The sequence below is a fragment of the Stenotrophomonas sp. YJH_SMC_123 genome (assembly GCF_059368215.1).
Map to the genome: position 1 here is coordinate 1 of NZ_JCAFRM010000005.1, position 56,892 is coordinate 56,892.

Annotated in this window: 47 protein-coding genes (1 of these 47 only partly in view); 23 read left to right on the forward strand and 24 right to left on the reverse strand. The window is 68.4% G+C overall.

From position 1 onward, the window contains the following. Positions 1-561: 561 nt before the first annotated feature. Entirely contained in the window at positions 562-1,749 is a 1,188-nt protein-coding gene (locus AC5P5W_RS12510; RefSeq protein WP_197575453.1) for a benzoate/H(+) symporter BenE family transporter, read from the forward strand. A 23-nt stretch (positions 1,750-1,772) separates the two neighbouring features. On the opposite strand, the gene AC5P5W_RS12515 is transcribed toward AC5P5W_RS12510, so the two are convergent. The 6 genes from AC5P5W_RS12515 to egtB form a co-directional block, all read right to left on the reverse strand. Next, positions 1,773-2,318 (reverse strand): DUF2628 domain-containing protein, encoded by a 546-nt coding sequence (locus AC5P5W_RS12515; protein ID WP_049442564.1) that lies wholly within the window; start codon positions 2,316-2,318, stop codon positions 1,773-1,775. A gap of 71 nt (positions 2,319-2,389) precedes the next feature. Next, positions 2,390-3,160 carry a GYF domain-containing protein gene (locus AC5P5W_RS12520; RefSeq protein WP_032960164.1) on the reverse strand — a complete coding sequence of 257 codons (771 nt, stop codon included), beginning with the start codon at positions 3,158-3,160 and terminating at the stop codon, positions 2,390-2,392. A gap of 26 nt (positions 3,161-3,186) precedes the next feature. Next, positions 3,187-4,077 carry an aldose epimerase family protein gene (locus AC5P5W_RS12525; RefSeq protein ID WP_049442562.1) on the reverse strand — a complete coding sequence of 297 codons (891 nt, stop codon included), beginning with the start codon at positions 4,075-4,077 and terminating at the stop codon, positions 3,187-3,189. A 61-nt stretch (positions 4,078-4,138) separates the two neighbouring features. Then, entirely contained in the window at positions 4,139-5,386 is a 1,248-nt protein-coding gene (locus AC5P5W_RS12530) for a lytic murein transglycosylase (protein WP_032960158.1), read from the reverse strand. Between the two features lie 84 nt (positions 5,387-5,470). Then, entirely contained in the window at positions 5,471-6,445 is a 975-nt protein-coding gene (egtD, locus tag AC5P5W_RS12535; protein ID WP_197575451.1) for an L-histidine N(alpha)-methyltransferase, read from the reverse strand. Then, positions 6,442-7,713, reverse strand: a complete 1,272-nt coding sequence (egtB, locus tag AC5P5W_RS12540; protein ID WP_049405565.1) for an ergothioneine biosynthesis protein EgtB — start codon at positions 7,711-7,713, stop codon at positions 6,442-6,444. The genes egtD and egtB overlap by 4 nt, the downstream gene beginning before the upstream one ends. Before the next feature lie 151 nt (positions 7,714-7,864). On the opposite strand from egtB, the gene AC5P5W_RS12545 reads away from it, so the two are divergent. Next, a complete protein-coding gene (locus AC5P5W_RS12545) occupies positions 7,865-9,145 on the forward strand; it encodes a GGDEF domain-containing protein (RefSeq protein WP_075076415.1) in 1,281 nt (426 codons plus the stop codon). A gap of 3 nt (positions 9,146-9,148) precedes the next feature. Here the strand turns inward: AC5P5W_RS12545 and AC5P5W_RS12550 are convergent, their stop codons facing one another. Continuing rightward, on the reverse strand, positions 9,149-9,541 hold the full coding sequence (locus AC5P5W_RS12550) for a YchJ family metal-binding protein (protein WP_197575449.1): 393 nt from the start codon (positions 9,539-9,541) through the stop codon (positions 9,149-9,151). Between the two features lie 102 nt (positions 9,542-9,643). Here AC5P5W_RS12550 and AC5P5W_RS12555 point away from each other — a divergent pair, with 102 nt between their 5' ends. Beyond that, complete coding sequence (locus tag AC5P5W_RS12555; protein WP_032960169.1) at positions 9,644-10,423, forward strand: sulfite exporter TauE/SafE family protein; 780 nt, start codon at positions 9,644-9,646, stop codon at positions 10,421-10,423. Between the two features lie 96 nt (positions 10,424-10,519). Here AC5P5W_RS12555 and AC5P5W_RS12560 read toward each other — a convergent pair whose 3' ends face one another. The 4 genes from AC5P5W_RS12560 to folE all read right to left on the reverse strand — a co-directional run bounded on the left by AC5P5W_RS12560 (position 10,520) and on the right by folE (position 16,798). Further along, complete coding sequence (locus tag AC5P5W_RS12560) at positions 10,520-13,900, reverse strand: ATP-binding protein (RefSeq protein ID WP_032960149.1); 3,381 nt, start codon at positions 13,898-13,900, stop codon at positions 10,520-10,522. Between the two features lie 16 nt (positions 13,901-13,916). Next, positions 13,917-14,618 carry a DUF4194 domain-containing protein gene (locus AC5P5W_RS12565; RefSeq protein ID WP_005421303.1) on the reverse strand — a complete coding sequence of 234 codons (702 nt, stop codon included), beginning with the start codon at positions 14,616-14,618 and terminating at the stop codon, positions 13,917-13,919. Continuing rightward, positions 14,605-16,074 (reverse strand): DUF3375 domain-containing protein, encoded by a 1,470-nt coding sequence (locus AC5P5W_RS12570; protein WP_032960145.1) that lies wholly within the window; start codon positions 16,072-16,074, stop codon positions 14,605-14,607. The genes AC5P5W_RS12565 and AC5P5W_RS12570 overlap by 14 nt, the downstream gene beginning before the upstream one ends. A gap of 112 nt (positions 16,075-16,186) precedes the next feature. Then, on the reverse strand, positions 16,187-16,798 hold the full coding sequence (folE, locus tag AC5P5W_RS12575) for a GTP cyclohydrolase I FolE (RefSeq protein WP_004141296.1): 612 nt from the start codon (positions 16,796-16,798) through the stop codon (positions 16,187-16,189). A gap of 598 nt (positions 16,799-17,396) precedes the next feature. Here folE and AC5P5W_RS12580 point away from each other — a divergent pair. From AC5P5W_RS12580 to AC5P5W_RS12605, 6 genes are all read left to right on the forward strand, one after another. Then, positions 17,397-17,852: a MarR family winged helix-turn-helix transcriptional regulator gene (locus AC5P5W_RS12580; RefSeq protein WP_012481667.1), complete on the forward strand. Its 456-nt coding sequence runs from the start codon at positions 17,397-17,399 to the stop codon at positions 17,850-17,852. Positions 17,853-17,960: 108 nt separating this feature from the next. Beyond that, positions 17,961-18,170, forward strand: a complete 210-nt coding sequence (locus tag AC5P5W_RS12585) for a DUF1656 domain-containing protein (protein WP_010487502.1) — start codon at positions 17,961-17,963, stop codon at positions 18,168-18,170. After that, complete coding sequence (locus tag AC5P5W_RS12590; RefSeq protein ID WP_049442557.1) at positions 18,167-19,084, forward strand: efflux RND transporter periplasmic adaptor subunit; 918 nt, start codon at positions 18,167-18,169, stop codon at positions 19,082-19,084. Before AC5P5W_RS12585 ends, AC5P5W_RS12590 begins: the two co-directional genes overlap by 4 nt. After that, entirely contained in the window at positions 19,081-20,541 is a 1,461-nt protein-coding gene (locus tag AC5P5W_RS12595) for an efflux transporter outer membrane subunit (RefSeq protein ID WP_495221187.1), read from the forward strand. The genes AC5P5W_RS12590 and AC5P5W_RS12595 overlap by 4 nt, the downstream gene beginning before the upstream one ends. A 3-nt stretch (positions 20,542-20,544) precedes the next feature. Further along, positions 20,545-22,584, forward strand: a complete 2,040-nt coding sequence (locus tag AC5P5W_RS12600; RefSeq protein ID WP_111205876.1) for an FUSC family protein — start codon at positions 20,545-20,547, stop codon at positions 22,582-22,584. 94 nt (positions 22,585-22,678) lie between these two features. Further along, positions 22,679-23,077 (forward strand): hypothetical protein, encoded by a 399-nt coding sequence (locus AC5P5W_RS12605; RefSeq protein ID WP_111205875.1) that lies wholly within the window; start codon positions 22,679-22,681, stop codon positions 23,075-23,077. A 384-nt stretch (positions 23,078-23,461) separates the two neighbouring features. Here AC5P5W_RS12605 and recD read toward each other — a convergent pair whose 3' ends face one another. Genes recD through recC form a run of 3 tightly spaced genes read right to left on the reverse strand, consistent with a single transcriptional unit; the run spans position 23,462 to position 32,357 of the window. Further along, positions 23,462-25,342: an exodeoxyribonuclease V subunit alpha gene (recD, locus tag AC5P5W_RS12610; protein WP_197574247.1), complete on the reverse strand. Its 1,881-nt coding sequence runs from the start codon at positions 25,340-25,342 to the stop codon at positions 23,462-23,464. Then, the gene (recB, locus tag AC5P5W_RS12615) at positions 25,339-29,016 is read right to left on the reverse strand and encodes an exodeoxyribonuclease V subunit beta (protein ID WP_197574248.1); all 3,678 of its coding nucleotides are present in this window, start codon (positions 29,014-29,016) and stop codon (positions 25,339-25,341) included. The genes recD and recB overlap by 4 nt, the downstream gene beginning before the upstream one ends. Further along, positions 29,013-32,357 (reverse strand): exodeoxyribonuclease V subunit gamma, encoded by a 3,345-nt coding sequence (recC, locus tag AC5P5W_RS12620; protein ID WP_197574249.1) that lies wholly within the window; start codon positions 32,355-32,357, stop codon positions 29,013-29,015. Before recC ends, recB begins: the two co-directional genes overlap by 4 nt. 189 nt (positions 32,358-32,546) lie before the next feature. On the opposite strand from recC, the gene AC5P5W_RS12625 reads away from it, so the two are divergent. Genes AC5P5W_RS12625 through AC5P5W_RS12650 form a run of 6 tightly spaced genes read left to right on the forward strand, consistent with a single transcriptional unit; the run spans position 32,547 to position 36,646 of the window. After that, entirely contained in the window at positions 32,547-33,335 is a 789-nt protein-coding gene (locus tag AC5P5W_RS12625) for an ABC transporter ATP-binding protein (RefSeq protein WP_014648934.1), read from the forward strand. Next, on the forward strand, positions 33,335-34,084 hold the full coding sequence (locus tag AC5P5W_RS12630; RefSeq protein WP_005414955.1) for an MlaE family lipid ABC transporter permease subunit: 750 nt from the start codon (positions 33,335-33,337) through the stop codon (positions 34,082-34,084). Before AC5P5W_RS12625 ends, AC5P5W_RS12630 begins: the two co-directional genes overlap by 1 nt. A gap of 59 nt (positions 34,085-34,143) precedes the next feature. Further along, on the forward strand, positions 34,144-34,668 hold the full coding sequence (gene mlaD / locus AC5P5W_RS12635) for an outer membrane lipid asymmetry maintenance protein MlaD (RefSeq protein ID WP_014039020.1): 525 nt from the start codon (positions 34,144-34,146) through the stop codon (positions 34,666-34,668). Next, positions 34,665-35,333, forward strand: coding sequence for an MlaC/ttg2D family ABC transporter substrate-binding protein (locus tag AC5P5W_RS12640; RefSeq protein WP_014648935.1), 669 nt, complete (start codon positions 34,665-34,667; stop codon positions 35,331-35,333). Before mlaD ends, AC5P5W_RS12640 begins: the two co-directional genes overlap by 4 nt. After that, positions 35,323-35,634 carry an STAS domain-containing protein gene (locus AC5P5W_RS12645; protein WP_049442550.1) on the forward strand — a complete coding sequence of 104 codons (312 nt, stop codon included), beginning with the start codon at positions 35,323-35,325 and terminating at the stop codon, positions 35,632-35,634. Before AC5P5W_RS12640 ends, AC5P5W_RS12645 begins: the two co-directional genes overlap by 11 nt. A 1-nt stretch (position 35,635) precedes the next feature. After that, on the forward strand, positions 35,636-36,646 hold the full coding sequence (locus AC5P5W_RS12650; protein WP_197574251.1) for an MlaA family lipoprotein: 1,011 nt from the start codon (positions 35,636-35,638) through the stop codon (positions 36,644-36,646). 84 nt (positions 36,647-36,730) lie between these two features. On the opposite strand, the gene AC5P5W_RS12655 is transcribed toward AC5P5W_RS12650, so the two are convergent. The 3 genes from AC5P5W_RS12655 to AC5P5W_RS12665 form a co-directional block, all read right to left on the reverse strand. Then, positions 36,731-37,276: a glutathione peroxidase gene (locus AC5P5W_RS12655; protein ID WP_014648938.1), complete on the reverse strand. Its 546-nt coding sequence runs from the start codon at positions 37,274-37,276 to the stop codon at positions 36,731-36,733. A gap of 126 nt (positions 37,277-37,402) precedes the next feature. Then, positions 37,403-37,792, reverse strand: a complete 390-nt coding sequence (locus AC5P5W_RS12660; RefSeq protein WP_041863989.1) for a hypothetical protein — start codon at positions 37,790-37,792, stop codon at positions 37,403-37,405. 61 nt (positions 37,793-37,853) lie between these two features. After that, positions 37,854-39,422, reverse strand: a complete 1,569-nt coding sequence (locus AC5P5W_RS12665; RefSeq protein WP_014648940.1) for a DNA recombination protein RmuC — start codon at positions 39,420-39,422, stop codon at positions 37,854-37,856. Between the two features lie 55 nt (positions 39,423-39,477). On the opposite strand from AC5P5W_RS12665, the gene AC5P5W_RS12670 reads away from it, so the two are divergent. Beyond that, positions 39,478-40,083, forward strand: a complete 606-nt coding sequence (locus AC5P5W_RS12670) for a glutathione S-transferase family protein (protein WP_111205872.1) — start codon at positions 39,478-39,480, stop codon at positions 40,081-40,083. Between the two features lie 67 nt (positions 40,084-40,150). Here AC5P5W_RS12670 and AC5P5W_RS12675 read toward each other — a convergent pair whose 3' ends face one another. Continuing rightward, the gene (locus AC5P5W_RS12675; protein WP_014648942.1) at positions 40,151-41,158 is read right to left on the reverse strand and encodes a zinc-binding alcohol dehydrogenase family protein; all 1,008 of its coding nucleotides are present in this window, start codon (positions 41,156-41,158) and stop codon (positions 40,151-40,153) included. Positions 41,159-41,249: 91 nt separating this feature from the next. Between AC5P5W_RS12675 and AC5P5W_RS12680 the strand changes: the two genes are divergently transcribed. The 3 genes from AC5P5W_RS12680 to AC5P5W_RS12690 are packed head-to-tail and all read left to right on the forward strand — an operon-like array spanning position 41,250 to position 43,300. Then, positions 41,250-42,221, forward strand: a complete 972-nt coding sequence (locus AC5P5W_RS12680) for a LysR family transcriptional regulator (RefSeq protein WP_014648943.1) — start codon at positions 41,250-41,252, stop codon at positions 42,219-42,221. A 15-nt stretch (positions 42,222-42,236) separates the two neighbouring features. Beyond that, complete coding sequence (leuE, locus tag AC5P5W_RS12685; protein ID WP_005411716.1) at positions 42,237-42,866, forward strand: leucine efflux protein LeuE; 630 nt, start codon at positions 42,237-42,239, stop codon at positions 42,864-42,866. Beyond that, positions 42,863-43,300 (forward strand): hypothetical protein, encoded by a 438-nt coding sequence (locus tag AC5P5W_RS12690; RefSeq protein WP_014648944.1) that lies wholly within the window; start codon positions 42,863-42,865, stop codon positions 43,298-43,300. The genes leuE and AC5P5W_RS12690 overlap by 4 nt, the downstream gene beginning before the upstream one ends. 23 nt (positions 43,301-43,323) lie before the next feature. On the opposite strand, the gene AC5P5W_RS12695 is transcribed toward AC5P5W_RS12690, so the two are convergent. Then, a complete protein-coding gene (locus tag AC5P5W_RS12695) occupies positions 43,324-44,226 on the reverse strand; it encodes a LysR substrate-binding domain-containing protein (RefSeq protein ID WP_197574253.1) in 903 nt (300 codons plus the stop codon). Between the two features lie 121 nt (positions 44,227-44,347). Here AC5P5W_RS12695 and AC5P5W_RS12700 point away from each other — a divergent pair, with 121 nt between their 5' ends. Both AC5P5W_RS12700 and AC5P5W_RS12705 read left to right on the forward strand, forming a co-directional pair. Continuing rightward, complete coding sequence (locus AC5P5W_RS12700; RefSeq protein ID WP_197574254.1) at positions 44,348-45,343, forward strand: aldo/keto reductase; 996 nt, start codon at positions 44,348-44,350, stop codon at positions 45,341-45,343. A 175-nt stretch (positions 45,344-45,518) separates the two neighbouring features. Next, positions 45,519-46,946, forward strand: a complete 1,428-nt coding sequence (locus AC5P5W_RS12705) for an amino acid permease (RefSeq protein ID WP_046433392.1) — start codon at positions 45,519-45,521, stop codon at positions 46,944-46,946. A gap of 82 nt (positions 46,947-47,028) precedes the next feature. Here AC5P5W_RS12705 and AC5P5W_RS12710 read toward each other — a convergent pair whose 3' ends face one another. Next, complete coding sequence (locus AC5P5W_RS12710) at positions 47,029-48,270, reverse strand: membrane dipeptidase (RefSeq protein WP_197576152.1); 1,242 nt, start codon at positions 48,268-48,270, stop codon at positions 47,029-47,031. A gap of 135 nt (positions 48,271-48,405) precedes the next feature. Further along, positions 48,406-49,575, reverse strand: coding sequence for a class I SAM-dependent rRNA methyltransferase (locus AC5P5W_RS12715; protein WP_014648949.1), 1,170 nt, complete (start codon positions 49,573-49,575; stop codon positions 48,406-48,408). 386 nt (positions 49,576-49,961) lie between these two features. On the opposite strand from AC5P5W_RS12715, the gene AC5P5W_RS12720 reads away from it, so the two are divergent. Together AC5P5W_RS12720 and AC5P5W_RS12725 are read left to right on the forward strand one after the other, a co-directional pair. Then, positions 49,962-50,924: a TerC family protein gene (locus AC5P5W_RS12720; RefSeq protein ID WP_014648950.1), complete on the forward strand. Its 963-nt coding sequence runs from the start codon at positions 49,962-49,964 to the stop codon at positions 50,922-50,924. A 106-nt stretch (positions 50,925-51,030) separates the two neighbouring features. Continuing rightward, positions 51,031-51,801 carry a rhomboid family intramembrane serine protease gene (locus tag AC5P5W_RS12725; RefSeq protein ID WP_197576151.1) on the forward strand — a complete coding sequence of 257 codons (771 nt, stop codon included), beginning with the start codon at positions 51,031-51,033 and terminating at the stop codon, positions 51,799-51,801. 153 nt (positions 51,802-51,954) lie between these two features. On the opposite strand, the gene AC5P5W_RS12730 is transcribed toward AC5P5W_RS12725, so the two are convergent. From AC5P5W_RS12730 to AC5P5W_RS12740, 3 genes are all read right to left on the reverse strand, one after another. Continuing rightward, on the reverse strand, positions 51,955-53,061 hold the full coding sequence (locus AC5P5W_RS12730; protein ID WP_197576150.1) for a glycerophosphodiester phosphodiesterase family protein: 1,107 nt from the start codon (positions 53,059-53,061) through the stop codon (positions 51,955-51,957). Positions 53,062-53,198: 137 nt separating this feature from the next. Then, positions 53,199-54,548: a tRNA uridine-5-carboxymethylaminomethyl(34) synthesis GTPase MnmE gene (mnmE, locus tag AC5P5W_RS12735; protein WP_111205865.1), complete on the reverse strand. Its 1,350-nt coding sequence runs from the start codon at positions 54,546-54,548 to the stop codon at positions 53,199-53,201. Positions 54,549-54,551: 3 nt separating this feature from the next. Beyond that, positions 54,552-56,892 carry the 3' portion of a polysaccharide deacetylase family protein gene (locus tag AC5P5W_RS12740; RefSeq protein ID WP_495221191.1) on the reverse strand. Its footprint extends 332 nt past the window's final position, so only the last 2,341 of its 2,673 coding nucleotides appear in the window; its start codon lies off the right edge, out of view; the stop codon is at positions 54,552-54,554.

Consider the following 56,892-nt stretch of genomic DNA (forward strand, 5'->3'; position numbering starts at 1 on the left):
AAACGTCTGCAAGATGGACAATCATCCTTCCTGCAGGCGCCTTCACAAGATACCTGCGCATACTTTCAAAGATCCGGGGAAGTGGCCTCAGCGCCGTTCCCGTGTGCTGCGAAGTTTCCTTCGTAGCGAGCCGCCCATTATAGCCGGCTTTTCCGCTTCGTCAACACCTTTTTTTCAAGGCCGTCTCACCGCAGTGGACGTTGTTGCCGATGCCGCTTCGTCGTTGGGCCCGAGGCCTTTCGTCGTTGCGAGCCGCCTATTATGCCGGACTTTTCGAGTCCGTCAACACCTTCGTTCGATCAACTCGTTCGCCGGTGGTGGCGTCGCTGTTCGCGTGTCGTTTCCGGGGAAGCGATGCGCTGCAGCAAGGGAGCGAATTCTAGAGATCCTGCGGATTTCGTCAAGGCTTTTTTTGCAGCGTGATGACAGAAGCACCACGCCATCACGCATGACGTACGCTCGAAGATCACTGCGGCGTTGCCCGCGCGTTGCGCGGTCAACGCCGCAACCCTAATCAATGCAGGGATGCACAATGCAGGGATGCACAGTGGAGACAGGACAATGAGCATGCAGGTGCGGCGCGCGTGGTGGCGCGATCTTTCGATGCCGGCAATCGTCGCTGGCTTCATTACGGTACTGGTGGGCTTCGCCAGCTCGGCCGTGATCGTGTTCCAGGCGGCACAGGCCGTCGGTGCCGACCAGGCGCAGATCGCCTCCTGGATGTGGGCGCTGGGGCTGGGCATGGGCGTGACCTGCATTGGCCTGTCGCTGCGCTATCGGGTGCCGGTGGTGACAGCGTGGTCGACCCCGGGTGCAGCGATGCTGGTGGTGGGTGCCGGCGGTGCTTCGCTCTCCGAGGCCACGGGCGCATTCCTGCTGGCCGCCGTGCTGGGCCTGCTTGCGGGTTTCTCGGGGGTCTTCGCGCGACTGATGCAACGGGTACCGATGGCGCTGGCCGCCGGCATGCTGGCCGGTGTGCTGCTGCGCTTCGGGCTGGATGTGTTCGTCGCCATGAACACCCAGCTGGTGCTCGCGCTGGCAATGTTCGCCACCTGGCTGGCCGGGCGCCGGCTGTTCCCGCGCTATGCGGTGATCGCCACGTTGCTGGTCGGCATCGCCGTCGCCGCGAGCCGTGGCTTGCTGCACGCCCAGCAGGTGCATCTGCAACTGGCGATCCCGCAGTGGGTGACGCCCTCGCTGTCGTGGACCGCCGTGGCCGGCATTGCCCTGCCCCTGTTCGTGGTCACCATGGCCTCGCAGAACATTCCCGGTGTGGCGGTGATGCGCGCGTCCGGCTACGACGCCCCGGTGTCGCCGTTGATCGGCTGGATCGGTGTAGTCAATACGCTGCTGGCGCCGTTCGGTGCGTATGCACTGAACCTGGCGGCGATCACCGCCGCCATCTGCATGGGCCGCGATGCGCACGAGGATCCGGCGCGCCGCTACACCGCAGCGATGGCGGCCGGTGCCTTCTACATTGTCATCGGGCTGTTCGGCGCCACGGTGGCCGCACTGTTCGCAGCCTTCCCCAGGGAGCTGGTGGCCTGCGTTGCCGGTATCGCGCTGTTCGGCACCATCGGCAACAGCCTGGCCAGCGCCCTGGCGGTGGAGCGCGACCGCGAGGCTGCACTCGTCACCTTCCTGGTCACCGCCTCGGGGTTCTCCCTGGCCGGGATCGGTTCGGCGTTCTGGGGACTGCTGGCCGGTGCGCTGTGCCTGCTGGTGTTGCGGGCACGGACAGCGGCCTGAGCAACCCTATCAAGCCGGCATGATCAGGCCGCCATGCGGGCGACGGTATTGATCACCGCGTTGGCCGCCATGCCGATCACCACCGCCCACACGCTGGTGCCGCCACGACGCTGCAGTTCGGCACGGATGCGGTTGTGCTGCCCGGCGTGGGCAGCCTTCACTTTGCCCAGCAGTCGCGTGCAGTAGCGCAGGTACAGGGTATTGGCGGTCACCGCGATGGCGAACCGAGGCACCGCCAGCAACGCCACCGTGAGCAGCGGGTTGGCGCGGGCCGCCAGCAGCGCGATGCCGATCAGGACCAGCTCGAAGAGGATGGCTGCCAGGTACATCTTCCGGTGCAGCAGCCAGTACGTCGGCACCAGGAAGGCGGGCCAGTGCCACGGTCGCGGCGGCTTCGGCACCGGGCTGCCCAGGTGCCAGCGCTGGCGGTAGAGCGCCGCGTTGGGGCCGACGAGGAGGTTCAGGTAGTCCGCGTCGGACGGAGCGGGCGCGTCGGCCACCTCTGTGGCGGGCGCAAGATAGGGATTGTCATCCGCCGGGGAAACCGGCGGAGTATCCAGATGATTCATGTCGGCGATTCCTTGCCCAGGATGATCCCGCGGTAGCGGCAGCCACCGCTGGATCTGAAGCCTTCCCGGCCTCAGCCTGCCAGCGCCTGCCCCACCAGCATCACCGCAACGACGGCGATGGCCACCACCGCCGCCGCCAGTGCATTGGTGTCACCCCGTCTGGCCAGCTCGCTGCGCAGGCGCGCCTCGTCATCTCCCACCAACGCGCGCGCGCGGGCGATCTCACGCTGGCAATGCGCCAGGTACCAGCGGTTGGCATACACCGCGGCGGTGATGTTGATGACGAGGGTGATGACCGTCGACACGCCTTCCGGAACGCCCAGCAACGCCTCGGCGATGCTGAAGAACACCAGCACGCCGGCCCAGATCGCCGCCAGCCGGTACATCCTGCGGTACACCATCCAGATCACGCCGATCAGGAACGCCGGCCAGTGCCAGGTGCCGTTGCCGTCGGCAATGCCCTGGTCGAGCCGCCAGCGCTGTCGATAGATCGGGAAGTTGCCGCCGACCACGGCGGCGTACAAGGCGATGTCGCCTTCCAGCTGCGGCGCGGTCGCGGCCACCGGCGAAGCTGCCGGCGCACGATAGGGGTCGGACGGATCAGCGGTCGATGCGCCGCTGGCGCTGACGGCCTGCGCCGGTTCAATCGACGGCGGGGTCGGATCCATCGGCGCCACCGAAGGATCCAGCTCGGCCAGCGGCCGCCACGATGCCATTCCTTCCCGCCACATCAGCGTACGGGCGGTTACCGTGCCGTCCTGCTGCAGACGGCGCAGCCCGGCCAGGTCCACCGGCCCTTCGCTCTGCTTGCTGTTGGCGTACCACCACTGTGCGTCCTGCATGCCATCCATTCCTGTCGATCCCATGGTTACTCCGAACACCCCGCCACGGCCTGCAGCGGTTCACTGGCCAGTACCTGCACCAACTGGTGGCGCGCGCCGGGTGCAAGGGCAATCTGCTCCGGCCCGGCATTGGCTACTTCCAGGCACACGTAATCGTGCCAACCGTCGCCGACATCGGCCATCTTCGCCGCCGCCTCCGCGCCCGGATTCCACGCCACCAGGGTCTGGCTGCCTTCGCTGCGGATCTCGATCCGCCGCTGCAGGACGGGATCGCGAAGCACGTAGTGGCCACCGGCACCGGTATAGATGCGGTCGCTGCGCCCCGGATCGCGCGGGTCACGCAGCGACCAGGGCCCCTGCTGCCGGCGCAGCTGCGTGTAATCCTCGTACTTGTCCAGATAGTGCAGGCCATCGAGGCCATCAACCTCGACACGACGGGCATCGCCTACCCGGAAGTAGCTGTGCAGGGCCTGTGTGAAAGCCACCGGGGACGGGCCGGTGTTCTCGGTGGTCAACTGCTGGCGCAGCTGGCGACCGATGCGCAGCTGCATCTGCAGGCGCAGGCCACACTCGGCAATCGACAGGGGCGCCAGCTGCAGCTCCAGTTCACCGTCATCGTCCTGGCGGGCCTGCAGCAGCTCCCAGCGCGCGGTGCGTACCAGGCCGTGTGCCGGCACGTCATCATCCTGGCCCTGGCGACCGAACCACGGCCAGCACACTGGAACGCCACCCCGGATCGGCGTGGGCAGCCCGGCCCGTTTCGGCGACAGCCACAGCAGGTCCGGCTGCCCCTCTGGGATGAACGACAGCAGCTGTCCGCCGAACACGCTGATGACCGCGGTGGCGCTGGGCGTGCGTATCTGCCAGGCCTCGAGCCCGTGGTACAGGCCGGTGCTGATGTCCGGGTTCGACTGCATGCTATGACGCTCCTTGAAGACCGCGGCGATGATGTCGCGGCCAGCCTGTGATCGGCAAGGTCTAGCGGGTGGCAGGCGTCCCTGCGGCTGCCTCCTGCTGCAACGCGCGCAGGATGCGCTGGCCGGCGCGGCCATCCGCATTGGCCCAGCCCAGGCGCTGCTGCTCGGCCTGGATCGCGCGGCGCGTGGCGGTGCCGATCATGCCGTCGGCGCTGCCGATGTCGTGGCCGCGGGCCAGCAGCAGGGTCTGCAGCTGGCGGCGTTCATCGCGGCCGATGCCGGGATCATCGGTCGGCCAGGCGGTGGCCAGGCCGGTGCCGCCACGCAGCTGGTCGGCCAGCGTGGCGATGGCCAGTGCATAGCTTTCGGCGGCGTTGTAGCTGTAGATCGCATCGTAGTTGCGGAACACCAGCAGCGCCGGGCCCTTGATGCCGGCCGGCAGCAGCAGGGCGGCGCGCGCGTCGGCCGGCAGATTGGGCGGCACCAGCGCGCTGCCATCCAGCGCGGTCACGCCCTGCACGCGCCAATCGGCGAGGGCTCGACGTTGGGTGCGGCCCGCCTGGCTGGCATTGAAACCGGGGGGAACACGGACCTCCATGCCCCACGGTTCGCCACTGCGCCAACCCGCACGCTTGAGGTAGTTGGCGGTGGACGCCAGCGCGTCGGGAATGCTGCCGACCAGATCGCGGCGGCCATCGCCATCACCATCGACCGCGATACGTGCGTAGGTGCTGGGCATGAACTGCGTATGCCCGAAGGCGCCGGCCCAGGAACCGGTGAGCCCCTGGGCCTGCAGGTCGCCGCGGTCGATCAGCTTGAGCAGCGCCAGCAGTTCGCCACGGAAGAAGGCCTGGCGGCGACCGGCGCAGGACAGCGTGGCCAGCGACTGCAGCAGCGGGCGCTTGCCGAAGACGCGGCCATAGTCGCTCTCCACCCCCCAGACCGCGACGATGGTGGCCGGGTCGACGCCATACTGCGCGGAGACGCGATCGAGCAGATCGCGATGTTGCTGCAGCAGGGTGCGGCCATCATCGACGCGCTGGCGGTCGACCAGCGCGGCCAGGTAATCCCAGATCGGCGTGGTGAATTCCGGCTGTGCGTCCAGCAGTCCGAGCACGCTCGGGTCCGGCGTGAGCCCGGTGGTGATCTCGTTGAAACGGTCGGCGCCGATGCCCTGGGTTGCGGCGGTGGCCTGCAGGCCCGCCAGGCAGCGGCTGAACGCCGGATCGTTGCTGGCGGCAGGGGCCGCAGGCAGCGTCGGGGTCGACGCGAGGGCGGCCGCCAGGCCGAGCGTGGTCAGAATGGGCATGGCGTCCTCCGTGTTGCCGTTGCACGGCCATCTTAGGGGCAGCAGTGCGGCCGAACCTGAAGGGGCACCGGCTGGCCGTCCCCCCTAGGCAACGCGCAGCAGGCGCAGGCCATAGGCGGGACTTTCGGCATCCCAACGCTGTGCGACCTGCAGGCCCGCCTGCTGCAACAGCGCGTCGAAGCTGTCATCGGTGTACTTGTGGCTGTACTCGACGCGGATGGGTTCACCGGCAGCAAAGTGGAAGGTGCGGCCACCGAGGTGGACGTCCTGCGGCCACTGGCTGACCAGGTCGGTTTCGATGCGCAGCCGCGCGGTGTTGTAACGGGCGCGGTGGCGGAATCCATCGAGATCGAAATCGCTTCCGATCTCGCGGTTGAGGCGGGCCAGCAGATTGAGGGTGAATGCCGCAGTGACGCCCTGCGCATCGTTGTAGGCCGCTTCGATCAGCGCCGTGTCCTTGTGCAGGTCGATGCCGATCAGGGCCAGGCCGTCGCGGCCCATCGTCTGGCGCATCGCCCGCAGCAGGGCGACGGCCTCCGCTTCGGCGAAATTGCCCAATGTGGAACCGGGGAAGAACAGCAGCCGTCGCGCGGGTTCGCGTTCGGGCATGGGCACGGCGACGGCGCGGGTGAAGTCCGCGCAGACCGGCAGCATCTCGACCTCGGGCAGCGCCGGCGCCAGGTGGTCGATGCTGGACAGCAGTGCGGCCCGCGAGATCTCGATCGGCGTATAGGCCACCGGATCCTGCAGCGCGGCCAGCAGCAACGCGGTCTTGCGGCCACTGCCGCTGCCCAGCTCCACCACATGCAGGCGCGGGCCGACCACGCGCGCGATATCGGGCAGCACCCGCGCCAGCAGCGCCAGCTCGGTGCGCGTGGGGTAGTACTCGCGGGTCTGGGTGATCTGTTCAAACAGACGCGAGCCGCGGGCATCGTAGAAGTACTTGGAAGGCAGCTGCCGCGATGCGCATGACAGACCGGCCAGCGCATCGGCCAGGATCTGCTGGCGGCTGGGGGTCAGGTCGGTCAGCGCCTGCAGCGCGTCATGCACCGTGCTCATATGAGGTCCCTGGCCAGGCGCAGTCCGGAGAACTGCCAGCGCGCCGGCGGCATGAAGAAATTGCGGTAGCTGGCGCGCACATGGCCACGGGGCGTGGCACAGCTGCCGCCGCGCAGCACCCATTGCCCGCACATGAACTTGCCGTTGTATTCGCCGAGGTTGCCGTCAAAAGAGCGGAAGCCCGGGTAGGCACCATAGGCGCTGGCGGTCCATTCCCAGACATCACCGAACAGCTGCCGCAGCCCACTGCCCCCGGCTGCCTGCGGGTGCAGGTGATCGTCATCGGCGAAATGACCGCGCAGGGGCTGCGACGCGGCGGCCGCTTCCCACTCGAACTCGCTGGGCAGGCGCGCACCGGCCCAGCGGGCGCAGGCATCGGCCTCGTAGTAACTGAGGTGGCAGACCGGCGCATGCGGATCCAGCTCGCGCCAACCACCCAGGGTGTACTCGCGCTGCAGGGCATCATCCCAGTACAGGGGGTGCTGCCAGCCTTCGGCTTCTCGCAGCGCCCAGCCTTCGCTGAGCCACCAGCGCGGTTCGCGGTACCCCCCTGCCTCGATGAAGGTGCGGTACTCGGCATTGCTGACGGGACGCTCGGCCAGGGCATGCGCGGGCAGCAGCACGCGGTGCTGCGGCGATTCGTTGTCGTAGGCAAAGGCGGCGTGCCGGGGCCATGCCGCGGCACCGACGGTGACGATGCGTTCGGGCGATTCGATCCAGCCCTGCGTCGCGGCGGTGCTGGCAACGGGCCGCAGGTCGTCGCGATACGGTGGCTGCAGTGGATTGCACCAGAACGCATGCTTGATGTCGGTCAACAGCAGTTCCTGGTGCTGTTGTTCGTGCTGCAGACCCAACTGCAGGTGGTGCAGCGCCTGCGCGTCGAGGTCACCGGCTGCCAGCCGTGACTGCACCTGCATGTCGACCTGTTGCCGGTAGTCGCGCACCTGCTGCAGCGAGGGCCGCGACAGCAGACCGCGCTGCGGCCGCGCATGCGCCGGGCCGATGCTCTTGTAATAGCTGTTGAACAGATAGTCCCAGGCCGGGTCATGCGCGGGCGTGGTGGCGAAACCGGCCAGCACGAAGCGTTCGAAAAACCAGGTGGTATGGGCCAGGTGCCACTTGCTGGGACTGGCGTCGGCCATGCTCTGCAGCATGGCGTCCTCGGCACTGAGCGGCGCGGCCAGCTGCAGGCTGCGCGCCCGCACCTGTGCAAAGCGGCGGGCGAGATCGCGCTGCGGGGCAGCGACGGCGGTGGGTACGCTGTCCATGCCGGAAGCATCGGCGCAGGACGGTGAGCGCAACGTCATGGCACCACATCACCACGTTCACATGACAGCGGGCACGCGCATTCAAGAAGCGCGTGGGGACGCCGCTAACGGCAATGTTGCGGCCGCATCGTCACCGCACTGGACTTACCGCGTGCCCCTGCATCCGCTCCGCCAGCCTGCGCATTACCTGTTCGTGCTGCCCGCCGTGCTGGTCGTCCTGGTGCTGTGGATGGCGCTGGGCACCGAGGATGTCGCCAGCCCGGCGCAGCGCATCCTGCCCTGGCTGCTGGCCTGTCTCGGTGCAGGCCTGGCCCTGCTCTACCACCAGATGCGCACGTTGTGCCTGCTGCTGGTGGTGGCGGTGGTGTTCGCCCTGCTGCACCGGGACGTCGGTGGCTACCTGCGCAGCGGCCATGTCGACGCCCTGACCCCGCTGCGCTTCCACGCGATCTCGGCGTGGGTGCCGCTGCTGTTCGCCGGACTGGCACTATGGCCGGAACGCGGACGCCGACGCCAGGACCTGCTGCTGCGCAGCGTAGTGTGCGGCGCGGCGCTGATGATCTTCCTGCTGCTGGCGGCACAGCAGCCGCAGGGGATGCACGATCTGCTGTCGAACCGTCACTGGGCCTGGATTCCCGCCAACTGGAACGCGTTGGCGCAGTTGCCGGCGCTGCTGTTCCTGCTGGCGACCGCAGCATTGGGCTGGCAGGCGTGGCGGCATCCGAGGCCACTGCACACGGCAATGCTGCTGGCCCTGCTGTGCCTGTGGTGGATGCTGCCGCGGATCTTCCTGCAGCCGGTGCTGCTGCCGGCGCTGAGCAGTGCCGCCCTGCTGCTGATGCTGGGCGCGATGCTGCAGGAATCCTTCCACATGGCCTTCCGCGATGAGCTGACCGGCCTGCCGGGGCGACGGGCGTTCAACGAGACCCTGCAGCGGGCACGCGGTACCTACAGCATCGCGATGGTGGACGTTGACCACTTCAAGTCATTCAACGACACCCATGGTCACGACACCGGCGACGATGTGCTGCGCCTGGTGGCGTCGCGGCTGGCGCGGGTGGGCGACGGTGGCCGTGCGTTCCGCTATGGCGGCGAGGAGTTCGCGGTGGTGTTCCTGGACCGGCCGGCGGCAGCCTGTGTCGATGCCGTGGAAGCATTGCGGCAGAGCATCGAGGACACCCGCATGCAGCTTCGCGACCGCAGCACCCGCAGCCGTGACGACGAAGCCGGCCGCCAGCGGCGGGGACGCGGTGGCAGCGGCCAGGTGGTACAGGTGACGGTGAGCATCGGGCTGGCCGACAGCCGCGTGGATCCGCGGCCGATGGCCGTGGTCAAGGCCGCCGACCAGGCCCTGTATGTGGCCAAGGACGGGGGCCGCAACCAGGTGCGCGCGCACGGCGGCCAGCGCGTTCTGGCAGCGCACAGCGCGTAGTGCTCAGACCGCGTCGAGGTAGTACCAGCGGCCGTCGATGCGTTGGAAGCGGCTGTGCTCGGTCATCCTCACCGCGCTGCCGCCGCCGATGCGGTAGCGCGCGGTGAAGCGGACTTCGGCGCTGTCAGCACCAGTGACAGTGTGCTCGTGCACGGTCAGGCCCAGCCAATGGGTGCGCTGGCCGGGGGCATCGTCCAGCGACAGCTCGGCCGGACGCGTGTCCGGATGCCAGGACTGGCGCAGGTAGTCAGCCAGGCCACGCACATAGGCGCTGTAGCGCGAACGCATCAGGTGCTCTGCATCAGGCGCGGCTTCACCGGCATGGAAACGGCCACAGCAGGCGGCATAGTCGGCGGGAAGGCCACAGGGGCAGGGATCGGGGGGTTTTCGGCTCATGCCGGCATTGTCGCCGGGTTGCCGGGATTGATCCACGCGGGGCCGCAGTCGCCCGGAGCAGGACAGGCGTATGCTGTCGCGCCCCCTCCTTGATTGATCGCCGTGCTGGAACTGGTTCCCCCTGAGTTGTGGTGGCTGGTGGTGATCGCCTTCATCGCCGGCCTTGTGGATGCCGCCGTCGGTGGCGGTGGCCTGGTGCAGCTGCCCGGCCTGTTCACGGTGCTGCCGCAGCAGACGCCGGCGATGCTGTTCGGTACCAACAAGTTCAGTTCGATGTTCGGTACCGGTGCGGCCGCCTGGCGCTATGCGCGCAACGTGCGCTTCCCGTGGAAGCCGGTACTGTTCGCGGCCGGTACCGCCTTCATCTTCTCCTTCGCCGGGGCCACCGCGGTGAGCCTGCTGCCCAAGGACGCGGTGCGCCCACTGGTGCTGGTGCTGCTGATCGCGATGCTGGCCTACACGTTGTGGAAGAAGGACTTCGGCGCGTTGCACCGGCCGCAGGAGATCGGCCGCCGCGAACTGGCGATCGCGCTGGCGATCGGTGCGGCGATCGGCTTCTACGACGGCTTCTTCGGGCCGGGCACCGGCAGCTTCCTGATCTTCCTGTTCGTGCGCTTCTTCGGCCTGGATTTCCTGCGTGCGTCAGCGGCGTCGAAGGTGGTGAACCTGGCGACCAATGTGGCGGCAATCTCGTTCTTCGTACCGACCGGCAACATCCTGTGGCTGTTCGCGCTGCCGATGGCGGCGGCCAACATCATCGGCTCGGTGGTGGGCACGCGCCTGGCGTTGAAGGGCGGCACGCCGTTCATCCGCAAGTTGTTCGTGGGGCTGGTGGTGGTACTGATCGCGCGGATGGCGTGGGATACCTTCCGCGGTGCGTGAATGCGGTTGCCGGCCAGCGGCCGGCACTACCGGGTCATGAACGCTGCCCATGGGTAGTGCCGGCCGCTGGCCGGCATCCCCATTCAATCGACCGGGTCAGGCTTCGGCTTCTTCCGGTTCGTTGGCCTGCTGGCGGCTGCGCTCGGGCAGCTTCAGGCGCTTGCCTTCTTCGTCGTACTCGATCAGCAGCACGCCGGAGTCGTGGCGGCCGCTGATCTCGACGAAGCAGGCGCCACCGATGAACGGCTCCAGCGTCATCACCGACTTCAGCGGGGTGGCGACCACCATCTGGAAACCGAAGTTGTCGAAGATGTTCATCGCCAGCGCGGTGAACTCGTTGTCGGCCTTGTCGAAGGCTTCGTCGAGCACGACGGCGGCGTAGCTGGGCAGCTGGCTGTCGGCGCCGCCGAGCTGGTAGCGCAGTGCCGCAGCCAGGCAGGTGGTGGCCAGTTTCTGGCGCTGGCCACCGGACTTGCCCGCGCCACTACGGTAGATCTCGACCTGCTGGCGCGTTTCCGCATCCAGCTCGACGCCGATGAACTCCACGTGCATGCGTACGTCCAGCACCAGCTCGCGCCAGCGCTTGTCCTCGCCTTCCTGCGAACCCAGGCGGTTGACCAGCTGGCGCAGCACGGTGAACTGCGATTCGGCCAGCTCGCGCTGCTCGGTCTGCTGCTGCGCCAGCACCTCGCGCAGCTGCAGGTGGAACTCGCCGACTTCCGGCAGGCGGCGGTCGCTCAGTTCGATGGTCAGCAGCGTGCCACGGTTGAACGGCACCTGCTCCAGGCTGGCGTTCACTTCGTCCAGGCGCTGGCCGATCGACTTGCGGGCCTCGGCGCTGTGGCGCTGCAGGGCCAGCAGGTTGTTCTTGCTCTGGTTCTGCAGCAGATCGAAGAAGCGCTCTTCGTGCTGCGGCAGGCCGTCGCGCTCCAGGCGCTCGAGACGGGCAAGGAAATCCTCGGCCGAGGCCACCGATACGGTGAAGTCGCCCGATTCCTCCGGCCACTGCTGGATGAAGCGACGGAAGCAACCGATCAGCTGGTTCTCGATGCGGTTGAGGTCCTGCTGCGAGGTCGACAGCTGCTCGTTCAGCGCGTTGCTGACCTGGCGCATGTGCGCCTCCAGCGTTTCCAGGCTGAGCGGGCCCTGCTCCTGCAGGCGCTCGGCGAGCCCGGCTTCCTGCTCCTGGGCCAGGCTCGGCAGCACCAGCGCACGGCTCTGCTGGCGGGCGCGGTCGAGGCGATCGCGTTCCTTGACCAGCTGGCCGCGCTCGACGCGGACGTCTTCATAGGTGCGGCGGGCCTGCTCGATGTCGGCGCGCACGGCGTCGATCTGCTTGGCCAGCTTGGCCAGGTCGGCATTGCCTTCGCGCAGGTCGCGCAGGGTGGCCTCGATATCGGTCAGGCGCTGCTGCGGGGCGGCGATGTCGATCTCGTTCCAGCTGATGCTGACCAGCTCGTGGCAGGCCAGGCGACGTTCGTTGTCGCGGTCACGCTGCCCACGCAGGCGCGCGATGTCGGTCTCGCAGCTGGCGATGCGCTTGGCCAGTTCCTGGGCTTCGCGCTCGAAGGCGCCCACCTTGTCGTGGTTGTTGAAGCCGAGGATCCAGCGACGGCGGTCGCCCACCGCACTGCGGTCGTCCTTCTCGAAGCGGTCGCCGGGATGCTTGACCTGGCCTTCTCGGGTGATGCCGCGGTCGACGTTGCGCAGCTGCTTGGCATCCACGCACTCGTAGTCGAAGCGCTTGCCGAGCTCACGGCGCAGCCAGCTTTCGAATACGTGCTCGCGCAGCTCCAGCTTGTGCAGCAGCGACTTCGCCGACGGCTCGCGCGCGAACGCATCATCGTTGCGGCGCACACGGTAGTAGGTGAAGCGCATGCCCAGGTGAGTGCGATTCACCCACTCGGCGACGTCGTTGTAGTGCTTGTCATCGACCAGCAGCGACAGCGCGAAGCCACCCAGCACACGCTCGATGGCACCCTGCCAGCCCTGCTCTTCCGAGCGGACCTGGATCAGCTCGCCGACGAACGGCAGCGCCGCCTCGGCAATGCCGGTTTCCTCGGCCAGGCGCGCGCGCAGCTTCTGCATCGGCGCAGGGATGTTGGAGGGCGTGCGCTGCATCGCTTCGAGTTCCGCACGGACTTCGCCGAAACGGCGCTCGTCATCGCGCTTGCCACCCAGGCGATCGCTGATCGCATCGTCCAGCGCCGAAGAGGCACGCTGGCGGTCCTGCAGTTCGTTCTGCGCACGCTCGACCAGCTCGGCGAAGCCGTGTGCGTCGTCCGGAAGTTCAGCCCCCAGCTGCTGCGCGGCCAGGCTTGCCTGCTCGCGCTTGGCTTGGCGGCGGTCACGCTCGGCTTCGGCGCGGCCCTGCTCGCGTTCCAGTTCCTCGATGCGCTCACCGCCCTGCTGGCGACGCTGCAGTTCCAGTTCGGCCAGGCGCTCGGTGTGGTTGTCCAGTGCGGCACGGCGCTGGGCTTCTTCCCCGAGCAGGCCACGGTCACGCACGTCCATCTCGCGCAGGCGCGCCTCGATCAGCGCCTGGCGGCGGCTTTCACGGAAGCTGTCGACGCCAAGCTTGAGGGCTTCGTCGTCGCCGCGCCGGCGGTGCATTTCCTTCAGGTCGTTGTAGTAGGCGCGTGCCGGCAGCAGGGTCTCCACCTGGCGGCGGGCGGTGACCACGGCCTGGTGCGCGCCATCGAGTTCGGCGAAGTCGCTGACCAGGCGCTCGGCGGCGTCGAAGGTCTTCGGCGTGTCGAGCATGAAGTCGCGCAGGAAGACGTTGAGGTCGCCCAGGTTCTTCGCCGACTGCGTCTTGTGCAGCAGGCGCAGCGCCATCTCGTTGTCGATGCCGAGCAGGTCGCGGAAGCGCTCGGCGTAGCCGGAGAAGGTGTCGAAGTGGTGCAGGTCGGACAGCTTCTGCTTGAGCTTGCGCAGGTCCAGGTCGAAGCCGCCAAGATCCTTCGCGATGTCGAACGGACGCTCGGCGATCATGTAGTGCTTGCGCACGTCACCGGCCGAGGTTCCGTTACCGGAGATCCACAGCAGGCGCACGAGGCTGACCACGCGGCCATCGCCGGCGCGGTACTCCAGCACCAGCGCAGTCCAGGTCGCGCCCTTGCGAAGGTACTGGGTGGCGATTTCGCCGGTGCCGCTGTCCTGCTGGTCGGCCCACGCGCCACGCACGTAGGACACCAGGTTGCGGTCGCGGCCACTGCGCTCGGCTTCACGCGCGGCGGCGTTGAAATCGACGATGGCCGGCGGCGTCAGCAGCGCGGACATGGCATCGAGCAGGGTCGACTTGCCCGAGCCGGAACGGCCGACGAACAGGAAGCCACGCTCGGCGATCGGTACTTCGGTCAGTCCGTTGAACGTGCCCCAGTTGTGTACCTGCAGGCGACGCATGCGGAACTGCTGCAGGCGCGGGTCCGGCAGGCCTTCGTTGAACAGGGCGGGAGTGTGCTTGGAGATAGCCATGCGATGGTCGGGTCTCTCAGGCCTCGGCGGCCGGGGTTTCACGCAGCTGGCGGTAGACCGCCGAAAGCTGGGATACGTCTTCGGCGGAGAACAGCAGCTTCAGCGCCGGCGAGACTTCGTGGCGGTCTTCCTGGCCGCTGAGGCGGGTCAGGATGTGGTTGTCCTTCATCTTCTGCACCGCCGAGGCGACACGGCGGTTGAAGCCGGCGCGGTCGGTGGACAGGTTCTTCTCGTAGATGGCCAGCGCTTCGGCCATCTCGGCGTCGGCGACCACCGCGCGGTTGCCGCGCGCATCGGCCTCGGCCAGCTGCTGGCGCAGGTACAGCAGCAGCACCGAATCGATGAAGGTCAGCGGCGAGGTGCGCAGCAGCACCGGCGCATCCACGTCTTCGGTATCGGCCTGGCGGGTGAAGGCCACGCCGCTGTCACGGTCGAGCACCAGTTCCAGGAACAGGTCCGCCAGCGAGGAGCGGATGGCCGCCTCGCTGCGGATCAGTGCCGGCCACAGCTTGGCGTGGCGCAGCTGGTCGATGCTGGGGCCGATCAGCAGCTGGCACAGCGCGCGGCGTGCATCCAGCGGCAGGCGCCCGGTGTCGCCGAGGTAATACACGTCATTGCCACGGCGGGGCTGCGCCACGGCCGCCACCGGTTCGGCTTCGTAGGCGTCTTCCGCCACGTCGGCCTGCGGTGCGTCGATGGGATCTTCATGCCAGCTCATGGCGTCTCTCCTGGGTGAACCAAACCAGCGGGATGCGGGCGCGACGGACCTGGCCGTCGCCACCACGCCATTCGGCAAGCTCCTGCTCACCAGCGATCACGTTGCCGAAGCGCGTGCCCAGCGACAGGTAGCCGATGACGCTGCCGAGCCCCTGCGGTGCTTCGCGCTGCGACAGTGCCTGGGCGATGCTGAGCCGCGGCTGTGCATCGAGCAGGTCGTGCAGGTCGCGGCGCAGGGTGCGGAAGTCGATTTCAGACGAAGCGACCAGATCACCGACGCTCTCCAGGCTGATGGCTGCGGCGTCGTTGTACTCGACGTTGCCATCGACCTGGGCGCTGCGCGGATCGTGCAGCTTCCACTGCGACCACGAGCGCAGGCGGCTGGTGGTCAGCTGCAGGTCGCGGCCGATGCCGCGTTGTGCGGGGAATTCGTCACGCAGGGCCAGCGCTTCGGACTGCGCCTGCTTCAGCAGCTGGTTGAGGCGGCGCTGTTCCAGATAGCCACGGCTCTGCACGAAGCCACGCAGGCTGCGCGCGAAGTTCTGCAGCACGTCGTGCACCTGGCCACCGCGCTCGAGCATGGTGCTGGTGAAGCCGCGCAGGAAGTTGCGTTCGTTGCGGTCCAGGCGGCGGGCGAAGCCACGCGCCAGCACCGCTTCCAGCGCGGCATCGAGCTGGGCGCTCTGTTCGGCGTCGTTGAGCAGGCGCCAGAAGGCCTGGAAGCTGCGACCGGCATCGCTCTCGCCGATCACATCCACGCCTTCGAACAGCTGCGACAGCACATCGCCGCGCTCGCCCTCGTCGTCGATGATGCGTTCGCGGAAGTCGCGGTTGAGCTGCTCGAAATCGTCGCGCACGCGACGGAAATCCTCGGTCAGCTCGTCGGCCAGGCCGATGATCTGGCGCGCGCGCTCCAGCGCGCGCTTGCCATCCAGCGCGACCACGCGGCCGGCACCGACGCGGGCGATCTCGGCGTCGATGCGGTCGCGCTCGTCGCGCAGTGCTGACAGGCGTGCATCCGGGTCGGACTCGGTCTGCGCGGCCAACTGCGAGAGCTGTTCGATGACCAGCGCCAGGCGGCTTTCGGTGGCGGCCACGCGGGCCTGCTCAAGACCATCGGCGAAGCGGATGGCCTGCAGTGCCGCAGTGGACAGCTCGTACTGCTCCTGGTCGGCGCCTTCGGGCAGGCGGCGTTCCAGCCAGCCCTGGGCCAGCCAGTGCGCGATGTAGGCCTGCGCGGTACGCGGCAGCTCACGCGACAGTTCGTCGCCGTTGAGCTGGTCCAGCGCACGCTGCAGGCGCTCGTTGAGCACCGACGACGGCAGCGTGCGCTCGCCGTCCATCAGCAGCCCCTGCAGCAGGCCGATGATTTCCGGGGCGTGGTCGGCGGCAAGCAGCTTCCACTGGGGCTGTTCGCGCAGATGGCGGTAACGGGAGATGCGTTCGCGGTGCTTCATGCAGCGAAAGGAGTCATGAGGGCTGGCGGGGACGAGCAGCCGCCCGCGGCGGCCGCGCGGGCAGCCGTGGGCATGCCGGCCCGCAGAGGCCGGCGCAGTGCGGTCAAGCGGCTCAGCGCTTGCCGCCCACTTCGATGAAGCGCAGGAACTCGGCGCGGGTACGCGCGTCGTCGCGGAAGCTGCCCAGCATCTTCGAGGTGACCATGCTGACGCCGCGCTTGTGGATGCCGCGGGTGGTCATGCATTCGTGGGCACCTTCGACGACCACACCGACGCCGATCGGCTGCAGCACATCCTGGATGCACTGGGCGATCTGCGCGGTCATCTTCTCCTGCACCTGGAAACGGCGGGCGTAGGCTTCGACAACGCGGGCCAGCTTGCTGATGCCCACCACCTTGCCGGCCGGCAGGTAGCCGACGTGGACGCGGCCGATGATGGGCGCCATGTGGTGCTCGCAGTGGCTTTCGTACTCGATGTCACGCAGAACGATCAGTTCGTCGTAGCCGGCCACTTCCTCGAAGGTCCGCTCCATGTAGGCGCGCGGGTCGTCGCGGTAACCGCTGAACCAGTCGCCATAGGCTTCGGCGACACGGCGGGGGGTATCCAGCAGGCCTTCGCGGGACGGGTCCTCACCGGCCCAGCGCAGCAGGGTGCGCACGGCATCCTCGGCCTGGTCCTGGGTCACGTCGCCCTGCGGGGCGGCCTTTTCGTTGTTCTTGCTCATTGCGTACAGCGTCCCGAACGGGGGGCGAGCATCGTACCCGACCGGGGGGTGGGTCGTCCTGTTGGTCGGGTTCATCGGGGGTCTCTTGCAGCGCCTCGGTGCTGCTGAGCGAGAGGAGGAGGGGCAGGCCGGGCAGGACACGCCGCAAGTACGTCCCTGTAGGCTCGGCCACGGCATCCATGCCGTGGACGGTCCTGCCCGGCCTGCCCCTCCCCCTCTCCGACGGTTTCCTGCGGGCGCGGCCGGACCGCCCGAAAGCGGGGGCAAAAGCGGGGGTTCATGGCTTCTGAAGCACCGCGGGCCGCTGCTGCGGTGGGTGCGGGCCGTTGGTCCGCACTGCTCCTGCCTTTAAAGAGCCAACCCACCGCGCTCGCGGGGTGATGGGAGGGCAGCGGGGGCCGGGCGGGGCAGGACCGTCCGCGGCATGGATGCCGCGGCCGAGCCTACAGGGACGTACTTGCGGCGTGTCCTGCACCGTCCGGCCCCCGCTGCCCCACCCGACACCAAGCGGGCGCAACGCTTTCCTCAGTATTCCTACCCACCCATTCAGCAATACCTATTGATAGGAATGAAATTAGTAGTATCCTATCTATCTCTTATGGACCGACCCCTCGACGAGCGCACCGTGCTGCAGATGCAGCTCAGCTCCGGCCTGCTGTACGCAGGGCGGCAGTGGCAGCGCCTGGCCGACAGCCGGCTCGGCAGCTACGGCATCTCCACCGCCTGCACCATGCCCCTGCTGATGATCGGCCGCTCCGGCGGTGGCATCCGCCAGGTGGCGCTGGCCCAGCAGCTGGGCATGGAAGGTCCTTCCCTGGTGCGCCTGCTGGACAAGCTGTGCGCCAGCGACCTGGTCCGCCGCGAGAGCGACGCCAGCGACCGCCGCGCCAACCTGCTGTGGCTGACCGACGCGGGCCATGCGCTGGTCAGCGAGCTGGAAGACCAGTTGATCGGCCTGCGCCAGGACGTGTTCGGCGAGCTTTCCATGGATGAACTGCACGCCGTGCTGAAGGCATGGCGCCTGCTGGCCGAGGCCGCCGACCGCATCACGTAAGACCGCTGCCCCCGAATACCGCCGCTGCCGTGCACACGCCAGCGGCTTTTACCCGTTGCTGTTGTTTCGTTGTTCCTCCCCTCCCCCACCTCGCCCCCGCCCCTACCGATGCCCGGTGAATTCAGTCTCCACGGAGTGTTCGTCCCGACCCTGCTCGGGCTGATGTTGTTGGCCTACCTGGTCAACAGCGGCCTGCACGCGCTGCTGCAGCGTGCCGGCGCCTATCGCCACGTATGGCACCCGGCGCTGTTCAACCTGGCCCTGTACGGGATCGTGCTTGGCCTGCTGTTCCACCTCCTGCGTTGGATGCAATCGTGAACAAGATCGTGAAGAAGACCCTGCCGGTGCTGCTCACCAGCGCAGCCGTGATCATCGCCCTGCTGGTGCTGCGCCAGCTGTGGGTCTATTACATGGATGAGCCGTGGACCCGCGATGCCCATGTCGGCGCCGACGTGGTGCAGGTGGCGCCGGACGTGTCCGGGCTGGTGGAAACGGTGCAGGTGGCCGACAACCAGGCGGTGAAGAAGGGTGACCTGCTGTTCGTGGTCGACCGCGCCCGCTACCGCATCGCGCTGGAGCAGGCCCGCGCCAACCTGGCCGAGCGCCAGGCATCGGTGGCGCAGCTGCGCCGCGAGATCGGCCGTGACCGCAGCCTGCAGGACCTGGTCGCCGCCGAGGACGCCGAAGTGCGCCGCGCCAAGCTGCAGGCCGCACAGGCTGCGCTGGCCACCGCACAGGCGGCGGTCGACCTGGCCGAGCTCAACCTGGGCCGCACCGAAGTGCGCGCACCGGCCGATGGCCGGGTCAACGACCGCACCCTGCGCGTGGGCGACTACGTGGTAGCCGGCAAGCCGGTGCTGGCGCTGCTGGATACCGGCTCGTTCCGCATCGATGGCTACTTCGAGGAAACCCGCCTGCGCGGCGTGGCCCCGGGGCAGCGCGTGGACATCCGCCTGATGGGCGAGTCGGCCCCGCTGCGTGGCCATGTGGAGAGCATCGCCGCCGGCATCGAAGACCGCTACCGCAGCAACGGCAGCACCCTGCTGCCGAACGTGACCCCGGCCTTCGACTGGGTGCGGCTGGCACAACGCATTCCGGTGCGCATCGCCATCGACGAAGTACCCAAGGGCGTGGAACTGATCGCCGGCCGTACCGCCACGGTGACCGTGGACACCGGCCGCCATCCGCACAACGACAAGGCCGGCACTGCGCCGACACAGGCGGGCCTGTGAACGCCGCCCTGCCCCGTCTCGGCCTGATCGTTGCGCTGGCCAGCCTGGCGGCCTGCAAGACCGTCGGCCCGGATTACGCCCTGCCGGAAGGCTCGGCCTTCAAGCGCCCGCAGGCCAATGCGGCCTTCATCGATACGCAGAACCCGCAGGTGGCCGCCAACCAGGCGCTGCCCGACCGCTGGTGGTCGCTGTACAACGACCCGGTGCTGGACGGCCTGATCACGCAGGCGCTGCGTGACAACGTCGAGCTGAAGGCCGCCGATGCACACCTGCGCCGTGCCGCGGCGGTGTACGAGCAGGCGCTGGACGCCGGTGGCTTCGAGTACGAGGCCGAGGCCGGGGTCAGCCGCGCGCAGCTGTCGGCCGAATCGTTCCTGCAGGAGCACGAGCTGCCGGTGATCAACCTGGCCGATGGCAAGTTCGCGGTCAGCTACCAGTTCGACCTGTTCGGCAAGCTCAAGCGCGGCGCCGAGGCAGCGCGTGCCGACGAGCAGTCCGTTGCTGCCGCGCGCGACCTGGCCCAGGTCAGCGTGGTCGCGCAGGTGGCCGACAGCTATCTGGAAATCTGCCACGCCAACCACGAGCTGCACGTGGCCGAACATTCGCTGCAGCTGCAGCAACGCAGCCGTACGGTCACCGAGCGCCTGATCGCGGCTGGCCGTGGCACGCCGCCGGAACTGGCCCGCGCCAATGCCCAGGTCGCGCTGCTGGAAGCCGCGCTGCCGCCGCTGCGCGCGCAGCGTTCCGCGGCCGCCTATTCGCTGGCCGCCCTGCTCGGGCAGACCCCGGGCCAGCTGCCGGCCGGCGTGATCGACTGTGCACACGCCCCCGGCCTGGCGCAGCCGCTGCCGGTCGGTGATGGCCGTGCACTGCTGCAGCGCCGCCCGGACGTGCGCCAGGCCGAACGCAAGCTGGCTTCGGCCACCGCGCGGATTGGCGTCGCCACCGCTGAGCTGTATCCGGACATCCGCCTGGGGGCCTCGCTCGGTGCCGCCGGCCTGCTGGAGGATTTCGGCACGCCGATGACCCAGCAGTGGTCGATCGGCCCGCTGATCTCGTGGACGCTGCCGTCGTCCGGCACGCACGCACGCATCCACGCTGCCGAAGCGGGCGCCGATGCGGCCCTGGCCGAGTTCGACCACACCGTGCTGCAAGCGCTGCGCGAGACCCAGACCGCGCTGGACCGCTACGCGCAGGACCTGCGCCGGCTGCAGTCGCTGCGCACTGCGCAGGAACAGGCCGCATTGGCCGCCGAGCAGAACCGCCGGCTGTACCAGGGTGGCCGCACGCCGTACCTGTCCAGCCTGGATGCCGACCGCAGCCTGGCCACCAGCGATGCCACCCTGGCGGCCGCCGAAGCGCAGGTCTCGCGCGACCAGATCCATCTGTTCCTGGTGCTGGGCGGTGGCTGGCAGGCAAGCACCACCGCGCCCAACGCCTCGACCGCAGCGAAGTAAACCATGAACGCGCTGACCGACCGCCAGGCCTGGCTGTTCTCGATCAAGACCTACCTGGCCGCAGTGGCCGCGCTGTACATCGCCATGGCCGGCAACCTGTCGCGCCCGTACTGGGCGATGGGCACGGTGTACATCGTCAGCCAGCCGCTGCTGGGCCCGACCCGGGCCAAGGGCGTGTACCGCATCGTCGGCACCCTGGTGGCCGGCCTGGCCACCCTGCTGGTGCTGCCGGCGCTGGTGGAGACGCCGCTGGTGCTGAGCGCGGCCATGTCGATCTGGCTGGCCGGCTGCCTGTTCATGGCCCTGCTCAACCGCGGCCCGCGCGGCTACGCGTTCCTGCTGGCCGGCTACACCACCGCCTTCATCGGTTTCCCTGCGGTGACTTCGCCGGAGACCATCTTCGACACGGTGGTGGCACGCAGCGAGGAGATCATCCTCGGCACGGTCGTGGCGGTGCTGGCCGCTTCGCTGCTGTTCCCGGCCTCGGTACGCCCGATGCTGCGCGCGCGCATCGGCAACTGGATGGAGGACGCCGCGCAGTGGTGCCGGCAGATCCTTGAACGTGGACGCGCGCACGCGCCGCGCAACCGGCTGGCCGCCGACCTGGTGCAGTTCGAGGCACTGATCGAATTCCTGCGCCGCGATGATCCGCGCCATGCCGGGTCTGCGGTGTCGATGGAGCGCCTGCGTGAGCGCATGCTGCTGCTGTTGCCAGTGCTGTCCTCGATTGCCGATCGCCTGAGTGCGCTGCGCAGCGACGGCCAAGCCCTGCCCGAAGGGCTGCCGGCGCTGGTCGATGACATCCACGATTGGCTGGATGGCCCAACCAACGCCAGTGAATACGCCCGCCTGCGCGCGCGCATCAGTGCCCTGAAGCCGCAGGTGGACCGCGACCTGCAGCATCTGCAGCTGGCCAGCCTGCTGCTGCGCCTGGAGGAACTGGTGGACCTGTGGCAGGACTGCCGCACCCTGCAGCACGCCATCGACCACGGCACCGCGCCGCTGGACCGCGCGCATTACCGCATCCGTACCGAACGCGTGGCCGCCGACAAGCACGTCGACTACGGCATGGCGCTGTTCTCCGCGCTCAGTGCCGGCGTGGCACTGATGAGCTACTGCGTGCTGTGGATCGCGCTGGGTTGGGAGGGCGGTGGCAACGGCGCGATGATGGCGGCCGTGACGGCGGCGTTCTTCGCCGCGCAGGACGACCCGGCACCGAGCATGGTGTCGTTCCTGGTGTGGGCCATGGTCGCCTCGGTGGTGGCCGGCGTGTACCTGTTCGGCGTGTTCCCGGCCGTGCACGACTTCGGCTTGCTGGCGCTGGTGCTGGCGGTGGCGTTCCTGCCGCTGGGGCTGATGCTGCACCACCCCAAGAGCGCGCTGTTCGCACTGCCGCTGACGGTGAACCTGGCCGCGCTGCTGAGCCTGCAGAACACCTACAGCGCCAACATCCAGACCTTTCTCAACTCGTCGATCGCGATGTTCATCGGCATTGGCTTTGCGGTGGTGATGACCCGCCTGTTCCGTTCGGTGGGTGCCGAGTGGACCGCGCGCCGGCTGGTGCGGCAGGGCTGGACTACGCTGGCCGAGGCCGCCGAAGGGCGCGGCCAGCAGGACCGCCAGCGCTTCGCCGCACGCATGCTCGACCTGCTGGGCCTGCTCGCGCCGCGCCTGGCGGCGACGCCGGAGGGCAGCGACATCGCTTCGGTGGACATGCTCAATGAAGCACGCATCGGCCTGAACATCCTGCAGCTGCGCCGCGCGCGGCTGGAACTGCCCGAGCGCAGCCGCGAGGCGGTCGAGCACATTCTTGAGGAGGTCGCCGTGCACTACCGGCGGCAGATTGCCGCACGCAAGCCGATGGTGGCGGCCGACGCATTGCGCGAGCGGCTGGATACCTCGCTGGGACGGGTCGGCAGCGTGGCCGCCTGCAAGGCGCGCGACGAGGCGCTGATGGGCCTGATCGGCCTGCGCTTCGCGCTGTTCCCGGAGGCGAAGGCGCTGGCGCCGGGCCTGGCCATGAGTGCGGCCGAACAGCCCTAGCGCGATACCCTGTGCGTCCACAGCCCCCGTTGCCGGGGTCGGATCCTTCGCCGCCGGCGAAGGCGCTGACCCCTGCTCTGCACAGGAAGCTCCAATGAGTTACGACATGATGGTGTTCGAGGCCAGCGCCGCGCCACGCGAGGCGGCAGCCTTCATCGCCTGGTTCGAGAAGCAGACGCAGTGGAACGAGCGCCACGAGTATGACGACCCGGCGGTCAGCAGCCCGGCGCTGCAGGCGTGGTTCGCGGAGATGGCGCAGGACTTCCCGCCGTTGAACGGCCCATTGAGCAACGACGATGACGACCGCGCCGAGGTGACCGAGTACAGCATCGGCCAGCAGGTGATCTACGGTGCGTTTGCCTATTCGGTGGCCGAGCGTGCGCATGGACGCGTGCAGGACCTGGCCGAAAAGCACGGCGTGGGCTTCTTCGACGTGAGTGCCGATGAAGCGGCGATCGTGTTCCCGGATGGGCTGGTGCTGATCGCGGAATAGGTGCGGCGGCAGGGCTGCGCCCTGCACCTGCCAAGGCAACGTCAACGTCAAAAGCGGGTATTCCTTGGGATGGCGGGGTGGGTCCGGTTGAGGGGGACGCCGTAAACCCATCCATGGGGGCTTGGTCGCGGCATCCATGCCGCTCACACCCCCTCAACCGGACCCACCCCGCCTTCGACAGTTTCCTGTGATCTGTCGGCACGGCGTTCTGCTCTGGTGGGTGTCGACCTTGGTCGACACGGTAGATCCACGCCATGCGTGGATGAACGTCGGAATGATCGAAGTACGCTTTTGTAGAGTCGAGCCATGCTCGACTGCTTTTGCCTGGCGATCAGGTGAAGGGGTCAGAGCCCGTTCCCGGTGGGAACGGGATCCGACCCCGATTCAGAACAACTGGCCCTGCACCGTGGGCTGTTCGAGGCGCGCCGGTGCTTCGGCCACCGCTTCCGCACCCAGCCGCCAGGCCAGGCCACCCAACCGGCTGGCGTGGCGTTTCAATGCGGCCTGCAGCACCTCTGCGCTGCCCGCCACATGCAGCACCTGGCGGGCGCGGGTGAGGCCGGTGTAGACCAGTTCGCGCGACAGCACACGGCTGTCCTGGCGTGGCAGCTGCAACCACACTTCATCGAACTCCGAGCCCTGTGCCTTGTGCACGGTCATCGCAAAGGCGCTTTCGTGCGCGGGCAGTGCCGCCGGGTGGAAGGCGCGCGGCTGCTCGACGGTGTCGCCGGGGAACCAGGCCACCATCGCGCCGCTGCGGTCGCGCAGGCAGATGCCGATATCGCCGTTGAACAGGCGGTGCCGGTAGCTGTTCTCGGTGACCAGGAGCAGGCGGCCCTGGAAGTAGCCCGGGGTGTTGCCGGCCAGCAGCTGTTCGATGCGGCTGTTGAGCCCGCGCGCGCCCTGCGGGCCTTCGCGCAGCGCGGTCAGCACGCGCAGTCGCCCGGCCTGCTGCAGGGCAAGCACCGGATCGGCGGCGTCGGCCAACGCACGCCAATGGCCCAGCAGGTGCTCGCGCTGGCCGCGCAGCGGGTCTGCCTCACCTTCATTGAAATGCACGCCTGCCAGTTCACCGCCGCGCAGCAGCTGCAAAGCGGCGACGGCGTCACCCTCGCGCACGGCATCTGCCAACGGGGCCAGCACCAGTGCATCGCTCTGCCGGTACCCTCGTTGCAGCTGCACGCGGCGGCCGGCGAAGGTGTTCGGTTCGGCCTGGGGCTGCAGCGTGGACGGCGCCAGCAATCCACGCAGCGCCTGCGCGTCATCGGCGCGGGTGCCGATGCCATCACCGCTGGCACGCAGGATCGCACTGAGTACGTCGCCGGCCTCCACCGACGGCAGCTGGTCGGGATCGCCGAGCAGGATCAGCCGCGTGCCGCTGGCGATCGCATCGACCAGCTTGGCCATCATCGGCAGATCGATCATCGAGGCTTCGTCGACCACCACCACGTCCACCGGCAGCGGATTGTCGGCGTGGTGGCGGAAGCGCGGCGAATCCGGGATCACGCCGAGCAGGCGATGCAGGGTGGTGCCGGAACTGGGCAGTGCCGCGCACAGCGCCGGGTCCACGCCGTGCTCCTGCAGGCGCTGCACGGCCAGCCGCAGGCTCTCGGCCATGCGTTCGGCGGCGCGCCCGGTGGGCGCGGCCAGCGCCACCTCGGGCAGCGGCTGGCCAGCGTGCCGGGCCTGTGCGGCCAGCAGCAGCAACAGCCGCGCGATGGTGGTGGTCTTGCCGGTGCCGGGCCCGCCGGTGACCAGCGCCAGCGGATGGCGCAGGGTCACGCCGGCGGCGCGTGCCTGGTGATCCTCGCTGCCCAGTGCCTGCGGGAACAGCTGCGCGAACAACGGTGCCAGCGCGGCCATGTCCGGTGCCGGCAGCGGATGCCGGCCGATGCGCTGCAGCCCGGCCGCCAACTGCCGCTCGTACTCGCGATAGCGGCGCAGGTAGAGCAGGCCGTTCTCCAGCACCAGCGGCGCATCCTCGGCGATGGCATCGGCCTGCTCCGGCGTCGCTACCCAGGGCGATGCGCGCAGCTGCGCCAGCCAGTCCTGCGCGGCAGGCCACTCGGGCACGCCGTCCAGCAACCGCTGCGGCTGTGCCGGATCAAACCCGGCGTGGCCCTGCGACACCGCCAGCGAGGCGAGCGCGGCCGCCAACGCCACACTGTCCGGCGTGTCGCCGCGCAACCGCTGCAGGCTGGTCGCTAACGCGTGATCGAGGGTGCGCAGCAGGCCCTTCTGGTGCAGTTCCTTCAGCAGGCTCATGCGCTGGCCCCACGGGCACGTGCGGCCAGTTCGGCCTGGGCCTGTTCGCCACCTGCGAACAGTGCGTCGAGTGCATCCACCAGCGCGAACGGGAAGCGGTCCACATGCACGCCGTTGCCGGCAGCATCCAGGCCGCGGCAGAACAGGTAGCGGATGCCCCCCATGTCGCGCTCGTAATCGTAGGCCGCGCCCAGACGGAAGCGCAGCCAGCGATGCAGGGCCACGGTATAGATCAGCGCCTGCAGGTCGTACTCGCTGTGGCGCATGGCAATGGCCAGCAGGTCCGGACTGTAGCCGGGCAGCCGGTTGGATTTGTAGTCGAGCACGTACCAGCGCCCGTCGCGCACGTAGGTCAGGTCGATCATGCCGGTCATCAGCCCTTCCAGGCGGCGGCGCTGGCCGAAGCCGCGACGCGCACTGGAAACCCCATGTGCATGCAGCAGCTGCAACAGCGCCGGTACCGTGGTCGGTTCGATGGCGAAATGGAAGTCGATTTCCGCGCGCCGCTCGCCTTCGCCCAGGCTGTGCAGCGCACCGCCCTCGGGCAGTGGCACGGTGAGCGTGTGGCCGACCAACGGCACCAGCACCGCCACGCCATCGTCCAGGTCGACGTCGGCATAGCCTTCATCGTGCAGCGCCTTGCGCAGCACCTCGGCCTGGCCCTTGGGCGCTTCCAGGCCCGGCTGCCAGCCCCCCCACGCAGCGAAGTCGACGTTCTCCATCGCCTCGTGCAGCACGTTGCCGAAGCGGCTGCCCATGAAGCGCGGGTCGACCGGCGGGCTGTCTTCGACGGCGGCGGGTTCCGGCAGCGCGGGCTCCAGCGGCAGTTCCGGGCCCGCGGGTTCGTCGGCGGCGGGCGCCGGCAGCTCGGTGGCGGCGGCTTCAATATCACTGCCAGCGCCCGCGTCGGCATGCGCCAGCTGGGTGAAGCTGTATACCCACCAGTCGTGCGGCACGCGCCGGGTCAGTGCACGCACTGCCGGAAGATCCCCTTCCACTTCGGCCGCCAGCTGCGGCAGCGCGGCCACTGTCTCACTGTCATCGATGTGCACGTCGGCGTGCGCGCGCAGCGCCTGCAGGTCGCCCAGCAGCGGCGCCAGGCGCGTCTTGCCAAGCCCGGCCAGATCACCCACGGCGATCCACAGCGCATGCTCGGCGCGGGTCAGTCCCACATACAGCAGGCGCGCATCCTCGGCCCGCTGCTCACGCTCGCGCTGTGTGCTGGCCGCTTCCCAGGCCTCGTCCCTGTCCAGCTTCCAGTGCAGCTGGCGCTGGCCATCGACGTGCACGGTGCAGTGCGAGGCGGTGTTCGGTGCGCCGCCGTCGATGCCGACGAAGGGCAGGAACACCAGCGGATACTCCAGGCCCTTGCTCTTGTGCAGGGTGATGATCTGCACGCGGCGTGCATCCGATTCCAGGCGCAGCAACTGCTGCTCGTCATCCTGGTCGGCGCTGGCCATCTGCCCCTGCAGCCAGTCCAGCAGGCCATGCATGCCCAGCGCCTGCGCCGAGGCTTCCTGCAGCAGTTCGCCCAGCTGCAGGTAGTTGGTCAGGCGGCGCTCGCCGTCGATCAGCGCCAGCAGGCGTTCGCCGTGCGCGGCACAGACATCGGCGATCACCGCGAACGGACCACCGCGCTGCCAGCGCTCGCGCCAGTGCAGCAGCTGCGCCTGGAACCCGCGCTGCAGGTCGCCCTCGCGCTCCATCGCCGCGATCGCACTGGCCCGCTGGCCCAGCAACACCGTGGCCAGCGCTGCACGCAGGCGGCCTTCGTCTGCCGGTTGCAGCAGCGCCAGCAGCAGCGCGCGCAGATCACGTGCCTCACTGGTGGCGAACAGGCTCTGCTTGCCCGCCGCCACTGCGGGTATGCCAACCGCAGCCAGCGCGCGCTGCACCAGCGTCGCCTCGCGATGCGAGCGCACCAGCACCGCGATATCACCAGGCTGCACCGGGCGCCCACGCAACACCGCTTTGCCCGCACGCGCCTCGACCAGGGCTTGGTGGATCGCAGCGACGCAGGCCTGGGTCGCTGCCTCACGCGAGGCATCGGCACTCATCGCCTTGTCACCCCCGCTGCGCAGCACGCGCAGGGTGAGTGCCTTGGCGGCGTGGCCGTCGTGCAGATAGTCCTCATCGGTGCGCACGCCACCGGGACGCACCGGCTCGAACTGGATGTCACGCTCGAGGAAGGCGTCCTCACCCCCGTTGTCGTACAGCGCCTGCAACGCGCGCAGCACTGACGGTCGCGAGCGGAAGTTCTGGTCCAGCACCGGCGCCTGCTGCGCCACCTGCTTGGCCTTCAGGTAGGTGTGGATGTCGCCGCCGCGGAACCCGTAGATCGCCTGCTTGGGATCGCCGATCAGGAACAGCGCCGGTGCCAGGCCGAGTTCGCGCACCTCCGGCGAATTGCCGAACACGGTGTGGAAGATGTTCCACTGGCGATCATCGGTGTCCTGGAACTCATCGACCAGCGCAATGCGGTACTGCGCGCGCAGCTGCCTTACCAGCGGCAGCCGCTGCGGGCCTTCCAGGGCCAGTGCCACGCCATCGATCAGATCGTCATAGGTCTGCACCCGGCGCGTGCGCTTCAGCGCCTGCAGGCGCTGCATGGCTTCGGCGCGAAGCGCGTGCAGGAAATTCAGCGCGGTACCACGCAGCCAGGCATCGCGTTCGGCCAGCAGCGCGACATAGCGCGCCAACGGCACCTGCACTGGCGACGACGGCGTGCGGTCGGGGAACTTCTTGTTGGTCTTGTCGGCCAGCACCTCCGGCAGCAGTGCCGGCAGGCGCTCGCTGGCCAGCAGCTCGCGCGGGTCGCCCCGCTCGGCCCAGGCCAGCAGCTGCCGGCCCAGCGTGTGCAGCCAACCCAGCTTGTAGGACACCCCGTTGATCCACTTGTTGTCGACGGCATCGCAGAGGTCGATGAAGAACTGCTCGCCATGCCCGCGCAGCGCCTGCTGCAGTTCGGTGGCGGCGGCCTGCAAAGCCGGCTGTGGATCGGCCAGCGCCACCGGCCGCGGCAACGGGTGCAGAGGCGGCGCAGCCAGCAACGCGCGCAGATCGGTGGCCAGCGCGTCAGGGTTGGACCACAGCCAGGTCAGCGGCTCCAGCGCGGCCGCGTCGTTGGCGTGCACCCGCCACAGATCGGCCGCCAGTTCCTCCAACAGCTCACGGTCGCTGGCCAGTAGTTCCGGCGGATCGAAGGTATGGCCGCTCTCCAGCGCATGCTCGCGCAGCACGCGGGTGCAGAAGCCGTGGATGGTGAAGATCGACGCCAGGTCGATCTCATCGGCGGCCACCTGCAGGCGGCGCTTCAGTGCGGCGGCGCTCTCGGTGCCCCCCTGCAGATGGCGCTGCAGCACCTGGCGGGTCAGCCTCGTGTCCGGTGCTTCGCCCTCGGGCGGTTCCAGATCGACCAGGCGCGCGGCCAGCGACAGGCGCTCGCGGATGCGCTTGCGCAGTTCCTGGGTGGCGGCATCGGTGAAGGTCACCGCCAGGATCTGGCCGATGCGCAGGCCCTGCTCCACCACCAGGCGGGTGAACAGCGTGGCCAGGGTGAAGGTCTTGCCGGTACCGGCGCTGGCCTCGATCAGGCGGATACCATCCAGCGGCAGGGCCAGATAGGGATCGCCCGCCATGCGCTGGGAGTCCTCATCGACGATGGCGGTGCTCATGTGCTGCCCTCCTGGCGTGCATCGGCGCCAAGGGTGCGGCCTTCGCGCACCGCGCTGAAGACCACCTGGCTGTTGCGCAGCAGATCGGCATAGCCGGCGTCGGTGGCAAATGGATCGGCACCGCGCAGCAGCAGCTGCCAGGCGTCGCTGCTGGATTCACCCCAACTGCGGTCGCTGCCGTGCCACTGCTTCCAGCCTTCGCTGCGCTGCTTTTCGGCCGGCGCGTTGTACAGCACCCAGCCGGTGTAGGGGGCAAAGCGCAGCGGTTCACGCAGTCCGCGTTGGCGCAACTGCAGCAATGCGCGCAATGCCGCGCGTGCAGCAGGAGCGCTCAGTGCCGGCAGTACATGCGGGCCGGGACCGGCGTCGCCGCCATCATGGAACTGCACCAGCGGCAGGGCATCGCCGGCAGCGTTGGCCAGCAGCCAATCCAGGCCCTGGCGGATCACCGCAGTGCCATTGAGGGTGCCAGCGCGCAGGCGCACCAGCCCGTCGGGGTGTCGATCGGCCACACGGCCATGCAGGCGCACGCCATCGATCTCCACTTCATAGCGGCGGCTTTCCAGCGGCTCGCCCCGCATCCAGCCCAGCAATGCACTGGCATACGGGCGGGTCTTCAACTGCTCCACCTCGAACTGGCGCTCACCCAGGGGGCCCGACGGCAGCAGGCCACGCGCGCGCAGCCGCGGATACAACGGCTCGGTATCGCCACTGAGCGTGGCGCGTACCACCGCCGCCTGCACGCTGCGCTTTTCCGGCCCGCGCGAGGACAGCACCAGCGGTTCCAGGTCATCGACCTCCTCGACATCGTCGGCCAGGCGCAGGCCCAGCGACTGCGCCAGGAACTGCCCGGCCGGATCGCACAGGAAGCGGCGCAGGGTATCGAGTGCAACGTCGTCTTCCACCGCATCGTCGAGCGGCGGCAACGCGGCATCGAACCACGGCTGCAGGCCTCCGCGCGCGCCGGTGAGGCGACCGGCGGCCGGATGCCATTGGCGGCGATAGCTGAAGCGGCGTGGATCACCGTCACCGAACGCCGCCGGAGAGAACGGCTGCAGTGCGTGGCGCACGGTGAAGTCGCGGACCGCCGCAGGCGGATCGAGGTGATACGCAGCGGCGGCATCGATCAGTTCACTGACCAGCACCGACGGCTCACGCGCGCTGCCATCGCGCGGATCGGCACCGAGGTAGCTCAGGTAGAACACCTCCTGCGCGGCGGCGAACAGCTGCAGGAACAGGAAGCGGTCGTCTTCGCGGGTGGAGCGGTCGCCGGGCCGGCGGCGCGGCGTGTCCAGCTCGGCAGTAAGCTGGTTGAGACCGGCAGCCGGGTCACGGCGCGGGAAATCGCCATCATTGAGACCGAGCACGCAGATCACCCGGAACGGCAGCAGGCGCATCGGCACCATGCGGCCAAAGCTGATGCCACCGGTCAGCAGCGGCGCGCGCGTATCGGCCTCGCCCAGTGCTCCGGCGAAGTGCGCGCGCACGACCTCCGGCGGCACCCCGTCCGTGAAGCCGGCCTTGGCGGCATCATCGGCGAACTGGTTGAGCAGCTTGCGCAGGCGCTCCAGGGCACGCTGGCTGTTGGGCGAACTGGGCGCAGTCGGCAGCAGCGCGTCCAGCAGCGACAGCAGGCGTTGCCGCCACTGCGCCGGCGTCAGCAGTTCGCCGAGGCGGCGCTGGTAGACCGCCAACACGCGCAACAGGCGCAGCAGCCGGTCCAGGGCTTCCAATGCGCCGCCCTCCAGCTCGATCCACGGGGCAACACCGGCCAGGTCGGCCTCGCTGCCGGTGGCATGACCGAGCACCAGGCGATCCAGCGCGAACTGCCAGGTGTAGGCGTCGTCGGCCGGGGCCTGGTGCTGGTTGCGGTGCTTCGCATCCAGGCCCCAGCGCGCGCCAGCCTGCTGCAGCCAGCCATGCAGGCGATCAAAGTCCACCGCCTCCAGCCCGGCCGCTTCGGCCAGCGGCGCGCTGGCCAGCAGGTCCAGCACTTCGTTCAGGCCGAAACGCGAGACCGGCAGGCCCAGCAGGTGCACGAACACGTCGGCCAGTGGCTCGCCGGCGAGCGGACTGCTGTCGGCCAGCGCATAGGGAATGTGCTCGTCCTCGCCCCCACGGCCGCCGAACACTGCTTCCAGATACGGCACATAGGGGTCGATGTCCGGTGCAAGCACGGCGATCTCCCGCGCCTGCAGCGGCGGGTCGAAGCGCGGGTCCTGCAGCAGGCTGCGCAGCTGGTCGTGCAGCACCTGCAGTTCGCGCAGGCGGGTATGGCAGGCATGCACCTGCAGGCTGGGATCGTCGCTGCGCAGCCCGTCGCGCAGCTCGCCCGAGGGCAGCGCACGGCGGTGGAACAGATCGCGCTGCAGGCGATGCAGCAGGCTGTCGGACAGTCCACCTTCGGCCAGCGTCGGCCGGGTGTCGTCCTCCGGATCCGAATACGCGGCAATCTCGCCGGCCGGGTGCACCACCTCGTAACTGCCCAGCACCGCCATGAAATCGCGCCCGGCCGCGCCCCAGGCTTCCAGCAGGCGGTTCTCACCGGCCGCTTCACCGAAGGGATCGGGCGCGCCGCTGCGCAGGCGCTCGGCCAGCGTCTGCAGGTCACCCCAGTACGACTGCACCGGCGTGGGCATATAGAAGTGCAGCTCGCCCACCCGCGCCTGGGTGGCCATCACCCGCAGCACATCGGGCGAGATGTTGAGCGTCGCGAACGCGGACATGCGTGGTGGCAGGCCCTGCGGCAACGGCTGGCCGGCGCCCTCGAAGCGGTCCAGGTAAGCCTGGATGCGGCGCGCGCGGTAGTCGTGGCCAGCGGCGATGCTGCGCCAGAGGATGGCCTGCGGGTCGGCCGGGTCGGCGCCGGCCTCCCAGCGCAGCAGCCAGTCGCGGCGCCAGGCCTGGTACTTCTCGAACACCGACGCCAGTTCACCGGCCAACGCCCACGGCTTCAATGCATCGCTACCGGCAAGATAGGACTGCAGCGCGCGCATCGGTGGCTGCGCCAGCAACGCCGGGTCGCGCAGTGCCTGGTACACCTTCCAGTGCAGGCCGGCCGCGTCCAGGTCGTCGCGTTCGCCGGGCACATTGGCGTTGAGTGCACGGGCAACGAACTCGCCCGGGGTCAGGAACTCAAGATTGGCGGCCACGCCATATTCGGCAGCGAGTGTTGCTTGCAGCCAACGCCGCATCGCCACCTGCGGAATCAGCACCACCTCCGGCGCCAGCAGCGGCTGACCCGCAACCGGCGCACGCACGTTGCGCGCCAGCAGCGCGGCCAGCACGTCCAGGGAGTTGGAATGGTAGAGGCGGAAATCGCTGCCCGGGTCACTCATCATGCACAGTGTGCAGCACGGCAGGCAGTATTCAATGGCCGGCCCATCGCCGGTACGGATTGTTCCGGGCTGCCGGCCGATTATCCCGGCCTGGCAGGGATCTTGCCGTGCCACAATACTGGACCGTCCAGTCTGCTTATGTTCAGCCGACGGGCCCGATCCTTCGATGTCTAAAAAACGTTAATGGTGCCCATGTCGGCTTCCACCTCCAGTCTGGTGCAGTTATCCAACGTCCGCATCGACCGGAGCGGGCGCACGATCCTGCGCGACGTGTCGCTGCAGGTGCCCAAAGGCAGCATCACGGCCGTGCTGGGTCCGTCCGGCAGCGGCAAGTCGACCCTGCTGGCGGCACTGACCGGCGAACTGCGCCCGGTGGCTGGCGAGGTCACCCTGTTCGGCAAGCCGATTCCGCAGGACAGCGGCGCGCTGCTGGAAATGCGCAAGAGTGTGGGGGTACTGCTGCAGGGCAACGGCCTGCTGACCGACCTCACTGTGGCCGAAAACGTCGCGCTGCCGCTGCGCACGCATACCCGCCTGCCGACCGCCGTGCTGCGCCGCCTTGTGGAAATGAAGCTGCATGCGGTGGGCCTGCTGGCCGCTGCCGATGCCTGGCCACGCGAGCTGTCCGGTGGCATGGCGCGCCGCGTCGCGCTGGCCCGCGCGCTGGCGCTGGACCCGCCGCTGATGATCTACGACGAGCCACTGACCGGGCTGGACCCGATCGCCTCTGGCGTGATCATGAGCCTGATCCAGCGCCTCAACCACAGCCTGGGCCTGACCAGCATCATCGTCAGCCACCACGTGCACGAGACTTTGCCGATCTGCGACCAGGTGATCGCCATCGCCAATGGCGGCATCGTGTTCCAGGGCACGCCCGAGGCGCTGCAGTCCAGCCAGGACCCGTTGCTGCGGCAGTTCCTGCACGGCCAGCCTGACGGCCCCATCCCGTTCGATGCCGCACCGCGCGCGAGGGTCGCCTGATGCCGTTCGTCCAAGCCACCCGCTCGCTCGGCCGCGCCGGCCTGTTCTCGCTGACCGTGCTGCGTGGTTCGCTGCCGACCCGTGATTTCCTGGCCGAGCTGACCCGCGAGATCTACAAGATCGGCGCGCGCTCGCTGCCGATCATCGCCGTCGGTGGCGCCTTCGTCGGCCTGGTGCTGACGCTGCAGGGCTACCGCACGCTGACCACCTTCGGTGCGGCCGACGCGCTGTCGACCCTGCTCGGCCTGTCGCTGTACCGCGAACTGGCACCGGTGCTGACCGCGCTGCTGTTCATCGGCCGCGCCGGCAGCTCGATCGCCGCCGAACTGGGCCTGATGCGCGCCACCGACCAGATCAAGGCACTGGAGCTGATGGCGATCGACCCGGTGGCCAAGGCCGTGGCGCCGCGCTTCTGGGCGGCGGTGCTGACCGTGCCCCTGCTGACCGGCATCTTCTGTTCGCTGGCGATCAGTGCCAGCTACTTCGAAGCGGTACACGTGCTGGGCCTGGACAATGGCGTGTTCTGGTCGGCGCTGCGCAACAGCGTCGATTTCTGGGATGACTTCGGCGTGGCGATGCTGAAGTCGGCGATCTTCGGCGGCACCGCCGCGCTGGTCGCCGCCTACGTTGGTTTCCACGCCGAGCCGACCATCGAGGGCACCTCGGTGGCGACCACCCGTGCGGTGGTCAACGCCTCGCTGCTGGTACTGATGTTCAACTTCGTGCTGTCGGCAATGTTGTTCACCTAACCCCTCCACAGGCGGTGCGCAGGCGCGCGCGGCCACCACGACTCGATCAGGTAATCCACATGGCCATCCGCGGTCCCAGACTCGAATTCTCCGTCGGCGCCTTCCTGCTGCTGGCCCTGGCCTCGCTGATGGTGCTGGCCGTGGCCTCGACCAACCAGCGCTGGAGCTGGGGCAGCCAGGGCTACGAGCTGAAGGCGCGCTTCTCCCAGGTCGGCCAGCTGCGCAAGCAGGCGCCGGTGAAGATCGGCGGCGTCACCGTCGGCCAGGTCGCCTCGATCGACCTGGATCCGGTGAAGTTCGAATCCATCGTGACCCTGCGCATGGACAGCAAGGTCAAGGACCTGCCGGCGGACACCTCGGCCGGCATCTTCACCAGTGGTTTGCTCGGCGAGAGCTATATCGGTCTGCAGCCGGGCGGTGACCCGGACGTGCTCAAGGCCGGTGACGAGATCGTCTTCACCCAGCCGGCGGTGGACCTGATCCAGCTGGTCGGCAAGTACATGTTCAGTGGCGGCGCCGGTGGTGGCGCAGGCCAGAAGCCCAACGATGGCGCGCAGGCGCCTGCAACGGAACCGCAACCATGAAGATGAAACTGATCCCGGCCCTGCTCGCCTCGGCGCTGCTGGCGGCTACTCCATTCCTCGCCCAGGCCCAGGCCACCGCTCCCGCCCCCGCCGCTGCCGCGGCGCAGGGCCAGGCCGGCAAGGTGGTGATCGATGCCAGCACGCGCATCCTCACCACCCTGCAGCAGCGCCGCAGCGAGTTCAGCAGCAACCCGGCCAGCCTGCGCAGCTACATCGACAGCGAACTGAACCGCACCTTCGATCGCGACTATGCCGCGCGCCTGGTGCTGGGCCCGCATGCCCGCGGCGCCTCGGATGCCGACATCAAGCTGTTCGCCGATGCCATGGCCGACAGCCTGATGCAGCGCTACGGTTCGACCCTGCTCAACATCCAGGGCAAGCCGAGCTTCCGCCTGAAGGGTGAAAGCCCGCTGCCGGGCAACCGTGGTGTGCGCGTGAGCACCGAACTGGTGCGCGCCGGCAACGAACCGACCCCGGTCGAATACTGGATGCGCAACGTGAACGGCCAGTGGAAGATCTTCGACGTCAACATCGAAGGCATCTCCTACGTGCAGACCTTCCGCAACCAGTTCGATACCCCGCTGCGCCAGAAGGGCATCAAGCAGGTGGCCAGCGAGCTGCACAGCGGCAGCATGCAGGCCGGGCCCGCGGGCAATGGCAAGTAACGCACTTGCGCTGCTGGAAGGCGACACCCTGCGCCTGCGCGGGGTGCTTGACCGTGCCGCGGTGATCGCACTGTGGCCGCAGCTGCAGGCCCTGCCGGCCAAGCTGGCGCGGCTGGAGCTGGGTGAGGTCGAGCGCGTGGACAGCGCCGGCCTGGCGCTGCTGGCCGAGCTGGCGGCCCGTGCACGCAAGGCGGGCCATGCGCTGGCCATTTCCGGCGCGCCCGCCGGCTTCAACGAGCTGAGCGCAGCCTACCGGCTGTCGCCCAACCTGGATTTCAACGCTACTTCTGCTGCGAGCTGACATGAACGTCGTACGCACTTTCCCCCTGATCCTCCTGGCCACCGCCCTGACCGCCTGTGCCGGCAAGCCCGCGCGCAGCGATGCACCGGTCGCCAGCACCGTGGTTGCGCCCGGCCCTGCTGCTCCGGCCGCAACGGCCGATACCGGCGGGGTCGACGCTGCTCCGGTCGCCTCCGTGGCCAACTCTGCCGCGCCCACCGCTTCAGCGCCGACGGCTGCGCCGCAGGGCGCAGAGGCCAGCCCACCGAAGGCCGCAGCGTCCACCGCCGCCGCCGGCGACGATGATTTCGACGCCCTCTATGGTGGTACCGGCAACACCGGCAACGCGGCGGCCTACGATCCGTGGGAACCGTTCAACCGCAAGGTGCACACCTTCAACAATGCGGTCGACCGCGGCGTGGCGCGCCCGCTGGCCACCGCCTATACCCATGTGGTGCCGCGCTTCGCGCGCACCGGCGTCAGCAACTTCTTCAGCAACCTGCGTGCGCCGGTGACCATCACCAACCAGTTGCTGCAGGGCCGTGGTGCCGATGCGTGGGACAGCCTCGGCCGCTTCCTGATGAACAGCACGCTGGGCATCGGTGGCCTGTTCGATCCAGCCAGCAAGGCGATGGTGCCGCGTCGCAATGAAGACTTCGGCCAGACCCTGGGTGCCTGGGGCTGGCGTCGTTCGCGCTACGTGGAACTGCCGTTCTTCGGCCCGCGTACCGTACGCGACGTGTTCGGCCTGGCCGGTGACATCCCGTTGTCGCCGATCCGGCGCGTCGAGGAAGACAAGATCCGCATCGGCCTGCAGGGCCTGCAGCTGGTCGACACCCGCGCACAGCTGCTGGCGATCGACGATCTGCGCGACACCGCAGTGGACGAATACGCCCTGGTCCGCGATGCCTGGATGCAGCGCCGCAACTACCAGATCGAGAACGATCTGCGCAGCAAGCGCGACCGCGGCCATGACGATGCCAATTCGCCGATCCCCGTCGATGCGATGCCGATGCCGCAGTGGACCCACTGAGGCCGCGCGACGGTGCATGAAAAACCCCGCCTCGGCGGGGTTTTTCTTTTCCGGTGGGTGCCAACCCTGGTTGGCACGCCGTGCTCAGGCCGCCAGCGCGGCCTCGATGGCCTCGCGCAGGCGCGCGTCATCGGCGGCCACGTCCGGGGCAAAGCGTGCGACGACCTTGCCATCACGGCCGACCAGGAACTTCTCGAAGTTCCACAGCACCGCCGGTGCCGGATGGATCGGGATCTCCTTGCTGGCCAGGCGCTCACGCAGCGGGCCTTCGCCGATCGACTGCGGCTGCGCGGCGGTCAGCTGCTGGTACAGCGGGTGGGTGTCCTCGCCAGCCACGCTGATCTTGGAGAACATCGGGAAACTGACATCGTAGGTGAGCTGGCAGAACTGCTGGATCTCGGCCTCGCTGCCTGGCTCCTGGCCAAGGAAGTTGTTGGCGGGGAAGCCCAGCACTTCCAGGCCCTGCGCGTGCTTTTCCGCATACAGCGCCTGCAGGCCTTCGTACTGCGGGGTCAGGCCGCACTTGGAGGCGACGTTGACCAGCAGCAGCACCTTGCCCTGGTAGTCGGCAAGCGAGGACGGCTGGCCGTCGATGGTGGTGAGGGGAATGTCCTGGATCGGGGTGCTCACGCGGGGGCTCCGGCTACGGCGGGGAATGGCCCACCAGCATAGCGCCGCGCGCGCTGTTGTAGAGCCGAGCCCATGCTCGGCTGATGGTATGGCAGCCGAGCCTGGGCTCGGCTCTACAGGCAGGATTCAGTCCACGCAGATCGTGCCCTGCGCCTTGCCATCATCGATGCGCTGGCGGCACCCGAAGTTCTGGCGCACATCACGCTGGCAGGTACCGGTGGCGGCACTGCCGGCGGCCACCTCGGCTCCGGCCAGGCACTGGCCCGTGCAGTCGCTCTTGCGGCTGCAGGCCTTGCCGGCGTCCGCATAGGGAATCACGCACTGCTCGCGCTGCAGGCGGCCGAGCCGCTGCAGCGTGCCGCCAGCGGCCTGGCAGTCGACGTCACGTGCTTCGCGGTAGGCCTCGCTGGCTTCCGGCGCAGGAGCGGCCGTAGTCGTGTCGGCGACCGGGGGCGTGCTGCTGCACGCAGCCAGCAACGCAGCCAGGACAAGAACGGCACAGGAGCGCAAGCGCATGTCGATACCCGCCACGGACTCAGGGTGCCCAGCATAGCCAGGCGCAGGTGCACGGGACGTGTCAACCCGCATTGCCGTCCTCGTCGTCCTCCGGCGCGCCCAGCTGCTGCATCGGGTCCGGGGTCAGCTCCGGTGGCAGCGCGCGCTTGGCCTTGCTGCCCAGTTCGGCAAGCCGACGCGCGCGGCTGATGGCCGACTGCGGCGAATCGATCAGGCGATTGCGCGCATCGGCGTAGGCCTTGCCGGCATCGTCCAGCTTCTTGCCCATGGCGGTGAAGTCCTGCAGGAACCCGGTCAGGGCGTCCAGCACCAGACCGCCGGCCTCGCTGATCTTCAGCGCCTGCTTCTGCACCTTGTCGCGCGTCCACAGGCGCTCGGCCACGCGCAGCAGCGCCATCAGGGTGTTGGGCGAGGCGAACACCACGCGGTTGTCGAAGGCGAACGCCTGCAGGCTGCCATCGGCGCCCAGTGCGGCTGACAAGGCACCCTCGATGGGAACGAAGGCGATGGTGATGTCCAGCGTCTCGCTGCCCAACGCCTTCGGATAATTCTTCTCGCCCAGGTCCTTAACGTGCTGGCGCAGCGCAACCGCGTGCCTGCGCAACGCGTCTTCCGACTGCTCCGGGGTAGTGGCATTCATGGCTTCCTGCCAGGCGATCAGGTTCACCTTGCTGTCGATCACCACGCTGCGTTCGTCGGGGAACTGCACCACCACGTCCGGTCGCAGGCGCGCACCTTCGTCATCCACGGCATGCTTCTGACGCTGGTAGTGCACGCCCTCTTCCAGCCCCGATCCGCGCAGTACGTTGTCGAGCATCAGCTCGCCCCAGTCGCCGCGGACCTTGGCATTGCCCTTCAGCGCATTCGTCAGCGCCGATGCCTGCGCCGCCATGTCCTGGTTGAGCGTCTTCAGTTCGCCCACCGCACCCAGCAGGCTGGCGCGTTGCCGCGCTTCCTCGCCATACAGCGTATCGACGCGGGTGCGGAAATCGCCCAGCTTGTCGGCGAACGGCTTGAGCAGCCCCTCGATGTCCGCGCGTGACTGCACTGTCGCCTGCCGCACGTTCTTCTCGAACTGCTGTCCGCGTTCGTCGAACACCTTGCCCGCCAGTTCGGCGAAGGCGCCCGACAGCTTTTCCTTGGCGGTATCAAGATAGCTGCGCAGTTCGGCACTGGCCCGTTCGGAGTGCTGCAGATTGGCCACCGCGCGGGCATGTTCACCGTGCAACTGCTGGTAGCGCTGCTGCGCCTGCTGCAACTCGCTGCTGGTCTCCGCAACGGCAGCGCGCGCCTGCGCCAGGGCCGCTTCACGTTCGGCCAGCTGTGCTTCGCGACTGGCCGACAGCGCTGCTTCGCGCTCCACCCGGGCGGTCAGCGTAGTGACGGCCTGTGCGTGCTGCTGGCTGCGGCTCCGTTCGTTCTCCAGTTCAGCGCTCAGCGCATCGAGGCGGCCGCGCAGCTGGCCGGCATCGACCAAGGCGAGGCGATGCTGTTCGCGTTCGCTGTCCAGCAGCCGCTGCAGTTCGTCGGAGGGTGCACCGCCAGCACTGCGACGCCACAGCAGCACCAGCGCGACCAGGGTCGCCAGCAGCAGGACCACTGCCAGGATCATGAGGACTTCGATATTCATGCGATCAGTTTAGCCCCGCTGCGCTAGGCTGGGTCGGTCTGCCCCGGAAGCCCCCATGCTCGCTCTGTACGGAAAACCCACCTCCATCAACGTGCGCAAGGTGCTCTGGCTGTGCGCCGGCCTCGACCTGCCACTTCACCACGAGCCAGCGCCGCCGGCGGACCTGCTGGCCACACTGAACCCGAACCGGCAGGTGCCGGTGCTGCGCGATGGCGGCTTCGTGCTGTGGGAATCCAACAGCATCTGCCGCTACCTGGCCGTACGCGCTGGCCGTGATGACCTGCTGCCCCGCGCGGCACAGGATCGTGCGCGGGTCGAACAATGGATGGACTGGCAGGCCAGCGACCTCAACAGTGCCTGGCGCCACGTGTTCATGGCGCGCGTGCGCCAGCATCCGGATTACCCGGATGACGCCCGCGCCGCAGCCAGCCTGGCGCAGTGGAACCGGCTGATGGCTGTCCTTGATGCACAGCTGGCCACTACCGACGGCTACGTGGCGGGCAACACCTTCACTCTGGCCGACATCGTGCTCGGGCTGTCGACCCAACGCTGGCGCAGCACGCCCGGCAACAAGCCCGTGCTGCCACACCTCGCGGCGTGGTTCGAGCGCCTGCGACAGCAGCCGGGTTTCACCACCCACGTCGACAACGGCGTGGCCTGAGGCAGGGGGCGGATCCCTTTCCCGGAGCAAAGGGATCTGACCCCAAGGGTGCGGGAACGATCCGGCCTTACCAGCCTTCCAGCACGATCTTGCCCTTGGCGCGGTGGCTCTCCAGCAGCGCGTGGGCGCGCCGCAGGTTGGCCGCGTCGATGCGCCCGAAGTGCTCGCCCAGCGTGGTCTGCAGCACGCCCGTGTCGATCAGCTCGGCCACACGGTTCAGCAGGTCGTGCTGGCGCTGCATGTCGGCGGTGCGGTACAGCGGCCGGGTGAACATCGACTCCCAGTGCAGTGACAACGCCTTGCGCTTGAGCGCCATCACGTCCACCTGGCCAGGATCATCGATCAGCCCCAGCTGGCCCTGCGGCGCCAGCAGTTCCACGATCTGCGCGTAGTACTGGTCGGAGTGGGTCAGGCTGGCCACATGCTGCACTTCGCTGATGCCGAGCCGCGCCAGTCCCTCGGCCAGCGGCAGGCGGTGGTCGATCACGTGGTGCGCGCCCATTGCGTATGCCCAGTCCTGGGTATCCGGACGCGAGGCGGTGCCGATCACGGTCAGCCTGGTCAGCTTCCGCGCCAGCTGCACCAGGATCGAACCGACACCACCGGCAGCACCGATCACCAGCAGGGTCTGGCCCTCGCCACCACCCTCGGGGATGCGCAGGCGGTCGAACAGCAGCTCCCAGGCGGTGATTGCAGTCAATGGCAGCGCCGCGGCGGCGGCATCATCGAGGCTGGCCGGCTTGCGCCCGACGCTGCGCTCGTCCACCAGCTGGTACTCGGCATTGCTGCCCGGGCGGTCGATGACGCCGGCGTAGTAGACCGCGTCGCCGGGCTGGAACAGGGTCACCTCGCTGCCCACCGCGTCGACGATGCCGACCGCGTCCCAGCCCAGTACGCGCGGGCCATCGGTGGCCACGCCGCGGCGGACCTTGGTGTCGACCGGGTTCACCGCCACCGCGCGTACCGCCACGCGCAGGTCGCGGGGGCCGGGCTGCGGCAGCTCCAGTTCGATGTCGATCAGGGCCCGGGCATCATCGATCGGCAGGCCGGCGTGGGTATAGGCAATGGCGCGCATGGCAGCGGTCCAGTGGGGAAGGAGGCGACAGGTTGCGCCGCGCGCGCTCCCTCGGAAAGGCGCAGAATCGGGCAGCACTTTCACTCTGACGATGAAGATGATCCGCTTCGACGATCTGCAGCTGTTCGTCCGCACTGCCGCGCTGGGCAGCTTCTCGCAGGCCGCCCGCGAGGCCGACCTGCTGCCCGGGCAGGTCGCTGCGGCGGTGGCACGGCTGGAGCGCGAGCTGGACCTGCGCCTGTTCGTGCGCACGACCCGCAGCCTGCGCCTGACCGGCGAGGGCGCGCTCTACCTGCCGTATGCGCAGGAGGTGCTGGCCACCCTGCGCGAAGGCCAGGCCCGCGTGCAGGGCGAGGACACCGAGCTGCACGGCATCCTGCAGCTGTCGGCGCCGTCGGACTTCGGCCGCAACCTGCTGTTGCCCTGGCTGAGCGCGTTCCGCGCCGCGCACCCGCGGCTGCGCCTGCACCTGCGCCTGTCCGACGAGGTCGCCGACGTGTTCCGCGAACCGGTCGACGTGGCCATCCGCATCGGCCACTTCGATGACGCCAACTACGTAGCCCTGCCCCTGCTGGAAGGCAACCGGCGCGTGCTGGCCGCCTCGCCCGGCTACCTGCAGCGGCGTGGCCCGCCCACGCGCCTGGAGGATCTGCGCGAGCACGACTGCCTGGTCTATCAACTCAATGGCCGCGCCTACGATCGCTGGTCGTTCGAGGTGGACGGGCGCCGCAGCGTGGTTCCGGTACGCGGCCCGCTGGTCTGCGACGACGCCGACGTGGTGCGGCGCTGGGCCGTGGCCGGCGAAGGCATCACCTACAAGTCCTGGCTGGACCTGCGCGAGGATGTGCTGGCCGGGCGCCTGCAGGTGCTGCTGGACGGCGTTGGCAGCAGCATCCCGCTGCAGCTGGTGTGCCCGCATCGCAAGCAGTTCTCACCCGCCGTGCGGCAGCTGCACGCGCAGCTGCGCCAGCACCTGCAACCGCTGCTGTCCGGGATGCCGGTTGGCCCCACCGGCCCCCTGTCGCCCGCCGCAGCGCTGGCCGACAATGGCGGCCCCCCGTAACAGAAGAGCACCGCCATGCCGTGGATGGGCATCCAGGACCTGTGGACGTTTCTGGTCGCCGTGCTGGTGTTTCTCGCCCTGCCCGGTCCCGGTACCTTCACGCTGCTGACTGCCACCGGCCGTGGCGGCGTGCGCGGCGGCTACACCGCACTGGCCGGCCTGCTGGTCGGCGACCAGATCCTGATGTGGCTGGCGCTGGCCGGCGTGGCCGCACTGCTGAAGGCCAATCCTCTGGTATTCCACGCCGTGCAGTACCTCGGCGCGGCCTACCTGGTGTGGGTCGGCATCAGCCTGCTGCGCACGCCCAAGCACGAGGGCGGCGACGCCGGCCCGATCCGCATGCAACCCGGCCGCTACTTCCAGCAGGCGATCCTGGTCAGCCTGCTCAACCCGAAGGCGATCCTGTTCTACATGGCCTTCCTGCCGTTGTTCATCGATCCGAAGGCGCACCAGGGCATCGCCACCTTCGCCGCGCTGGCCGGCATCATCCTGGTGGTCAGTATCGCCTACTGCTCGATGCTGATCGGCGTGGGCAACCTGGCCCGCCGCCGGTTGATCCAGCACCCGCGGATCAGCGATGCGCTGCGTCGCGTGGCCGGCCTGTTCCTGGTGGGGTTCGGCATCCGCCTGGGGCTGAACGGATGAACGGGCGGCTGCCACTGCTCGGCATGACCCTGCTGCTGGCCGGTGCCGCCTCTGCCGGCACCGTGCAGGACCATCGCTGCCTGACGGGCGGTCGCAACGACAACATCCACCTGGAATGGCGCTGGCTGGAAGACGGCCGGGCCGACGTGCGTTACGCCGGCCAGCGCGAGCGCCTGCCCCTGCACCGGATCTCGATGGAGACCACGGTGCTGGCCGAGGATCGCCCGTACCAGTTCGACAGCGTGTGGGAAGAGCGCATCGACGGGCGCCTCAACGGCCGCTACCTGCTGAGCACGCAGGGCGCGTTGGTACTGGATCTGAGCTACGAACGCGCCCGTGATGGCCGTCGCACCACCTTCCACGATGACAGCCAGGCGTGGCAGGAGGATGGCTGCCATTGGCCGGGAGGCGTAGCGGCGCGCGTGGTCGATTGAAGCATGCCAACCAAGGTTGGCATCTACCGGTCGTGCATCTCCGCGCGCAGGTGGTCGATGAACACCCGCAGCTTGGGCGCCATCTGCTCACGCGCGGGGTAGTACAGGTGGAAGCCGGGGAATGGCGGCTGCCAGTCCTGCAGCACGCTCTGCAGTCGCCCAGCGTTGATGTCGTCGGCCATCAACGAGGCGAAGCCTTGGGCCATTCCCAGACCCGCCAGCACGGCACCATGGGCGACGCCGGCATCGTTGAACACCAGCCGCCCGCTCACTTGCACGTCCAGGTCGTGGCCGTCGCGGCTGAACTCCCAGGGCATCAGCCGGCCGTTGGCCAGCCGGTGCACGATGCAGGCGTGGCCCTGCAGGTCATGCGGGGTCTGCGGCACGCCATGGCATTCGAAATAGGCCGGCGTGGCTACCACCACCTGCCGCTCGGGTGGCCCGACCGGCACCGCGATCATGCCCTGTGCGAGTGATTCGCCCAGGCGGATGCCGGCGTCGAAACCCTCGGCCACCAGATCGGTCAGCGCGGGGTCGACGCACAGTTCCACCTGCACCTGCGGGTAACGCGCAAGGAAGTCGGGCAGCCGCGGCAGCACCATGCGATCGGCGACGATGCGCGGCAGGGTCACGCGCAGCCGCCCGGCAGGCACCGAGCGCGCGCTGTCCAGTTCGGCAAATGCCTGGTCGATCTGGTCCAGGCCGCCGCGCACGCGCTGCAGGAAACGCGCGCCGTGCTCGGTCAGGTTGACCCGCCGCGTGGTCCGCTGCAGCAGCCGCACGCCCATCCGCGCTTCCAGCGCGCGCACGCTCTGCGACAGCGCCGAGGTCGACACACCCAGGGCATCGGCGGCGCGGGTAAAGCTGGCGTGCTCGGCCACGTGGACGAAAGCGACCACAGCAGTGAGCGGGACGGAGGCATCCATTGTGAAGGCAGCCTTCAAGGTAAGTCCGGTGACACGCAGTTTATCCACATGATGGCGTGGAGGATGCTGTGCCCCTCGCCGCTGCCCATCCAGACGTGGCGCCTTCCCCAAGGAGATCCACATGAAGACCCGTACTCTCGGCCCCGCCGGCCCCACCGTGTCCGCCCTCGGCCTGGGGTGCATGGGCATGAGCGCGTACTACGGCGGCCGCGGCAGTGACGATGACGGCATTGCCGTCATCCGGCACGCGCTGGACCGTGGCGTGACCCTGCTCGACACCGCGGATGTGTATGGCCCGCACACCAACGAGGTGCTGGTCGGTCGCGCGATTGCCGGCCGCCGCAACCAGGTGTTCCTGGCCAGCAAGTTCGGCGTCGGCCTGGACCCGGCTGACCCGAAGGCGCGGCAGATCAACGGCCACCCGGACTATGTGCAGGCCGCCTGCGAGGCCAGCCTGCGTCGCCTGGGCGTGGACCACATCGACCTGTACTACCAGCACCGCGTCGACCCGACCGTGCCGATCGAGGACACCGTGGGTGCGATGGCACGCCTGGTGGAACAGGGCAAGGTGCGCTGGCTGGGCCTGTCCGAGGCCTCGGCGGCCACCCTCCGCCGCGCCCATGCGGTGCACCCGATCACGGCGGTGCAGAGCGAGTACTCGCTGTGGTCGCGCGAGCCGGAGCAGAACGGAGTGCTGGCCACCACGGCGGAGCTGGGCATCGGCTTCGTGCCGTATTCGCCGCTGGGCCGTGGCTTCCTGACCGGTGCCATCCGCAGCCCGGACGACTTCGACGCCGACGATTACCGGCGCACCTCGCCCCGCTTCGAAGGCGAAAACTTCCAGCGCAACCTGGCATTGGTGGACACCGTGCAGGCGCTGGCCGCCGAGCGCGGCATCGCTGCCTCGCAGCTGGCGCTGGCCTGGGTGCTGTCGCGCGGCGGGCACATCGTGCCGATCCCGGGCACGACGCGGCGGGCACGGCTGGACGAGAACCTCGCTGCTCTGCAGGTGGAACTGGATGCGGCCACGCTGGACGCATTGGATGCGGCCTTCCCGCTGCATGCCGCGGCCGGCGAACGCTATTCGGTCAGCGGCATGGCCAACATCGAGTCCTAGCGGGGGCCGGGACGAACGTACACCGGTGGCTGCCGCCGGATTGTGCCGATTCCGGCAGCCTGGCCGGGGCGCAGCGCGTGCCCCGCCATGCATGACCCCCGTCAGTGGTAATGCTGCGCTGCGTTCGGTCACACTCGGGAACTTGTCGTTCTTAGTCACCCCTTCCGAGGCCTGCATGTCCCTGTTCCGGCGCAAGTCCCTAGATTCCGTCACCGTCCACGAAGCCGGCAGGCGCCTGATCCCGACGCTCAGCTGGCCGCACCTGATCGCACTGGGCATCGGTGCCATCGTCGGCACCGGCATCTACACGCTGATCGGCGTCGGTGCCAATCTGGCCGGCCCGGCCGTGCTGATCTCCTTCGCCATCGCCGGTGCGGTCTGCGCCTGTGCGGCACTGTCCTATGCCGAGCTGTCGACGATGATGCCGGCCGCCGGCAGCGCCTACACCTACAGCTACAGTGCGCTGGGCGAGGTGTTCGCCTGGGTGGTGGGCTGGAGCCTGATCCTGGAGTACTCGCTGGTGGTGAGTACGGTGGCGGTGGGCTGGTCCGGCTACTTCGTCGGCTTCCTCGAATGGGTCCACACCCAGTTCGGCTGGAACGTGCACCTGCCGGCCTGGCTGGCAGCCGGCCCGCACGTGGAAGGCGGCATGATCAACCTGCCGGCGATCATCATCACCTGGCTGGTGGCCGGCATGCTGATGGCCGGGACCAAGGAAAGCGCCACGCTCAATGCCATCCTGGTGGTGTTCAAGCTGATCGCGCTGGCGATCTTCGTGGCCGTGGCCCTGCCTGCGTTCGACAGCGCCAACCTGCAGCCGTTCATGCCGTATGGCTTTGCCAAGTCGATGGGCCCCGATGGCGTCGAGCACGGCGTGATGGCGGCAGCGGCGATCATCTTCTTCGCCTTCTACGGCTTCGATGCGATCTCCACTGCTGCGGAGGAGACCAAGAACCCGGGCCGTGACCTGTCGATCGGCATCATCGGTTCGATGATCGGCTGCACCATTGTCTACGTGCTGGTGGCGCTGGCCGCAGTGGGTGCGATGAGCTACGCCGTGTTCGGGCACAGCGCCGAGCCGCTGGCGCTGATCATGCGCCAGCTGGGCCATCCGACAGCGGCGATGGTGATCGGCGTGATTGCGATCATCGCGCTGCCGACCGTGCTGCTGGCCTTCCTGTACGGCCAGAGCCGCATCTTCTTCGTGATGAGCCGCGACGGCCTGCTGCCGCGTGGCCTGTCCAAGGTCAACGCGCGTACCGGCACGCCGGTGGCGACCACACTGTTCACTGCGGTGGTGGTGTCGGCGCTGGCCGGCGTGGCCCGCCTGGACGAGATCGCCGCGCTGGCCAATGCCGGTACCCTGGCCGCGTTCACTGCAGTGGGCGTCTGCCTGGTGGTGCTGCGCCTGCGCGAGCCGGACCGCGCGCGCACGTTCCGCACGCCGCTGGCCTTCGTGGTTGGCCCGCTGGCCGCACTGGGTTGCATCTACCTGTTCATCAGCCTGCCGCACACCACCCAGCTGTACTTCCTGTTGTGGAACGTGGCCGGCCTAGTGCTGTACCTGCTGTACAGCCGACGCCATGCGCTGATCGCGAAATAACCGGCTCGCCGGTGGTGCCGGCCGTTGGCCGGCAACTCGTATCCTGTTGTGCCGGCCAGCGGCCGGCACCACCGCAGGGCGGTCAACCGCCCTGCTTTGCGGCGTAATCCTGCGCCTGGCGCATCACCCGCAGCAGGTTGCCGCCCCAGATGCCGGCAATCTGCTGCTCGGTATAGCCCTTGCGCAGCAGCCAGGCGGTGATCTTCGGCAGCTGGCTGACATCGGGCAGGTCACTCAGGCCGCCGCCGCCATCCCAGTCCAGGCCGATACCCACGTGCTCGGGGCCGACCACCTTGAGGATGTGCTCGAAGTGGGCGAAGAAGTCGTCCAGGCTGGCATGCCGCACGGGGTGTTCATGGTCCAGTGCCTGTTCGGCTTTCAGCAGGGCCACGCCCTGCTCGATGCCCATCCCTTCCCAGCCGCCCAGCTGCCTGCTCAGCGCTTCTTCGGCCTGCTTGCGCTCGGGTGTCTTCGCCGTGTCGATCAGGTAGCCGCCATAGGCGTTCACCTGGATCACGCCGCCGGCCTTGGCCAGCTTGCGCAGCCGCGCGTCATCAAGATTGCGCGGGTGGTCGTAGACCGCCTTGGCCGAGCTGTGCGACAGCACGAAGGGCACCGGCATCATCGCCAGCAGGTCGTCGAACACCGCGTCCGAGGCATGCGACTGGTCGATCACGATGCCCAGCTTCACTGCCTGCCGCACCAGCTCCTTGCCGGCCGGGCTCAGGCCCTTCCACTCCGCGCCCTTGGGATCGGTGGCCGAATCGGCGAACTCGTTGTTGGCGAAGTGCACGGTGCTGAGCAGCCGCAGGCCGGCGCGGTGGTAGAACGAGAGCAGGCTCGGGTCTTCCACCAGCGGGCTGGCATTTTCCATGCTGATGTAGACCACGCGCTTGCCGGCGCCCTTGATCCGCGCCGCATCATCGGCGGTCAGTGCCAGCGCGAAGCGCGCGGGATTGGCCGCCAGCATCTCGCGGATTTCCAGCAGTCGCTGCAGGCCGTGGTCACGCTCGGCCAGGTGGGCCGCTGCGCTGCGATCGCCCTGGTCGGTGTAGATCGCCCAGAAACCGCCATCGAGCGCACCTTCGACCATGCGCGGGTAGTCCACCTGCGAAAGCGCGTTGCGGTCGTGGCGCTGCTCGATATCGAAGCCGGTGCGGCCGAAGTTGGCCGGTGTATCCAGATGGCTGTCCAGAGTGACCAGGCGCTGCTGCAGGGCCTTGGCGCGGGCCAGTTCCTGCGCACTGAACTCGATGGCGTGGGCGGACAGCGGCGCACACAGCGCCAGGGCAAGCACGACGGACAGGTGGCGCAACGATGGCATGGGCTCTCACCGGCAATGGGAAGAGCCCGACCATAGCGCTGCACCCGGCCTTTTTGTAGAGCCGAGCCCATGCTCGGCTGCCAGACAGATCAGCCGAGCGTGGGCTCGGCTCTACAGAGATCGGCAGTGACGCGGTCAGTCCACCACGCGGCAGAACACGGCCTTCAGGTAACGCGATTCCTGCACGTGGGCCATGAACGGGTGGTCCGGACCGGCGCCGGCCACCTTCAGGATCTGGATCGTGCGGCCGGAGAAATACGCCGCGCGGCGCAGCATGTCGAGGAACTGGTCCTCGGCCACCAGGCCGGTGCAGGAGAACGTGGCGAACAGGCCGCCCGGCTTGACCACGCCCAGCGCCAGCTTGTTCATGTCCAGGTACTTCTTCAGCGCAGTGATGACCTGGTCGCGGTCGCGGGTCATCTTCGCCGGGTCCAGGATCACCACGTCGTACTGCTCACCACGATTGGCCGCATCACGCAGCCACGGGAAGATGTCGGACTGGACGAACTTCGGGCGCACGTTGTTCAGGCGCGAATTGCCCTTGGCGATCTGGATGACGTCTTCATCGATGTCGATGCCGACCACTTCCGAGGCGCCTCGCGCCGCCGCGTACACCGCAAAACCGCCGGTGTTGCAGCACAGGTCCAGCACGCGCTTGCCTTCCACCTGCTGGCTCAGCCACTCGCGGTTCTCGCGCTGGTCGGCGAAGAAGCCGGTCTTGTGCGCACCGGCCGGGTCGGCGCGGAACTTGATGCCGTACTCGGTGATCACCGACGCTTCGGTGGTGGTATTGCCGTGGAAATCGAAGCTTTCCTGTTTCTGCACGTGCTCATCGGCGAAGCTGTGGAAGCGGCAACCCGGGAACTGCTCGCGCAGGGCGTCGTAGATCCACTCGCGGTGGCGGAACATGCCGGCGGCGAAGAATTCGACCACCACCAGGTCGCCGTAGCGATCCACCACCAGGCCGGACAGGCCGTCGCCTTCGCTGTGCACCACGCGCCAGGCGTCGGAGACCGCGTCGAGCTTGAGCACCTCACGGCGCAGCGACACCGCCTGGGCAATCTTGCGCGAGAACCAGCCGGCATCCACCGGCACGTTCTGGTCGGTCTCAAGGATGCGCACGGCAATGCGCGAATGCCCGTTGTAGAACCCGCGGCCAACGAACTCGCCATCAATGCCGACCACGTCGACGATGGAACCGGGCTTGGGCCGGACGGTCGGCTTCTCGACCAGTTTCTGGAAGATCCACGGGTGGCTGGAGCGCCACGCATTCTTGAGGCGGACAATCGGAAGGGGGGTATTCATCCACCCATTGTAAACCGGGCGCCGGGGTCAGATCCCCGCAGGGGCTCTGACCCCCGCCGGCGTGCCAACCAAGGTTGGCACCCACCAGGCCGGAACGGGCTCGGGAATGGGGTCAGAGCCCCTACGGGGATCCGACCCCTCGTCCCCCATTTGACGGCGGCCCAGCCAGACGGCAGAATCGGCGCCAGAAGGGGAGTAGCTCCCAGACGTTGTCGCCGTCATTTCGAGCCCGCAGGCTCCGGTGCAACGGCAGTTCCAGCCGACTGGAACTGCGAGCGAGACCTTCGCCGTACTGGCGAAGCTCTGTCCCTGGATCCCCCTCCCGATCCTCCGTTGCAGATCCTCGCCGTCCGGCCTGGCATTCATCTTTCCAACGGACATTCCCAATGCAGACGATCGGTAACGTGTGGTTGTGGGGCGGCTTCGCAGCGGTGGTGGTCATCGCCCTGCTGGTCGACCTCGTGTTGATGCGCCATGGTGGACCGCACAAGGTCACCTTCAAGGAAGCCCTGTGGTGGTCGATCGGCTGGGTCGCGCTGGCCCTGCTGTTCAACGCCGGCCTCTGGTACTACCTGAATGAGACCGCCGGCCAGGTGGTGGCCAACAAGGTCGGCCTCGAATTCCTGACCGGCTACCTGGTCGAGAAGGCGCTGGCGGTCGACAACATCTTTGTGTTCCTGATGATCATGAGCTACTTCGCAGTACCGGAGGAGCAGCGCCAGAAGGTGCTGATCATCGGCATCCTGGGTGCGATCGTGCTGCGTACGATCATGATCTTCGCCGGCAGCGTGCTGATCAGCCAGTTCCATTGGCTGCTCTACGTGTTCGGCGCCTTCCTGCTGTTCACCGGCTGGAAGATGTGGTTCGCCGCCGGCCAGGAACCGGATCTGGAAACCAACCCCGCCCTGCGCTGGATGCGCAAGCACCTGCGCCTGCTGCCGGACTACGCCGGCAATGCGCTGAGCGTGAAGCGCGATGGCGTGCGCTGGTTCACCCCGCTGTTCGCGGTGCTGATCCTGATCGCGGTCACCGACGTGATCTTCGCCGTGGACAGCATCCCGGCGATCTTCGCGATCACCACCGACCCGTTCATCGTGCTCACCTCCAACGTGTTCGCGGTGCTGGGCCTGCGTGCGATGTTCTTCCTGCTGGCCGGCATGGCCGACCGCTTCCACCTGCTGCCGTACGGCCTGGCGCTGGTGTTGGCCTTCATCGGCATCAAGATGATGATCATCGACCTGTTCAAGATCCCGACCCCGGTGTCGCTGGGCGTGGTCGCGGTGATCATCGCCGCCACCGTGGTGCTGAGCCTGAAGTACCCGCCGAAGGAAGGCTCGGGCCACGCCTGAGCCTGAGCGGTGGGAAGGCGCGGCCGGCGGGATTGTCCCGCCGGCCGCACCCACTCTCCCGCAACAGTGGCCTTGGTTTCGCGCCAGCCACCGCCATTGCTGAGGTATGGACAACAACACGCCCCTGCCCGCCGGCGACGTGCCGCCCCCCCGCAATGACCGCTCGCGCATCCTGCGGGCGTTCAATGTCAGCCTGGCGGCCGTGCTGGTGCTGGTGGCCGTGTTCGCCCTGCAGGGCACGTTCGACTGGCGACCGTGGGCGGTTGCGCCACTGGAAGCCAAGGGCCTGCTCGGCCTGATCGGCGGCCCGATGCTGCATGCCTCGGTCGAGCACATCGCCGCCAACAGCATCGCCATCCTGATCCTCGGCACCCTGGCCGGCAGTGTGTATCCCAAAGCCACCGTGCGCGCCCTGCCCCTGCTGTGGCTGGGTTCGGGCCTCGGCGCGTGGATGCTGGGCAATCCGGGCAGCGTGCACCTGGGTGCCAGTGGCGTGACCCATGGCCTGATGTTCCTGCTGGCCAGCCTCGGCCTGCTGCGCCGCGACCGTGCGGCAATCGCCACCGGCCTGATCGGCATGCTGTTCTATGGCGGCATGCTGATGACCATCCTGCCGCATGCCGATGGCGTGTCCTGGCAGTCGCACATGGGCGGCGCCTTCGCCGGCATCATCGCCGCGCTGCTGTTCCGCAACGCCGACCCCCTGCCGCCGCGCCAGCGCTACAGCTGGGAAGACGAAGAAGACGAGGCCGAGCCGCTGGCCGACGACGAGCTGGAGCCACCGTCTCCGCAGCGCGTGCCGGTGCTGTGGCAGCCGCGCGAGGGCCAGGACTACGTGGTGATCCCGTTCCGCCGGCCGGACGAGCCACGCAGTTGAGGGGACGGTCGTGCCGGCCGCTGGCCGGCAACCTCATGAACCGGTAGTGGCCGACCTTGGTCGGCGCGGTTGTTGCGTGCCAACCAAGGTTGGCACCTACCAGAGCACACCGGCCCCCGGGTAGCGCCGGGCCATGCCCGGCGCGTTGATCGCTCAGTTCCCCGCTGTGCCCATCCCATCCACCGCCTGCCGGCCCAGCGCCGGATCATCGGTGAAGAAGGCATCGATGCCGGTCGCCAGGTAGGCGCGCATCTCGGCGATCGAGCCTTCGACGTTGCGCGCGTTTTCGGCGCCCTTGCGCAGGTTGCTGGGCTGGAAATGGTTCTCCGGGCGGAAGGTGTACGGAATCACCATCAGGCCGGCCGCGTGCGCATCTCGTACCAGCGCGGTCGGCGTGCCCAGCGCGCCCTTGGCATCCAGCGGAATGATCGAGCGCAGCTCGGGGCCGATGCCATCGGCGTAGGCGGCGATGTCCTTCAGCCCGGCCGGGGTCATCATCTGTGCGTAGGTCAGCGTGCCGCCGGCCTTGGCGATGTCGGCCGGCTGGGTATCGCCCTTCCACAGCAGCTGCAGCAGGCGGATGTTGCTGCCCCGGCCGATCTTGCCATGCAGGTAGCGCAGGTTGGCGGTCTCGAACGACTGGATCGTGACCGGGCCGACATTGGTGTACGCGTTGCCACGCAGCGCGGCCAGCAGCTTGTCTTCCATCGGCAGGCCGATGGACTGGAAATAGGTCGGGTGCTTGATCTCCGGCACGAGGCCGATGCCACGGTTGGCGCGCCCGGCCTGCTGCACCAGGAAGGCCAGGATCTCGTCCAGGCTGGCGATGCGGAACTGGCCGTCGTAGGCGGTGCTGCGCAGCTCCGGCAGGCGCTCACGGGCGTACAGGGTCTTCAGCTCGGCCAGGGTGAAGTCCTCGGTGAACCAGCCCTCGACCTGCTGCCCATCGATCACCTTGCGGGTGCGGCGGCTGGCGAACTCCGGATGCGAGGCGACGTCGGTGGTGCCGCCGATCTCGTTCTCGTGGCGGGCCACCATCACCCCGTCCCTGGTCATCACCAGGTCCGGTTCGATGTAGTCGGCGCCATCGGCGATGGCCTGCGCATACGAGGCCAGGGTGTGCTCGGGCAGCAGTGCGCTTGCCCCGCGATGGCCGTAGACCGACACCTTGGGCACGACCGGGGTGGAGGATTCAGCACTCATGGCCACCGATGGTGCCACGGCCAGCGACAACAGCAACGCACAACCCCACGACTTCACTGCGACTTCCCCAAGCGGTATGTGATGGGCGTCAGTATGCGGCGGCAATGTGACAGGTGGGGGAAGCCAGTCCCTGTAGAGCCGAGCCCATGCTCGGCTGACGGGCAGAACAGCCGAGCATGGGCTCGGCTCTACAGTTACTTGCCGATGCAGAAACTGGAGAAGATCCTCCCCAGCAGATCATCGGCACTCATCTGCCCGGTGATCTCACCCAGCGCATCGTGGGCCAGCCGCAGTTCCTCGGCGGCCAGCTCCAGGTGCTCGTGCGCCAGCTCGCCATCGGCGCGCTGCGCATGTTCCTGCGCGCGTTCAATCGCATCCACGTGGCGCGTGCGCGCGGAGAACTCGCCGTCCACCTGCTCACCGGCACCGGCCGAAGCAATCGAACGCAGGCGCGCATGCAGATCGTCGAGCCCGGCGCCGGTGGCGGCCGAAACGAACACCCGATCCGGATCAGCCAGCGACGGCAACGCCGCCAGCAGATCCGACTTGTTGTGGATGTAGACCTTGTGCGGTACCGTCGCCACGGCCTCGCCCAGCGCCGCTTCACCGGCCGCCGGATCGCGCGCATCCAGCACGATCAGCGCCAGGTCGGTGCGCTCGATTTCCACGTGGGCGCGGCGCATGCCTTCGCGTTCGATGGCGTCGCCGCCGTCGCGCAGGCCGGCGGTGTCGACCAGGGTCAGCTCCAGGCCATCCAGGCGGATGGTTTCGCGCAGGGTGTCGCGGGTGGTGCCGGCGATGTCGGTGACGATGGCGCGTTCGCTGCCGGCCAGCGCGTTGAGCAGTGAACTCTTGCCCGCATTCGGCGGACCGATCAGCACCGCGTGCAGGCCATCGCGCAGGCGACGGCCGCGTTCGGCATCGCGGCGCAGAATGGCCAGATCGCTGCGCGCCTGTTCCAGCCCACGCCGCACCTGCGCGCCACCGAGGGTATCCAGCGGTTCGTCGGCGAAGTCGATGGCCGCTTCCACGTGGATGCGCAGCAGCACCAGCTGCTCGACCACCGCATCGATGCGGCGCGAGAACACGCCATCCAGTGAACGACGCGCCGCGCGTGCGGCACGGTTGTCGCCCGCGGCGATCAGGTCGGCGATGGCCTCGGCCTGGGCCAGGTCCAGCTTGCCGTTGAGGAACGCCCGTTCGCTGAACTCACCCGGCCGCGCCTGGCGCGCACCGAGCGCGATGCAGCGCGCGACCAGCTGCTGCAGCAGCACCGGGCTGCCATGGCCCTGCAGTTCCACCACCTCTTCGCCGGTGAAACTGTTCGGTGCCGGGAACCACAGCACGATGCCATCGTCGATGACCTCGCCGTCGGCATCACGCAGGCGCGCGTAGTGCGCGTGGCGCGGGCGCAGTGCAGGCGCCCCCAGCGCATTGGCAATCGCCGCAGCGCGCGGACCGGACAGGCGCAACAGGCCGACACCGCCGGCGCCGGGGGCGCTGGCGATGGCCACGATGGTGTCGGTGCGGATCGCGTCGTTCATGGCTCAGAGCTTCTCCAGCTGCGCGCGCGCCTGGGCCGCGCCACTGCCCTGCGGCTGCAGCGCCAGGTAGGTGGTGTAGGCCTGCTTCGCCTTGGCCTTGTCGCCGGCGTTGAAGTAGGCATCGCCCAGGTTCAGATGGGCCACCGCGCGCGACGGGTCGATCTTCAGCGTGTTCTCCAGCCAGCGCGCGGCTTCTGCATAGCGCTGCTGGCGGTAGTAGACGAAGCCGAGGTTGTTGGCGGCCTGGGCGAAATCAGGACGCAGCTTCAGCGCTTCGGCGAACTGCGCGGCTGCCTCGTCGTACTGCTTCTCGCGGTACAGCTGCAGGCCGCGGTCGTTGGCCTGCTGCGCGCGCTGGCGGTCTGACGCCGGGCCAGCGGTGGGCACCACCAGCTTGGCCTTGCCACCCTGCAGGTCGGCCACCGTCACCGGCGCCTGGCTGCCCTTGGCCTCGCTGGCCGCATCCACCTTGTTGTTCAGCGCGATCGCATCGGCGGTCAGCTGGCGCGTATCGGCGTTGAGGAATTCCTGGCTGTCCGGCACCTGGAACACGAACTCGCCGCCCTGCGAACCGGGCAGGCTGCCGAAGGCCGGGGTCTGGTGCGAGACCGCCGATACGGCCGGCGCCACGTAGGCGGCCAGCTCGGTACCGGTGATCAGGCCGTCGCCGTTGAGGTCGCCCTTGCCGGCCAGCGCCTGCAACAGCACCCAGGTGAACACCGAGTGGCCGTTGGGGCCAGCATCGGCCACCTGCTGGTCGGCACCACCGGCGGTCAGCATCTGCCGCGCGCTGCGACGCGCGTTCTCGCGCAGGAACGACGACGACGACGGGGCACCGCGGGTCAGGCCCAGGCCGCTGTAGCAGGCATCCATCACGAACATCACATGCTTGGCCTGCATGCTCTCGGCAATGTTCTGGATGTCGGTCATCGCGATGGCGTCGGTGGCGAATTCCTTCGGGTCCGAATCGACCGGAATGATGTAGCCCAGGTCGCGCCCGGAAGCGAGCTGGCGGGTCGCGCCATGGCCGGCGAAGAACACGAACACGCGGTCGTTCTTGCCGGTGCGGTCATCGGCCAGGCGATCGTGGAAGGCCGCGAGGATGTTGTTGCGGGTCGCCTGCTCGTTCTTCAGCACGATCACCTGCGAGGACGGGAAGCCGAACTGCCCGGTCAGGGTATCGGCCACCGCCTGCGCGTCGTGGCTGGCGTACTCCAGCTTCGGCCACTTGGCATAGTTGTCGATGCCGACCACGATCGCCCAGGACTTCTCGTAGCCGGTGGTGACCGTGGCGGCACCGGCATCACCCTTGCGCGCACGGGCGACGGTGAAGTCACGGCCGTTCCAGCCGGCGAACTGGTAACCATCGGCGATCAGCCGGTCGAGGATCTGCGGCAGCGCCTTCACCGCCCGGTCGTGGATGTCGTGGAACAGGATGATGCCGCGCTGTTCCTTGTTCACCTGGTCTAGCACGCGCTGCACGATCGATTCCGGTACCGGGTCGGCCCAGTCCATCGAGTCGATGTTCCACATGATCGACTTCAGCCCGGCCTCGTTGAGCAGCTGCAGGCCTTCGGCATTACGCGCGCCATACGGGAAACGGAACAGCGGCGCGCGCTTGCTGTCGACATCCTTCAGCAGCGTGTCGGTGTCGAGCACCTGCTGGCGCAGCGCGTCACCGGTGGTGCGCGACAGCTGGGCGTGGGTCAGGCTGTGGTTGCCGACCGCATAGCCCTCTTCCATCAGGTTGCGGCTGATCTTTGCCATCGGGCCGAGGCTGACCTTGCCATCGGCCTCGACCTTGCCCAGGTTGCGGCCCACTTCAAAGAACACGCCCGGCACGTCGTAGCGCTTGAGGATGGCCACCACTTCATCGGTATAGGCCTTGTGCGGGCCATCGTCGAAGGTCAGCACCACGGTCTTGGCCGGCAGGTCGCGGCCGAAGATCTCGCGGTCGCTGTCCTTCATCGACATCGGGTAGGGCTCGATCACGCCGTAGTCGCGCAGGATCGCTTCGCGGCTGTAGTCCTTGTGCAGGTGGGCGATGTAGTCGTCCCACTTCTCACGCTTCAGCCCGATGGCACGGGTGCGCTCGAAGCGGCTGAAGATGCGGGTCAGTTCCTGGTTGTAGTTTCGCTCGATCTCGTCGAGTGCCTCCAGGTCCTCGCCGATGCGCTGGTGCAGCTTGACCGCCGGCAGCGACGAATCAGTGCCGACCCGCTCATGCAGATCACGCAGCACTTCGCGGAAGGCCAGGCGGTCGGCGTCGAACAGTTCCGGCGCCGACTCGATGTAGTCCAGCACGGTGCCGAGGGTGGCGAAGCGCTGCGGGCTGGAGCCGCCC

Coding starts and splice junctions, on each gene's coding strand:
- mnmE (WP_111205865.1), bottom strand. CDS start 54,548: ATGAACGACGCGATCCGCACCGACACCATCGTGGCCATCGCCAGCGCC.
- recD (WP_197574247.1), bottom strand. CDS start 25,342: ATGAGCCTGCTGAAGGAACTGCACCAGAAGGGCCTGCTGCGCACCCTC.
- mlaD (WP_014039020.1), top strand. CDS start 34,144: ATGGCCATCCGCGGTCCCAGACTCGAATTCTCCGTCGGCGCCTTCCTG.
- AC5P5W_RS12720 (WP_014648950.1), top strand. CDS start 49,962: ATGCAGACGATCGGTAACGTGTGGTTGTGGGGCGGCTTCGCAGCGGTG.
- AC5P5W_RS12565 (WP_005421303.1), bottom strand. CDS start 14,618: ATGAGCTGGCATGAAGATCCCATCGACGCACCGCAGGCCGACGTGGCG.
- AC5P5W_RS12640 (WP_014648935.1), top strand. CDS start 34,665: ATGAAGATGAAACTGATCCCGGCCCTGCTCGCCTCGGCGCTGCTGGCG.
- AC5P5W_RS12660 (WP_041863989.1), bottom strand. CDS start 37,792: ATGCGCTTGCGCTCCTGTGCCGTTCTTGTCCTGGCTGCGTTGCTGGCT.
- AC5P5W_RS12700 (WP_197574254.1), top strand. CDS start 44,348: ATGAAGACCCGTACTCTCGGCCCCGCCGGCCCCACCGTGTCCGCCCTC.
- AC5P5W_RS12715 (WP_014648949.1), bottom strand. CDS start 49,575: ATGAATACCCCCCTTCCGATTGTCCGCCTCAAGAATGCGTGGCGCTCC.
- AC5P5W_RS12725 (WP_197576151.1), top strand. CDS start 51,031: ATGGACAACAACACGCCCCTGCCCGCCGGCGACGTGCCGCCCCCCCGC.
- AC5P5W_RS12530 (WP_032960158.1), bottom strand. CDS start 5,386: ATGCCCATTCTGACCACGCTCGGCCTGGCGGCCGCCCTCGCGTCGACC.
- AC5P5W_RS12520 (WP_032960164.1), bottom strand. CDS start 3,160: ATGCAGGACGCACAGTGGTGGTACGCCAACAGCAAGCAGAGCGAAGGG.
- AC5P5W_RS12580 (WP_012481667.1), top strand. CDS start 17,397: ATGGACCGACCCCTCGACGAGCGCACCGTGCTGCAGATGCAGCTCAGC.
- AC5P5W_RS12710 (WP_197576152.1), bottom strand. CDS start 48,270: ATGCCATCGTTGCGCCACCTGTCCGTCGTGCTTGCCCTGGCGCTGTGT.
- AC5P5W_RS12630 (WP_005414955.1), top strand. CDS start 33,335: ATGCCGTTCGTCCAAGCCACCCGCTCGCTCGGCCGCGCCGGCCTGTTC.
- AC5P5W_RS12705 (WP_046433392.1), top strand. CDS start 45,519: ATGTCCCTGTTCCGGCGCAAGTCCCTAGATTCCGTCACCGTCCACGAA.
- AC5P5W_RS12690 (WP_014648944.1), top strand. CDS start 42,863: ATGAACGGGCGGCTGCCACTGCTCGGCATGACCCTGCTGCTGGCCGGT.
- AC5P5W_RS12680 (WP_014648943.1), top strand. CDS start 41,250: ATGAAGATGATCCGCTTCGACGATCTGCAGCTGTTCGTCCGCACTGCC.
- AC5P5W_RS12550 (WP_197575449.1), bottom strand. CDS start 9,541: ATGAGCCGAAAACCCCCCGATCCCTGCCCCTGTGGCCTTCCCGCCGAC.
- AC5P5W_RS12600 (WP_111205876.1), top strand. CDS start 20,545: ATGAACGCGCTGACCGACCGCCAGGCCTGGCTGTTCTCGATCAAGACC.
- AC5P5W_RS12645 (WP_049442550.1), top strand. CDS start 35,323: ATGGCAAGTAACGCACTTGCGCTGCTGGAAGGCGACACCCTGCGCCTG.
- recC (WP_197574249.1), bottom strand. CDS start 32,357: ATGATGAGTGACCCGGGCAGCGATTTCCGCCTCTACCATTCCAACTCC.
- egtD (WP_197575451.1), bottom strand. CDS start 6,445: ATGAGCACGGTGCATGACGCGCTGCAGGCGCTGACCGACCTGACCCCC.
- recB (WP_197574248.1), bottom strand. CDS start 29,016: ATGAGCACCGCCATCGTCGATGAGGACTCCCAGCGCATGGCGGGCGAT.
- AC5P5W_RS12525 (WP_049442562.1), bottom strand. CDS start 4,077: ATGCAGTCGAACCCGGACATCAGCACCGGCCTGTACCACGGGCTCGAG.
- AC5P5W_RS12605 (WP_111205875.1), top strand. CDS start 22,679: ATGAGTTACGACATGATGGTGTTCGAGGCCAGCGCCGCGCCACGCGAG.
- AC5P5W_RS12515 (WP_049442564.1), bottom strand. CDS start 2,318: ATGAATCATCTGGATACTCCGCCGGTTTCCCCGGCGGATGACAATCCC.
- AC5P5W_RS12560 (WP_032960149.1), bottom strand. CDS start 13,900: ATGGCTATCTCCAAGCACACTCCCGCCCTGTTCAACGAAGGCCTGCCG.
- AC5P5W_RS12670 (WP_111205872.1), top strand. CDS start 39,478: ATGCTCGCTCTGTACGGAAAACCCACCTCCATCAACGTGCGCAAGGTG.
- AC5P5W_RS12625 (WP_014648934.1), top strand. CDS start 32,547: ATGTCGGCTTCCACCTCCAGTCTGGTGCAGTTATCCAACGTCCGCATC.
- egtB (WP_049405565.1), bottom strand. CDS start 7,713: ATGGACAGCGTACCCACCGCCGTCGCTGCCCCGCAGCGCGATCTCGCC.
- AC5P5W_RS12665 (WP_014648940.1), bottom strand. CDS start 39,422: ATGAATATCGAAGTCCTCATGATCCTGGCAGTGGTCCTGCTGCTGGCG.
- AC5P5W_RS12650 (WP_197574251.1), top strand. CDS start 35,636: ATGAACGTCGTACGCACTTTCCCCCTGATCCTCCTGGCCACCGCCCTG.
- folE (WP_004141296.1), bottom strand. CDS start 16,798: ATGAGCAAGAACAACGAAAAGGCCGCCCCGCAGGGCGACGTGACCCAG.
- leuE (WP_005411716.1), top strand. CDS start 42,237: ATGCCGTGGATGGGCATCCAGGACCTGTGGACGTTTCTGGTCGCCGTG.
- AC5P5W_RS12675 (WP_014648942.1), bottom strand. CDS start 41,158: ATGCGCGCCATTGCCTATACCCACGCCGGCCTGCCGATCGATGATGCC.
- AC5P5W_RS12510 (WP_197575453.1), top strand. CDS start 562: ATGAGCATGCAGGTGCGGCGCGCGTGGTGGCGCGATCTTTCGATGCCG.
- AC5P5W_RS12695 (WP_197574253.1), bottom strand. CDS start 44,226: ATGGATGCCTCCGTCCCGCTCACTGCTGTGGTCGCTTTCGTCCACGTG.
- AC5P5W_RS12570 (WP_032960145.1), bottom strand. CDS start 16,074: ATGAAGCACCGCGAACGCATCTCCCGTTACCGCCATCTGCGCGAACAG.
- AC5P5W_RS12585 (WP_010487502.1), top strand. CDS start 17,961: ATGCCCGGTGAATTCAGTCTCCACGGAGTGTTCGTCCCGACCCTGCTC.